The sequence below is a fragment of the Hamadaea tsunoensis DSM 44101 genome (assembly GCF_000428945.1).
Classification (GTDB): domain Bacteria; phylum Actinomycetota; class Actinomycetes; order Mycobacteriales; family Micromonosporaceae; genus Hamadaea; species Hamadaea tsunoensis.
On sequence record NZ_AUAX01000015.1, the window covers coordinates 1 to 57,671 of the forward strand.

Consider the following 57,671-nt stretch of genomic DNA (forward strand, 5'->3'; position numbering starts at 1 on the left):
TGCGACATCTACGCCGCCGGTGGTACGCCGTGCGTGGCCGCGCACAGCACGACCCGGGCGTTGTACGCCGCCTACGGCGGTGCCCTGTACCAGATACGCCGGTCGTCGGACAACACCACGCGCGACATCGGCGTACTGAGCACCGGCGGGGTGGCCAACGCCGCCGCGCAGGACTCGTTCTGCGCGAACACGACGTGCCTGATCACGATCATCTACGACCAGTCCGGCCGGGGCAACCACCTCACCCAGGCCCCGCCGGGCGGGTTCAGCGGCCCGGCCGCAGGCGGCTACGACAACCTCGCCAACGCCACCGCCGCACCCACCACCCTCAACGGCCAGAAGGCGTACGGCGTCTACGTCGCGGCCGGCACCGGCTACCGCAACAACAACACCAACGGCATCGCCAAAGGCGACCAGCCCGAAGGCATGTACGCCATCTTCGACGGCACCCACTACAACGGCGGCTGCTGCTTCGACTACGGCAACGCCGAGACCAACAGCCGCGACAACGGCAACGGCACCATGGAAGCCATCTACTTCGGCAACATCAAAGTCTGGGGCTACGGCACCGGCAACGGCCCATGGATCATGGCCGACCTGGAAAACGGCCTCTACTCCGGCGTCAACGCCGGCTACAACGCCAACGACCCGACCGTCAACTACCGCTACACCACCGCGATCGTCAAAGGCGAAGCCAACCACTGGTCGATCCGCGGCGGCAACTCCCAGTCCGGCAACCTGTCCACCTTCTACAACGGTGCGCGTCCGAACGTCTCGGGCTACAACCCGATGAAGAAGGAAGGCGCCATCATCCTCGGCATCGGCGGCGACAACAGCCACGGCGCCACCGGCACCTTCTACGAAGGCGTCATGACCTCCGGCTACCCCACCGACACCACCGAAAACGCCGTCCAAGCCAACATCGTCGCCGCGGGATACCGCTGACGGTCCGCCGCCGTCCGGGTCCACCCGGGCGGCGGCGTCCTGCGATCTCAACCGGCCAGCGGTACGCGTGGCCGGAACGCCGCCGCGGCCAGGAACGCCGCGCTGCCGTCGGAATGGTCGACCCAGACCTCGGTGCCGCGCAGGTGCACGAACCAGCCCGGATAGTTCGACGATTCCAGCAGCACCGACCCGGCCACCGGCCCGGGCCGCACGCAGAACGTGGCGTCGCCCCGGTACAGGGTGGTGCCCTCGTCCTTGTTCAGCCGCAGCCGCCAGGACGCGTGCCGCAGGTAGCGGCCGTCCGCGGACCGGAACGAGAAGCAGGCCGGGTCGCGCAGCCCGGCGACGACCTCGAACGTGGCCAGTTGCCGCGCCGCGACCGGGCTGACGGTGGTCAGCGGCGCGAGCACCGCCACGTCCCCGGTCGTGATGGCGATGTACGAGCCGGGTGCGCTGTCGGCGTCCAGCGACAGCCGCCCGGTGGTCACCGACCGGGCGGCGGCCGACGACGACGGGCTCGGCGGCGCGATCCCCGCGGGGCTGGGCAGCGGCGCGAGGCTCGGACGCGGTGACGTGGCCGGCGACGCCCGTGCGACCGCCGGCGGGCGGTGCTGCGGTGGCGGTGACGGCCAGCTGACGACCGTGACGGTGGCGCCGGCCGCCACCGCGGTCGTGGCCAACGCGGCCGCCACCGGATGCGCCGCCACCAAGTGGGCCAGGTGTCCCAGCAGGCCGCCTTTCGCCGCACCCGCCAGCGCCCCGGCACCGGTCGCCGGACCGAGCAGCCCGCCGGCGAGTGCCACCGGCACCGGCAGCAGGCCGTACCCGGCCAGCAGATGCTCCGGCGCGATCGCGAGGCGGCCGGCCGGCCGGCAGGCGTCGCAGTCGCGTACGTGGCGGGCGAACCGCTTGCGCCACAACGGATTCGGCTCCCCGTTCCAACCGCCGGCCAGGGCCGCCAGCCGCGGGCAGCCCGGCCGGGCATGCAGCGCGGCGACCACCGAGCGGGCCACGTCCAGCTGGGCCCGCGTCCGCTGCACGCGTACGCCGGCGTGGGCGAGGCTGACGCCGATCGCGGTGGCGAGTTCGCCGCGGGACAGCTGTCCGGCGACTTCGAGCCACCACAGCGACAGCACCAGCCGGTCGTCGGGGTCCAGCCACTGCGTGCTCTCGACGACCTGATGGCGTTCCCGGGACAGGTCCAGCCGCAGCACCGCGGTGTCCTCGAAGGACGATCCGGTCGCCGACTCGTCGACCTCCTCGAGTCCGGCCCGCCGGTACGCCGCCCGCCGGTGCCGGCGCAGGTAGGTGCCGACCTGGTGGACGCCGATGGCGGCGAGCCACGCCCGGAACCGCTCCGGTGAACGCAGATCGTCGAGGTCGGCCAGCGCGCGCAGCATCGTCTCCTGCACGACGTCGTCGGCGTCGGGGGTGTCACCGATCGCTCTGCGGACCAGGGTGTAGACGAACGGCAGGTACTTGCGCAGCAGGGCGTCGGCCGCCTGCCGGTCGCCGGACTGCGCGGCGTCGATCAGGTCCAGGTCGTTGAGGTTCGCGGCGGGCATCGTTCTCATCAGGTCCGGTACGTGGGAGTTGACTGTGTAGCAGGACGCCGCGTCCGTCAAGGGATAGCACTCGCGGCGATGTCGCCGGCCCCCGCATAACAGAAACTCGAACGCACGTTTTCGGGCCTCGATCGCATCGATGATCCGGGCCCGAAAAGCGTTATGCGGGTACCCGGAAAGACGCCGTGAAAAGTCCCCGACAGGCCACGTGTCCTGCACAGACGGTGTTCTAAAAATTGACGAGGATGGTCCCCTTGAACGTGCGGCGACATTCTGGCAATCTCGCAAATGTCGATGGGAGCATCCAGGCTTTGCCACCCGTCATCCCTTTCCTTCGGTCGCCGAGGCAGCGGTCGGCCGGAGATTGTGAACGTTCACACGTCGCTCCCACGACGATGAAGATCCATTCCGCGCCCACGGAAACGGAGAACCATGAAACCGCACAGCAGAACCCTGCCGGCCACGCTGACCCTGCCCGCAGCGGCAGCCCTCGCCGCACTCGCCGCGGCCGCCCTCCTGGCCCCCGGCACCGCCGCGGCCGCGAGCACGCTCGGCGCACAGGCCGCGACCTCCGGCCGCTACTTCGGCACCGCCGTCGCCGCCGGCAAGCTCGGCAACTCGACCTACGCCTCGATCCTCGACCGCGAATTCAACATGATCACGCCCGAGAACGAGATGAAGTGGGACACGATCGAGCCGTCCCGCGGCAGCTTCAACTTCGGCCCCGCCGACCAGATCGTCAACCACGCCCTGGCCCACGGCCAGCGCATGCGCGGCCACACCACCGTCTGGCATTCGCAACTGCCCGGCTGGGTCAGCTCCATCACCGACGCCACCACGCTGCGATCGGTGATGGACAACCACATCACCACCGAGATGACCCACTTCAAAGGCAAGATCTACGCCTGGGACGTCGTCAACGAAGCCTTCGCCGACGGCTCCACCCAGCACCGAAGCTCGGTCTTCCAGAACGTCCTCGGCAACGGGTTCATCGAGGAGGCGTTCCGCACCGCGCGTACCGCCGACCCAGCCGCGAAGCTCTGCTACAACGACTACAACATCGAGAACTGGTCCGACGCCAAGACCCAGGGCGTGTACGCCATGGTCAAGGACTTCAAGTCCCGCGGCGTACCGATCGACTGCGTCGGGTTCCAGAGCCACTTCGGGACGGGCGGACCGCCGTCGAGCTTCCCGACCACGCTGTCGAACTTCGCCGCGCTGGGCGTCGACGTGCAGCTGACCGAACTCGACATCCAGAACGCCGGCACCACCGCGTACGCCAACACGGTCAAGGCGTGCATGAACGTCGCCCGATGCGCCGGGATCACCGTGTGGGGCATCCGCGACAGCGACTCCTGGCGTACCGGGCAGAACCCGCTGCTGTTCGACAACAACGGGAACAAGAAGCCCGCCTACGACGCGGTGCTGTCGGCGCTCGGCAGCGGGACACCGGCCTCGCCGTCCCCGTCCGCCTCGCGATCGCCGTCAGCCTCCCCGAGCGGCAGCTCCGCACCGTCGAGCCCGCCCCCCGGCGGCCGGTCGTGCTCAGCCGCGTACGCGATCACCGGCTCGTGGCCCGGCGGCTTCCAGGCCGCCGTCACAGTGACCGCCGGCGGTGGCGCGATCAGCGGCTGGACTGTGACCTGGACGTTCGCCAACGGCCAGACCATCACGCAGTCCTGGAGCGCGACCGTGACCACCAGCGGTTCGGCGGTGAGCGCCCGCAACGTCGACTACAACGGTGCGCTCGGTGCGGGAGCCAGCACCCAGTTCGGCTTCCTCGGCAACGCACCGGGCGCCAACAGCGCGCCCTCGGTGACCTGTCAGGCGAGCTGACGCGCGCCGGTCCGGCCACGGACCGGAGCCACCCCTGTCATCGGCGCATCAGCACCAACAGCAGAAGGACATGACATGACGCAAGACAACACTGAGCCGGTACGCGGCGAGCGAAGCCTGCTGAGCCGGCGAGCCGTCCTGACCACGATCGGGGCCGTACCGGTCCTTACGGTCGCGGCCGCGGCGCTGGGGGCCACGGATGCGTCGGCCGCGACGGCGAACGTCAATCCGTCGGCACCGCGGCAGACGATCCGAGGCTTCGGCGGTATGACCCATGCCGCCTGGATCGGCGACTTGACCGCCGCCCAGCGCGATACGGCGTTCGGCTCCGGCGACGGCCATCTCGGATTCTCGGTGCTGCGGATCCCCGTCAACGAGAATCAGTCGGACTGGAGCCGTGACCTCGCGACGGCGCAGCGCGCGGTCGCACTCGGCGCGACCGTCTTCGCGTCGCCGTGGAACCCACCCGCCGCCATGACCGAGACCTTCACCCGCGGCAGCCAGACCAACGCGAAACGTCTCAAGTACAGCTCGTACGGGGCCTACGCCCAGCACCTCAACGACTTCACCACGTACATGCGCAACAACGGGGTGAACCTGTACGGCATATCCGTGCAGAACGAGCCCGACTACGCGTCGACCTGGACCTGGTGGACCTCCACCGAGATAGTCAACTTCCTGCGGCAGAACGCCGGCGCGATCGGCACCAGAGTCATCGCGCCCGAGTCCTTCCAGTACGTGAAGTCCATGTCGGACCCGATCCTCAACGACGCCACGGCGCTGGCCAACGTGGACATCATCGGGGCTCACCTCTACGGCACGCCGTACTCGAGCTTCCCCTACCCCCTCTTCCAGCAGAAGGGCGCGGGCAAGGAACTCTGGATGACCGAGGTCTACTACCCCAACAGCACCGATGCGGGCGACACCTGGCCCGGAGCGCTCGACGTGGGCGAGCACATCCACCACGCCATGGTGGACGGCGGGTTCCAGACGTACGTGTGGTGGTACATCCGGCGCAGCTACGGACCCCTGCGGGAGGACGGCCAGATCAGCAAGCGCGGCGCCGTCATGGCGCACTTCGCCAGATTCGTCCGGCCCGGATACGTGCGCATCGACGCGACCGCGAACCCGGCGTCGAACGTCTTCGTCTCGGCGTACCGCGGCGGCGACACCGTCGTCATCGTCGCCGTCAACAAGAACACCACGTCGGTGAGCCAGCAGTTCACCCTGGCGAGCACGGCCGCGTCCGGCAGCGTCTCGAACTGGCTGACCGATGGGAGCCGGAACGTCGCGGCGCAGAGCGCGCTCGGCATGTCCAACGGCTCCGTCACCGTCACGCTTCCCGCCCGCAGCGTCATGACCTTCGTGACCAGCCTGAGCGGTACCTCGCCCTCTCCGACGCCCAGCGGGTCGTCCGCCCCCTCCCCCAGCGCGTCGCCCATCGTGTCGCCCACGCCATCGCCCAGCGGCGGCGGGGCGCCCCGCGTCACCTACACGATGAGCAGCTGGGACACCGGCTTCACGGCCAACATCAACATCGCCAACACCGGCACGTCCACGATCGACGGCTGGACGCTGGCCTTCACCCTGCCCTCGGGCCAGTCCATCACCTCGGGCTGGAACGCGACCTTCGCACCCGCCAGCGGCCAGGTGAGCGCCCGCAACCTCAGCTACAACGGCACCATCGCCCCGGGCACCGGCATCGACATCGGCTTCCAGGCGACCCACACCGGCAACACCGCCGAACCGACCGCCTTCACCCTCAACGGCATTCCCTGCACGGTGGCGTGACCTCCCAGCCAACCCCGCAAGCAACGGAAGAGGTCGACTCATGGCTCTCCATCGACTGGACCGCCGCGTCCGCACAGCCTTCCTCGCGATCGTGACCGGCGCGGCCCTCGTCGGTGGTGTCCTCACCGGCGGCGGCACGTCACAGGCCGCGACGTCGCAGCCCTGTGACATCTACGCCGCCGCCGGTACGCCGTGCGTGGCCGCGCACAGCACCGTCCGGGCGCTGTACTCCGCGTACAGCGGAAGGCTCTACCAGGTCCGGCGTGCCTCCGACAGCAGCACCAGGGACGTCGGGACCCTGTCGGCCGGCGGCTACGCGAATGCGTCCACTCAGGACAACTTCTGCGCCGGCACCGGCTGCGTCGTCACCGTCGTCTACGACCAGTCGGGGCACGGCAACGATCTCGCGTACCAGGGGTCGGGCGGTGCCGGCGGGCGGGACACGCCTGCCACGGCGACCTCGGAAGCGCTGACGGCCGGCGGGAACAAGGTCTATTCGCTGTACATCAACCCCGGCAACAGCTACTGGCACGACGGCCACGCTTCAGGCGTACCGACGGGCAGCGCTCCGCAGGGCGTCTACATGGTGACCAGCGGTACGCACGTCAACAGCGGCTGCTGCTTCGACTACGGCAACAGCGAGACCGACCGCAAGGCCGACGGCGCCGGTGCGATGGACGCCATCTACTTCGGCACCAGCTGCTGGTTCGGCGGCTGCTCCGGCACCGGCCCCTGGGTCCAGGCGGACCTCGAATACGGGCTGTTCCCCGGCGGCGGCTCCAGCTGGAACCCCAACCAGCGCGCCTTCACCAACACGTACGTCACCGCGATGCTGAAGAACAACGGCAGCACCCAGATGGCGCTCAAGGGGGCTAACGCCCAGTCCGGCAGCCTGACCACCCTCTATTCCGGCGCGCTGCCCGGCGGCTACAACCCCATGAAGAAGCAGGGCGCCATCGTGCTCGGCAGCGGCGGCGACTGCTGCGCCACCAACACCAACCAGAGCCTGGGCACCTTCTACGAGGGCGCCGTCACCGCCGGTTACCCGTCCGACGCCGCCGACAACGCCGTCCAGGCCAACATCGTCGCCGCCGGGTACGCCAGGACCGCGGGTGCCTTCACCCCCGGTTCGCGGATCTCGCTGCAGGCCACCACCGCGTGCTGCACGGCCGACTACATCTCCCACGACACCGGCGATGCCAACGTGGTGATCGCCGCGGTCACCGCGGGCAGCACCGCGACCGCGAAGGCCAACGCCACCTGGCTCGTCCGCCCTGGCCTGGCCGACAGCACGTGCGTCTCGTTCGAATCCGCCAACACGAGCGGCTCCTACCTGCGCCATCAAGGTTTCCGGCTGTATCTGCGGGCCAACGACGGCAGTTCGCTGTTCGCCCAGGACGCCACCTTCTGCCCGAAGCCCGGCAACAGCGGCACCGGCTACTCGCTGCAGTCGGTGAACTATCCGGCCAAGTACGTCCGCCACTACGCCAACACCGTGTACCTGGCCGCGAACGGCGGCTCCAACGCCTGGGACGCCACCGCCTCGTGGGCCCAGGACACCAGCTGGCTCGTCGCCGCCCCCTGGAACTGACCCGTCCCGCCCGCGGAGGAGAAACACCGCGCACCACAAGAGATTCATCGGCAGCGATCACTGAGCGCCGGGTGTGCGGGCACATGCCGTTTCATGATCGGCAGGTCCGCTCGCCACCCGGCGTCTATCGCCTATTCATCCGCATACCTCGATACTATCGGGCATGGATCACTCCGCACCGGGCCTGACCCGTAACGCCAGACTCGCACTGGTCGGCGCCGCCACCGCGCTCGCCACCGCCGCCCTGGCAACCATCGCCGGATTCGCCCTCCCGCACGTCGCGACCGCGGCAGCCGCCAAGCACCGGGTGCTCTTCGACAACTCGAAGGCCGAGACCGCCGGCAACGCCGACTGGATCATCAGCACCAGCATCCCCGACCCGACCGGGCAGAACCCCAATCCCACCACCGAGACCAGCTGGACGGGAGCGCTGTCGTCCTGGGGCGTGGCGCTGCAGAAGACCGGCAACTACACCCTCGCCACCCTGGCCGCCGGCAAGACCATCACCTATGGCAACACCGCCAACGCGCAGGACCTCGCCAACTTCGACGAGTTCGTCCTGCCGGAGCCGAACGTGCTGCTGAGCGCCGCCGAGAAGACCGCCGTGATGAAGTTCGTGCAGAACGGCGGCGGCCTGTTCATCATCGTCGACCACACCGGCAGCGACCGCAACAACGACGGCGCCGACGCCCCGAAGGTCGTCAACGACCTGATGACCAACAACACCGTCGACAGCACCGACCCGTTCGGCTTCAGCGTCGACCTGCTCAACATCGCCAGCGGCTTCCCCAAGGCGATCACCGCCGCGACCAACCCGGTCCTGCACGGCTCCTTCGGCACCGTGACCGGCGGCGCGCTCTACAACGGCACCACCGTCACCCTGCACCCCGCCGACAACGCCAACGCCAAGGGCCTGCTCTACGTCAGCGGCGCCACCGCCGGCGGCACCACCGGGGCCTTCTTCGCCACCAGCACGTTCGGCAGCGGACGGGTCGCGATCTGGGGGGACAGCTCGGACATCGACGACGGCACCGGCCAGTCCGGCAACACCCTCTACGACGGCTGGAACGACACCGGCGCCACCGACGCGGCGCTCGCGCTCAACGCCACGGAGTGGCTGGCCGGCACCGGCGTCACCACCCCGCCGAGCTCCCCCGCCCCGACGCCCAGCACGACCGGCGGCACCTCGTGCACCCCCGCCCAGCTGCTGGTCAACCCCGGCTTCGAGTCGGGCCCCGGCGTCGGCTGGACCGCCACCTCCGGCGTCATCACGAACTCCTCCGGCAACAGCCCCCACAGCAACACGTACTACGCGTGGCTCGACGGCTACGGCGCCGCGCACACCGACACCCTCGCCCAGGCGGTCACCATCCCCGCCGCCTGCACGAGCGCCACGTTCAGCTTCTGGCTGCACGTCGACACCGCCGAGACGACGACCACCACCGCGTACGACACGCTGAAGGTGCAGGTCCTCAACTCGTCCGGCACCGTCCTGGCCACGCTGGCGACACTGTCCAACCTCAACGGCTCCACCGGGTACGCCCAGCGCAGCTACAGCCTCGCCGCGTACAGGGGAAGCACGGTGACCCTGAAGTTCACCGGCGTCGAGGGGTCGACGCTGCAGACGTCGTTCCTCCTGGACGACACCGCGGTGAACGTCTCGTGACCGAGCCGGTGGGGCGGGACCCGTCCCGCCCCACCGGTCGTGCGTAATTCCGTTGCCGGTCCCGTCGGTCCGGCCGGACGATGCGGGCATGACCATCACGTGGCTCGATCCGGCCGACTCCGCGGCAATGGGCCGGTGGTACGACCTGATGGTCGCGGTCACCCGCCACGACCTGCCCGACCTCCCCACACCCAGCCGCCGGGAGCACGCGGCCCGGTTCGCGTACGCCTGGCCGGCCACGACCGAGGAGGCGCTGCTCGCCTGGGACGGCGACCGGGTCGTCGGGGCCGCGTCGTACCTGCTGCCCCAGGCGGAGAACCTGGGGACCGTCCACCTGGAACTGATCGTCCATCCGCGGGAACGGCGGCGCGGTGTCGCCACCGAGCTGCTGGCGGAGGTCTGCGCGGCCGCCCGGCGGCACCACCGGAGCCTGATCGAGATCCAGACGGTGCGGACGCTGCCCGGCGGCGCCGCCCGCGACGAGGCCGGCTACCGCTACCTCACCCGCCGCGCGCACCGGCCCGGGATGACCAGCATCAGATCCCGATGGCAGGCCCCCGACCAGGCCGGTGGCGACGACGCGACGCTCGCCGAGGCGTGGACCCACGCGGACGGATACTCGCTGGTGCAGTGGCGCGACGCGGCACCCGAGAAGATCATCGGGGACGTCGCCGCGTTGCAGAGCCGGCTCACCCTCGACGCTCCCACCGGTGGCCTGGCCGCCGAGCAGGCCCGGTACGACACCGAGCGGATCCGCCGCCAGGAGCGGACCGAACAGGGGCGCGGCCACCGCTCCTACTCGACGGCCGTCCGGCACGACGCGACCGGCGAGGTCGTGGCCCGCACCAAGCTGGCCTTCGAGTCGGCCGACGACACGCACGCGCGGCAGCGGATCACGATCGTCGAGCCCGCCCACCGAGGCCGGCGGCTCGGTCTGATCGTCAAGTCCGCCAACCACGCGTACGCGCGGGCCCACGAGCCGCGGCTGCGCGTCGTCGACGCGTGGAACGCCGAGGAGAACTCGCACATGCGGGCGGTCAACACAGTGCTCGGCTTCCGGCCGGTGGACGCCTGGCCGGTCTTCCAGCTGCCGGTGTGAGGTATTGCCAACAGTCGATACCTTGCTCAGCCGATACCTTGCTCAGCGGGCCGGGACCTCAGCTGTGGCACGGATCGCACCGGACATCAACCGTCAAAGACCCCTTCGTCGCCGTCTCCGGGCACGGACGCCCGCCCCCCACGATCTCGGCGCGAATAATATGCTCGCGCCGGAGACGCCACTGCGGCGACGGACACCCCCCAGGACGGTCGACATGCCCCCGCACTCCTCGGACGATGCGCTCGTCCGTGATCTCGCCGCCCAGCTCGCGGCCGCCGAAGCGCGGCTGGACGAGCTGACCCGTGAGCACGCCGCCCTGTCCGCGCGGGTGTCCCCGGCCGGGCCGGACACCGTGGACCGGCGCGCCGAGGACCACGGCCTGAGCCGGCGCCGCCTGATGCACACGGTGGGCAAGGCCGCCGCCGTCGCCGGTGCCGCGGCCGTCGCCGTCACGGCCTTCGACGCCGCCCCGGCCCTCGCCACCGACGACCAGCCGCTGCTCGTCGGAGTCACGAACACCACCGCCAGCGAGCGCACGACCTCGTTGCAGCGGGCTGCCGGGACCGCCGGCGACACTCCCGTCCTGGAGGTGAGCACCGCGGACACGGCTCAGGCGCTCCGGCTGCGCTCGGCCGGGACGGCGCTGGACGTGCAGGGCGGCACGCTGGGCGCGCACGTCACCGGTACGGGCGTCGGCCTGGAGGTCAGCGGCGGGCAGGCACCGCTGCATCTCGTGCCGCACAACACCGAGGGCCCGCCCACGACCGGTACGCACCAGGTCGGCGAGCTGGTCGTGGACAACCGCGGCCTGCTGTTCGCCTGCACCGGCGCCGGTACGCCGGGCGAGTGGCGGCAGATCATGTTCGGCGGCGGCGCGTACTGGCCGGGGGTGGCCGACATCGCGTACACGACGTCGACCGTCCTGCTGGACACGCCCTACCGGCGCTGGGACAGCCGCACGGGGCAGCAGCCCTACAACTGGGGCGGCACCTACCCCTACTGGGGGAAGCTGAAGGCCGGCAGCTGGATCGAGCTGGACGTCGCGCAGGCCGCGCCGAACGTCGTCCCGCCGGGCGCGCGCGGGATCGTCACCACGGTCACGGTCACCGACACCGTCGGTTCCGGGTGGGGTGCCGTGGTGCCGCTGGACCGCGACGGCGTACCGGGCACGTCGACGGTGAACTGGACCGGATCGGGCCAGACCATCGCGACGACCACGATGGTCTTCGGCCGGGGCGTGCGGTTCTACGCCGCCAACGGCACGCATCTGATCGTCGACATCCTGGGCTACCTGGTATGACCGCCGACTACGAGGCCCTGCGGGCGAGGGTCGCCGCGCTGCAGGACCGCATCTCCGCGCTGTCGGCCCGCAACGCCGCCCTCGCCGCGGCCGTCGGCGACCCCGTCACCGTCGGCGGCGCCCACCAGGTCGCCGCGGGTGTCTCGACCGTCCTGGCCCGCACCACGACCACCACTTCCGCCTCCGCCGTTCTCGCGGTCACCGACGCCGGTACGCGGCCGGCCGCCCGGGTGACGAGCGACGGGGTCGCGATCGCCGCCACCGGTCAGGCGCGGGCCGCCTCGACCACCGGTGTCGGACTGCGGCTCGACGGCGGGTCCGCCCCGCTGCGCCTGGTCCCGCAGACCATGGACTTCTTCGCCGGCGAGCCCGCCAATGGCACGGTCGCCTGCGATCCGGCCGGCGGGTTCTACGCGTACGCGGGTGGCAACTGGTACCGCCTGGCGGTCAGCGGCGGCACGAGCGGCCTGCTGATGGCCGGGCCGGGCCGGTTGTTCGACTCCCGCCCGGGTACCCCGGCCAAGGTGGGGCTCGGCCGCAAGCTGAAGGCCGGCGAGGTGCTCGCGATCCAGGCGGTGTCCAGCGGCCTGCTTCTGCCCGCCGAGACCAAGGCGGTGATCGCCACCATCACGGTGACCGACACCGGCACCCCCGGTTTCCTCAAGGCGTACGCGGCCGGGCAGCAGCCGCCGCAGACCTCCGTGACGAACTGGTACCGGACCGCGCAGACCGTCGCCACCACGACGTTCGTCAAGCTCGACGCGACCGGCCGGCTGGCCGTGCAGGCCTCGCAGCCCACCCACCTGATCATCGACGTACTGGGGGTCGTCCTGTGACGGACTCGGCGGAGGCGAAGGCCCTGCGGGAGCGGATCGCGCAGGCCACCGCCCAGAACCGGCAGCGGCTCGACGAGCTGGAGCAGCGCAACGCGCAGCTGCGCCGGCAGATCGCGGCGGCCGCCGCCGGGACCCCGATGCGGATCGGCGTGCAGAACAACACCACATACGGCACCTCGTTCTCGCGCAACTACGACATCGCCGACGATCAGCCGATCCTGGCCGTGGCCGGACTGGCCGGGACCGGTCCGGCGCTGCTGGCGAAGTCGGCGAGCGGGATCGGCGTCTCCGCCAGCGGCGTACGGCTCGTCCCGGCCGCGACCGACGGACCGCCGGCCACCGGACGGCACGAGGTCGGCGAGGTGTGGTGCGACGCCGGGCGCGAGCTGTACCTCTGCTCGGCGGCGGGCACTCCGGGCACGTGGCGACGGATGGGCGTCTCGGCCAGCGCCGCGCGGTGGGGCGGCAGTCCCGGCGTCCTCTACCTGCTGAACAAGCCGTTCCGGCTGTTCGACTCGCGGACCACGAAGGCCGGGCGGCTCGACCCGCGCAAGGGCAGCGTCGAGATCGTCTTCGAGGGCGCCACCTACCCCGACGGATCGCCGGGACTGCCGGCCCACCTGGGCGGGATCCTGGCGAACCTCACCGTGACCGGCACGGTCGGCGCGGGCTTCGTCACCAGCGCCGTGCAGTACAACGACCTGCCCGCGCCGAGCTACATCAACTGGTTCGCCACCGGGCAGACGCTGGCGAACACGACGCTGCTTCCGGCGATCAACGGAAGCTACTTCTACGCGTCGGCGCCGACGCATCTGATCATCGACGTCATCGGCTTCACCTACTGAGCGGCGGGACCATGGACACCATCGGCAACGACGAGATCGGCGCCCTGCGGGCCGAGTTCGAACAGCACATGGCGGCCGCCGAGCGCCGCTTCGAGCAGCTCGCCCGCGAGCACGACGACCTCGCCGGCCAGCTCGCCCGGCTGTCGGTGCCCGCCGCCCCGACCGCCGCCCCGGTACGCGAGAAGCTCAGCCGCCGCCGGGTCCTCGGCAGCGCCGGTGCGGTCGTGGCCGCGGCCGGTGTCGCCGCGGTCGCCGTACCCAGCCCGGCCGCGGCCGCCGACGGGGACGCCGTCCTGCTGGGCCAGGTGAACCTGAGCAGCTCCAACGCCGCCACGGTCATCGCGAGCAGCTACACCGGTTCGCAGACCGTGCTGTCGGTGACCGACGGCGGTGACGGGGTCGCCGTGCAGGCGTACTCGGACGAGGGCACGGGGCTCATCGCCGAGGGCGGCCAGGCGCCGATGCGGCTGCAGAGCCGGTCGGTGTACGGCCCGCCCAGCTACGGCACCCACCGCGCCGGCGAGCTGACCGTGTCCACACCGGACGGCGCCAACGGCTACCTGTACGTGTGCGTCGAGGACGGTACGCCCGGCAAGTGGCGCCGGGTGCAGCTGATCGACCCGGTCCTGGAGACGTACGCGCGGGCCTGCGCGGTCGAGTCGCTGACGCCCTACCGGCTGTTCGACAGCCGCCCGGGCACCCAGGCCCTGCGCTCGTACAAGGGCAAGTTCACCGCCGGCAAGAAGGTGGACATCGTGGTGCCGGGCGACGCCACCAGCCCGTACCAGCCGATCCCCGGCGTACCGGCGGGAGCGGGCGGCGTGGTGGTCAACGTGACGGTCGTCAACACCGTCGGCTCCGGCTTCGTGACCGTGTACCCGACGGCGACCGGCCCGGTGCCGAACATCTCGACGATCAACTGGTGGGCCCCCAACCAGGTGCTGGCCAACACGACGATCGTCCGCCTCGGCACCGCCGACCAGATCACGGTGTACGCCAACCAGGCCACCGACGTCATCATCGACGTCATGGGCTTCCTCGCCTGACGAGCCGGCCACTGGTCGGCTCAGCCGATCAGGGCCGCATGCCCGCCAGCGCGAAGTCGACGATCCGGTCCGCCTCGGCCGCCGATCCCGCTCCGCGCAGCCAGGCCGCCGCGTTCATGAGGGCGAACACGTCCTCGCCGCGGACGTCGGGCCGGATCGTCGCGGCGGCTCGGGCCCGGGCCACCAGATCCTCGCCGATCCGCATCATGCGTACGCAGCTCGCGTGCAGCTCTGAGGCTTCGTCGTCGGCACCGCCCACGAGTTCGGCGGCCAGCCCCTGGTAGGCGGCGGCATGCTCGGTGACCGCGCGTACCCAGCGCTCCAGCGCGTCGTCGGCGGACTCCGCGAGCAGCCGGTCGCCCAGCTCGAACAGCGCCTCGTTGCGTTCGCGCAGCAGCGCGCCGAGCAGCGTACGCCGGTTCGGGAAGTGGCCGTAGAGCGTGCCCACCGCGACGCCGGCGGAGCGGGCGATGCGCTCCAGGGGCGCGTCGATCCCGTGCTCGCGGAAGGCCGTCTCGGCCACGGTCAGCAGGCGGTCGTAGTTGCGCTGGGCGTCGGCGCGGGGCACGCGACCCTCCTCATGTCGGGGACTTGCAGAGTCGAGGGTACCTCAGGTTATATTTCGAGGGTCCCTCGACTTAACCTCAGGAGCGGCTCGTGATCCTTGTGACCGGTGCGACCGGATCGATCGGCGGCCACCTCGTGCGCCGGCTGCGTGAGCGCAATGTCGAGTTCCGGGCCCTCGTCCGCGATCCCGCCGCCGACCTCGACTGCGACGTCGTGGTGGGCGACTTCGACGACCCCGGCTCGATCGCGCGGGCGCTGCGGGGCGTGGACCGGCTGTTCCTCAACGGCGGCGGCGCGATCCCCGTCGAAGGGCCGCAGCCGATGGTGCGCCAGCAGATCGCCGCGATCGACGCCGCCGTCGCGGCCGGCGTGTCCACAGTGGTCAAGGTGTCGGTCTGGGGCGCCAGGCCCGGCGGGAAGCTCGCCGAGGGCGCGCACTGGGAGATCGAGCGGCACCTGAAGGCCTCGCCGCTGTCGTGGTCGCTGTTGCAGCCCAGCGGTTTCATGCAGAACTTCCGCACCGGAGCCGGCGCGTTCACCGACGACGGCGCGCTGATCGGCCTCGCCGGCGACTGGCGCGTCTCCTACATCGACGCCTTCGACATCGCCGCCTGCGCGGCCGAACTCCTGGCCGCGCCGCACCGCGGCAACGAGACCTACACGCTGACCGGCCCGGAGGCGCTGACCCACGCCGAGATCGCGAGGAAGCTCGGCGCCGGCACGCTCGACCTGACCCCCGCCGGGATGACCGCCCGGCTGACCGGCCTGGGGCTGCCCGCCGCGTTCGCCGCCGACGTCGTCGAGCTGTGGCAGGCGGTCGCCGCCGGGTCGCTGGCCGCGACCACGTCCACGGTGCAGGACCTGACCGGCCGGCGGCCGCGTACGTTCGACGAGTTCCTCCGCTCGTAGGCGCGCGGCCGAGACCTCAGACGGGGGTCGGCGGCCGATGGTCGTAGCGGTCGCGGGCCTCGTCGATCTCGGCGGCGTGCAGGGTCGCCCAGTCGATGAGTTCCCACGCCGTCTTCAGCAACGTCTGGCCGAGGGCGGTGAGCCGGTAGTCGACGCGGGGCGGCACGGTGGCGTACACGGTGCGCTCGACCAGGCCGTCGCGCTCCAGCGAGCGGACGGTGACGGTGAGCATCCGCTGGCTGATGCCGTCGATCGCCCGCTTGAGGTCGGTGAAGCGGCGCGAGCCGTCGCGCAGCTCGTAGATCACGCTCAGGGTCCACTTGTCACCCACCCTGTCGAGTACGTCACGGACCTGGCAGGTCAAGGAATCGCGGCTGTTCAAGACCATTGGTTACCCCCACCTCACTGAGGCAGAAAATAGTGCCTTCTTCCGCTTTCGTCCATGGTTCCCGACGATGTGGTCAGTTACCACCAAGAACCGGAAGGAACCGCATGTCCACGCAAGCCCCCGCCCTCGACGAGTCCTTCGCCGCGCCGGCCGACGACACCCGGCTCGACCGGGCCGCCGCGGCCCTGCGGGCCAACGGGTTCACCGTCCACATCGTCGACACCGCCGCCGACGCCCGCAAGCTCGTCACCACCGACCTGCTGACCGCCGACGAGACCGTCTTCACCGCCAGCAGCGAGACCGTACGCGAGTCCGGGCTGCTCGCCGACATCGACGAGTCCGGGAACTTCACCTCCGTACGCGCCCGGGCCGGGGATCTCGGCGACGACCTGTGGGCCCGCATCCGGCTCGGCGCCCTGCCCGACACCGTCGTCGGCAGCGTGCACGCCGTCACGGAGCAGGGCCACCTCGTCATCGGATCGGCCAGCGGCAGCCAGTTCGCCCCGTACGCGTCCGGTGCCCGCAAAGCCATCTGGATCGTCGGCGCCCAGAAGGTCGTCGCGGACCTGGAGACCGGGCTGCGCCGGCTGCGGACCTACAGCCTGCCCCGCGAATGGCGGCGGTTGCAGGACCTGGCCGGGCAGACGTCGTTCATCAGCCGCATCCTCATCATCGAGAACGAGTACCTGCCCGAGCGGGGGTTCGTGGTCCTCGTCCGCGAGCCGATCGGCTTCTGATCCCGTCGGGGAGAAGGGGGCTGTGCGGTTCCTCCTCCCCGGCACCCCCGTGTACGTCCTGCGGCCGGGGTCGGCCGGGCTCAGGCGGCCACCGCCAAGACGATCTTCCCGACGGTGGCGCCCTCGTCGAGTCGCTTGTGGACGGAGGCGGCCTCGTCGATCGGCACGATCTCGGCGATGTCGAACCGGACCCGCCCCGCGGCCACCAGGTCGAGGACCGCCAGCGCGTGCGCCCGCCACAACGCCGGGGCCCGGCGGGCCAGATCGCCGATGTTGTAGCCGCCGACCGTCCGGTTGTTCTTCCACAGCGGCTGCACCGGCAGCGTCAGATCCGGCTCCCCGGCGGCGTTGCCGAACGCCACCAGCCGGCCGAACGGGGCGAGCAGCGGGATGCTGTCGGCGCGTACCCGGCCGCCGACGGGGTCGAGCACCACGTCGACGCCACGGCCGCCGGTCGCCTCCAGGACGGCGTCCGCGTACGCGGATCGGGGCAGGACGAGGTCGTAGCCCGACCGCAGGGCGTGGGCCGCCTTGGCCGGATCGCCGACGGTGCCGATGATCTGGTGCGCACCGAGCGCGCGGGCGATCTGCCCGGCCAGCGAGCCGACCCCGCCCGCCGCCGCGTGCACGAGCACGGTGTCCCCCGCCGTCACCCGGCCGGCCGCGACCACCCCGTACGCCGTCGGCGCGATGCAGCCGAAGCCGCCGGCCGCCGCCAGGTCCCAGCCGTCCGGCAGCGGCAGGACGAACGCGGCGGCGACGGCGACCTGCCCGGCATAACCGCCGAACGCCGGCAGGTACGCCGCCACGGGCTGGCCGACCGTGAACGCGTCGACACCCGGGCCGAGCGCGGCCACGGTTCCCGACACCTCCAGCCCCGGCACCTCGATCCCGTCGGCGGGACCGAACACGCCCCGCCGGTGCTCGGCCTCGGCGTAGTTCACCCCCGCGTACGCGACCCGGATGACCACCTCGCCCGGGCCTGCCACCGGATCGGGCAGCGTCACCCGGCGCAGCACCTCGGGGCCGCCGGCCACGTCGAATCCGATCGCCTCCATGTCCCACCCAGCCTCTCGCTCGCGAAAGTACTTCCAGATGGGAGAATTTCACATGGGAGTATCATGGCGGCGTGAACGCGAGAAGGATCACAGCGCAGGGCCGCGCCGGGCAGGCCGCCGCCTGGCGTGACGTCGCGCGTACCTATCAGCGGGTGTCGGCCGCGCTCGACAGCGCGCTGCGGCAGGCGCACGGCATCTCCGCCAACGACTTCGAGCTGCTGACCGCCCTGGCTGGCGCCGACGACGGGCACCTGCGGATGCAGCGCCTCGCCGAGCAGACCGGCCTGCCGCTGAGCACGACGAGCCGGCTGGTCGGCCGCCTGGAGTCGACCGGGCTGCTGGCCCGCTACATGTGCCCCGACGACCGGCGCGGGGTCTTCACCCAGATCACCGACACCGGCCGGGCCGCGTTCGCGGCCGCCGGTCCGACCTTCGCCCAGGTCCTCGCCGAGCAGCTCTGACCGGCCCGAGGTCCATGACGCCACTCATTGCATGATCATTTACGGTTCCGGAGCATGTACCGGAACCGTCCTGTCGGGCCTCAAGATTCTGACGCGATGTCGTCGGCCGCCCAGTCCGACAGTGCGGTCAGTTGCCGGCGCAGCGACAGACCGCGGTCCGTCAGCGCGTACTCGACCCGGCCACCGGCGGCGCTCGCCCGGCGACGGCTGACGATCCCCTCCTCTTCGAGGGTACGCAGGCAGCGGGTCAGCATCCGCCGGCTGATCCCCTCGATGCGGCGGTCGAGGTCGTTGAAGCCGTGTACGCCGTCGGCGAGTACCCGCAGCAGCGCGAGCGTCCAGGTGTCGCCCAGCCGGTCCAGGACGCGCCGGACCGGACACTCCCGGTACGCCTGCGCGCTCACCACGATGCCGTCAGTGGACATGGATGTGCCTTCTTTCCGCAGCCGCGTACGCCGTCGAGGATCAGCGTATGCACCTGATCGACTTGGGACGGGTCACCGCGACGCCCGTCCAGTATTTCGAGAACTGGCCGCTGCCGCCGACCGAGTTCTTCCCGGGCATCGACTCCGGCCTGTTCGCCGCGCACGCCGACCGGCTCGTGCCGGATCACTGGGATCCGGCCGCCGACCGCGTACACATCGTCGTGCGGAGCTGGCTGCTGCGCGGCGGCGGGCGTACGGTGCTCATCGACACCGGACTGGCCGGCCACGGCGACCTGCCCGCCGCGCTCGCCGCCGCGGGAACGGCGGCCGCGGAGGTCGACGTCGTCATCTGTACGCACCTGCACGCCGACCACGTCGGCGGGAACACCCGCGAGGCGGCGGGCGGCGGCCGGGTGCCGGCCTTCCCGAACGCCACCTACCTGTTCGCCGCGGCCGATCTGGAGTTCTTCCACCCGGACCGGCTCGTCGAGCAGCCGGGCCGCAGCGCGGCGGTGTACGCGGCGTCGGTGCAGCCGGTCCTCGACGCCGGGCAGGCCGTGGCCTGGACCGGCGAGTACGCCGTCGACGGTGATCTGCGGCTGGTCGCCGCGCCCGGCCACACCCCGGGTCACGCCGTCGTCCGCGTGGAGGCCGGCGGCCGGGCCGCGGTCTTCGCCGGGGACCTGATGCACTCCCCGGTGCAGGTGCTGTCCCCCGGGACGTCGAGCTGTTTCTGCCACGATCCCGCGCAGGCCGCCCGGTCCCGCCGCGAGGTCCTGCGCTGGGCGGCCGACCGGGGAGCCCTCGTGATTCCGGCCCACTTCGGCGGCGCCGGGGCGGTCGGCGTCCAGGCCAATGGCCCGGGGTTCCGGATCGGCGACTGACCGGACAGTCCGCCGTCCCGGTTTCTATCCGGCCTCCTCCTCGGCCCGGCCGCCGGCGGAACCGGACAGCAGCGCCCGGACCCGGTCCGCCTCCGGCACACCGAGGCCCGCATAGCCCGCGAGCCCCGCCGACCACCACCCGGCCGCCCGCGTACGGTCGCCGAGCCCGGCGTACGCCGACCCCAGCCCCTCGGCCGCGCGGGCGCCCTCGAACCGGTCCCCCGTACGCTCCGCCCAGCCGAGTGCTTCGCGGTGCGCGTCGACGGCCTCGGCGTACCGGCCGGTGGCCAGCAGCACCTCCCCCAGGCCGTTGAGCGTCTCGGTCTCCAGGCTGCGGTCGGCGGTCTCCCGGCTGACGGACAGCCCGCGCCGCAGCAGTTCGAGGGCCTCGGCGTACGCGCCCCGTCGCGTGTGGACGGTCCCGAGGGTGGTGAGCGCGCTGCCGACGCCGGCCCGGTCGCCTGCCGCCTCGCACTGCTCCAGCGCCCGCGTCAGGTGGGCCAGCGCCGCGTCGTGCTCGCCGAGCAGGGATTCGACCGCGCCGAGGTTGCCGAGCGCGTAGCCCTCCAGGCGTACCTCGCCGAGCGCCGCGAACAGTTCGGCTGCCCGGTGGTGGTGCGCGGCGGCTTCCGCGTACCGGCCGCGCCTCCTGTGGACAGTCCCGAGGTTCAGCAGCTGCCCCGCTTCGCCGTACCGGTCGCCGTCCGCGCGGTGCAGGGCGAGCGCCGCCGTCATGTGGTCGGCCGCCTCGGCGTACCGGCCCTGGCGCTCGCAGACCAGCGCCAGCCGCCCGGTCGTCCTGGCCCCGCCCCCGGCCCCCAGCGCCCGTTCGTACAGCGCCCGCGCCTGCGCGAGATCGCCCAGCCAGCCGTGCGCGCCGCCGAGGTTCGTCAGCACCTCCGCGTCCTGCGGCGCGACTCCCGCCGCCGCGCCGTGCACGGCCAGCGCCTCCTGGAGGTGCCCGCCGACCTCGAACACCCGCCACAGCGCCCGCGACAGGGCGACGCTGTGCCGCGGCCAGCCGTGCCGCGCGGCGTACCGGGCCGCGGCCACCAGGTTCGCCCGCTGCTCGTCGCACCATTGACGGGCATCATCGCGTACGCCGAGCGGCCGCTCGTTCTCCGTCGCGGTCCACGGCACCGGCGGGTCGTGGGGGAACAGGGTCCGGGCCGCGTGGACGGCCGTCGCCGTGTAGTGGTCGAACAGTCGGGTCAACGCCGGGCGCACCTCCTCGGGCGGCGCGGTCTCGGCCGCGTACGCGCGCAGCAGGTCGTGCAACGTGAAGCCCGGTTCGACGAGGTGCGCGCCGGCCAGCTCCGCCAGTGCGGTGTGCGCCCCGGCCACGGTCAGGTCGCCGAGCGCCGCCGCGGCGTACACGTCGAAGGAGGTTCCGGGGTGGAGTCCGACGAGGCCGAACAGGCGCGCGGCGGCCGGGCTGAGGCGGGCCCGCGACCAGGAGAAGACCGTACGCACGGCGGCGCGGGGGTCGCCGGGGTCGAGCAGGTCGAGGCCGGAGCCGGCGCGGAAGCCGGCGACGAGGGCGGCGAGCGGCCGGTCGGCGCGGGCGGCGGCGACGCGCAGGGCGAGCGGCAGCCGGGCGCAGCAGGCGGCGAGCTCGGCGGCATCATGGCGGGTGAGCCGTTCGTCCACAAGGGAGCGCAGCAGGGCGACGGCCTCCTCCTCGCTGAGGACGTCGAGTGGAACGCGGCGGGCGCCGTCGCGGGCCACCAGGCCGGGCAGGTCGTCGCGGCTGGTGACCACGACGCGGCAGTGCGCGCCGCCGGGCAGCAGCGGGCGCACCTGGTCGGCGGCGCAGGCGTTGTCCAGCAGCACGAGGACCCGCCGATCGGCCAGCTCGGTACGCCACCGCGCGGCGCGCTCGCCAGCGTCGGCGGGGATCTCCTCGGGACGGACGCCGCAGGCGCGCAGGAACGCGGCGAGGGCGTCGGCCGGCGGGACGGGCGCTCCGGCGTCGTAGCCGCGTAGGTCGACGTAGAGCTGCCCGTCGGGGAACCGGTCGGCGACGCTGTACGCCCACCGCACCGCCAGCGCGGTCTTGCCGACGCCGGCCGTGCCCGCGACGACGACCGGCCGGGGATCGGCGAGTGTCGCGTCCAGCGCCTCCCACGCGGCCGCCCGGCCCACGAACGGGTACGCCTGCGGCGGCAGCTGGCGCGGGACGGCGCGGCGGATCGCGGGCCGCCGGGCCTCCTCGACCCGGTCGCGGGCGGTGGCGAGCGCGCCCTGCTCGGCGGGCGTGGCGCCGAACAGCCGCACGAGCGTGTCGAAGCGGTCGGTCGGCGGGAGGACGCGGCCGCTCAGGTACTCCCCCACGATGCCGTGCGACCAGCCGGTCCCGGCGGCGATCTCGCGGTAGGTCAGCTCGGCCGTACCCCGGGCGCGGGCGTGCCGGCGGCGCAACTGGCGCAGGAGCCGGCCGAGATCCTCCACAGAGGACACCTGGGCGACCCGGAGATCCGGGTCGCCGGTGGCGTATGGGCGTACGCGACTGTCGATGTCCGCAGCTTAACCCGCCGTGCAGGGCCGCCCGTCGAGCGAGAAGGCGCTCGGCGGGGTGACGGGCGCCGGGCCGCTGCCGGCGAAGCCGACGGGCAGCTGCCCGCCCGGCGCGATGACGGCGCTGTACGCCAGCGGCGCGAGCGTCCCGGCCGTCCCCGACCTGGTGAGCGCGGCGTTGAACACAGAGCCGACCGTGATGGCGGCCGGCAGGCTGAACCCGACGCGCCAACCGGTAGTCGCAGCAACCGTCGTGTTGACCAGCGTCACCGTCGCGATGAAGCCGGTGCTGAAGGTGACGACCTGCACCCGGCAGGTGACATAGGGCGTGAGCGCGAGAGTCGTGACCGTACCCGTGGCCGACCGGGCCGAGGCGTTGCCCGCGGCGTCGAAGGCGACGACCGCGAAACTGTAGGAGGTCGCCGGGCTCAGCCCGGTGACACTCTGGAACCGCCCGCTCGGCGTGGTCGTGCGGATCGTCGTCCACACCCCGCCGACCAGCTGCTGCAGGTAGTAGCCGGCGACGCCGGTGTCATCGGCCGACTCGCCCCAGGCCGCGTTCAGCGCGGTGGTCGTGACGCTGCTGAAGTTCGGCGCCGACGGAGCCGACGGCGGCGTCGAGTCGGCGGCGTACGCAGGCGCCTGCATCAGCAGGGCGGCCGCCGTGGCCAGGGCGGCCAGGGCCGGTCTGTGCAGTCTCATGGGAACCCTTCCGTGCTCGTCCGTGGAGTGGGCTGATTCTCCGTCGGCCGGGCGGCACGGCATCGATGTGTTGGACGGCGTTGGACAAGCCGTCAGCCGGTGATCTCGCGCAGGCGCTCCCGCAGGAACTCCGCCGTAGGATCGAACCACCGCTGCGGATGCCGCACCATGAAATGCCCGTCCCCTTCCACCAGCGCGAACCGTGCCCCGCTGCGGTCGGCGTACGCGCGGGAGGCGGCAGGATCGGTGATCCGGTCACGGGACCCGTGCAGGATCAGCGCGGGTGTGCGTACCAGCGGGTCGCCGGGTTCGATCCAGGGCGCGAGCGCGCAGACACCGGCGACCCCGGGGACGGCCGCGGCCGCGTACAGCACCGCACGGCCGCCCATCGAATGCCCGACGAGCAGGACCGGCCGGCCGCCGAACCGGCGTACCGCCCAGGTCGCGTCCCGCGCGGCGTCCGCGGCGGCGCCGTTCCAGCCCCGGAACCGGTACCGCAGCCGCCAGACCTGCGCGTCGTACTCACGCGCCAACGGCACCAGGGCACGGCTGAATCCCCACTGCCACAGATAGGTCAGCCGCCCCCGGCCCGCGGGCGCACGGCTGTCGGCCTGGCCGCCGTGCGCCACGATGATCACCGCGCGGCTGCCCGTGCGGCGTACGCCTTCCAGGGCGGGTGCGCTCATGTCCTTCCTTCGGAGCAGGCGGGGTACGCGGATGGCCGGACCCCGGTCTGACTCCCATGGTTCACCGCGCCGGATAACGCGCGAACACCGGATCCGGCCGGGGAAAGGCCCGTGGGAACACCTCGATGTACGTCGCGCGGGAGAGTACGGCGACGAGGAAGTCGACGATGCCGCCGTCGAACTCCGGCCACTTCGTGTTGCGGGCACCGTTCGCGACGATCCGCCAGTCGTCGGGCCGGTCCTCGGGGTCGCGTATCCAGTAGACGGTGTCGCCGTTGTCCGTCACCGCGACGGGCAGCAGCCGGCCCGCATCGTAAGGAAGCGGCTCGTTGCCCGCCTGGAACGCCTCGAAGAGTTCCTCCATACGCTCCGCCTGGGCTTCCAGCTGGACATACACGGACGTGCAGCCCGGCTGGAGAACATGCAGGAACTTGTCGAAGGCACCCGGCCCGTACCGCTCCACCAGAAGCTTGTAGTCGGCGGGCAGCGTGAGGCCGAGCCTCGCCTCGGTCGCCGCCCAGTCCGGCGCCGGCACGACGCCGGCGGGTGGCGGCTCGACCACGAGGATCAGTTCGTCCAGAATGCTCACGGGCAGACTATGGCTGACGAACGGTCCGGATCGCCAGGGACGAGACGGGCAGCGAGCCGTCGCCGGCCCGCATCGCGGCGGCCCGGACGCCCGAGCCGGTGATATCGATCTCGGCCTCCCCGACGACGTGGGCCACTCCGGCCCGGCCGAGCGCCGCGAGGCACTCGTCGAAGCTCTCGCCCACCGCTGCGAGCCCATCGCCCGTACGCGCGCCGGGCTTGGTCACGCACAGCCGCCGGGCCTGGTCCGCCTCGTCGTACTCGACGGTGAGGCCGGCGAAGAACGTGTCCACCGGCTCGGCGTACATCGTCGACGCCATCCCGGGACCGAACGCCTGGCGGACGTCGGACCGCACCGCTCCCAGCGCTACGGGGCCTACGCGGTCGGCGTACACGGTGAGATCCGGTGGGCCGACCGGCGCGGCCGGCTCGAAGAAGTCGATCCGGCCCGGCGGATCGGCCACGTACGCCTCGACGGCGTCGAACGGCTCGTCACCGGCCTGCCCGCCGCGGGCCGACAACGCGAGGCCGGCCGCGCGGACGATCCAGAGGTCCCGTGAGCGGGTGACGTCCAGGCCGCGCTGTTCGAGGGTCTCGACGACCTGCCGGGCAGGGACGCTCAGCAGCGGAACTCCGTCGAAGGCCGGCTCGGCCGGCGGGATCAGCTCCACCGAGGCGAGCAGGCCCCCCGCCCGGAACGAGAGGATCAGGCCGTGGCCCCGGTAGAGATCCGAGCGCTCGGCCATCGCGGCACCCCGGCGAAAGGATTCGTTCGGAGCGCCGAGCAGCGCCCGGGTGCCTGTACGCGTACCGCCGAAGCGGAGGTCGCCGACGCGTTCGAAGGCGACCACCACCGTACCGGCATCAGACGTCATATGAAGGTTCCCTTGAAGATACCGGCCTTGTTGATCGCCGCGAGGTAGTCCGGAAGTGCTCCGAGCATCTCGTTCATGGCCGCGTCGTACTTGTTGCCGAACATCGACTTGATGTTCAGGATATCCATGTCCAGAGCTTCGGTGAGGCGCCCCTGGCGCAGGAGGTACATCTGCTCCGCCCGATGCAGTTCACCCGCGTAGCCCCGGCCCCAGCTCTCCGTCAGGACGTGATCGGCCTCATCCATCTGGATGGCGAGCCCCTGGCCCTCGGGAATCCCGAACACCTCGGTGTTCGCCTGCGACGACGGCATGTGGTTGATCTCTGTGCCCGGCACGTTGTTCCCGGTGGCCGGATCCTTGAGGTCCTTGTACTGCCCGCCGCGATAGTTGTGCCCGGCCGGCGCACGGCCGCACTTCTTCGCGTTGTGGACCAGCACCGCCACGTCGCCCGCGAGGACGAAGTAGGTGTGCAGGCCGTCGATGGTCAGGTCATAGGTGACCTGGGTGGCGTGATACAGCCGGACACCGGTCACCGTCGCCGTGCCGTCGGTGGTCTGCAGCCGGTCGCCCACCTCCAGCTTCGCGGCCTCGACGAAGGATTCCTTCGTCTTGTCGAAGAACGCGTGGTGGTAGGTGGTGGTGAGCTTGTGCTCGCCAGTGCCTTGGGCGTCCTTGATCGTGAGGTCGACGAAGTCGTGGTCCGTCGTCGTGACGATGACCCGGTCGACCTTGTGGGACAAGGTTCCCGACTTCTCCGGGGCCGCGTTGGCGACCGTGTCGCCGGCCTTGATCTCGTCGATCCGCTTGGTGGATCCGTCGGCCATCAAGACCTTGGTGGGGCCGACGAAGCTGTGTACCTCCACCTCGCAGCTGGGGCTGTCCGATTCACCGGCCTCGGATTCGGGTCCCGACTCCTCCTCCGCGCTCGGCCGCTCTCCCGCCTTGCCCGCCTGCCCGGCGTCTTCCGCCGCGGAGGTCGCCGCGCCTTCGCCGCCGGCCTCCGCCGTTTCGGCGACCGCGGTCTCCGTGGCGTCGGTCGCGAGGCCTTCGACCGCTTCCGCGCCGCCGCGGCTGAACAGCCCGCCGACCGCGCCGAGTACCCGGCCGCCGACCGCGCTCAGCAGCTTGCCGCCGAGCGCTCCGCCGAGGCCGGACAGGCCGCCGACGGCGCCGCCGATCAGGCCGGCCTTGAGGAAGGCGCCGGCCGAGCAGGCGCCCTTCTTGCCGTCGAAGCAGTTGGCCGCCTGGGTGAACAGCCCGCCGACCGCGCCGGACAGCGCACCGCAGGCGACCGCTCCCGCGACCGCTCCGACGCCGCCGGTGGCGGCTCCGAGCACGGCCTCGCAGCCCAGGAAGACCGCTGTCGACACCACGAACGATCCGATCGCCGCCGCATGGTTCTTGACGAAGGTGCCGGCGGTCTTCACCGCGTCGACGGATTTGTGGTACGCCGTCGAGACGAAATGCTCGGCCTTCGCCTTCATCTCGTTCTTCCAGGCGGCGAGCTGCTGTCGCATGTGCTGCATCTCGCGGTTGAAGTCGCGCAGCTCCTTGTCGAGCGCGGCCATCGTCCGGTCGTACTTGTCCTTCACCTTGTCGACGAAGGTGGTGACGCTGTGCTTGGCGTCGTCGTAGAAGGAGGTCGCCTTGTCGCTGACCCAGTTCCAGGTCGCCGACGCCGCCGACGTCACCGAGTTCCAGGTGCTCGACGCGGTGTCCGAGACCCAGCCGGTGAAGCTGCCCCACCAGCCGTGGCCCGAGGGGTCGGTCATCCGCAGCGGGCTGCCGCCGACATACGCGAACGGGTTGGCGGCGGCCGAATTCGGCACCGGGCCGGGCCCGGCGGTGTCCTTGTTCATGAACTGGCCGGTGGCCGGGTTGTACCAGCGCGCCGCCATGTTGACCTTGCCGGTCGCCTGGTCCGTCCAGCCGGACTGGTAGCCGAGCTGGCCGGCCAGGCCGGTCCGGGCGAGGACGTTGCCGAGCGGGTCGTACGCGGCCGACCCGGCGAGAGTGGCTGCGGCGGCCTTGAAGTCGCCGACGACGTCGGTGTGCGCGTCGGTGTACGCGAGTTCGCCGTCGCTCGTGGTGCCGCCGACGAGTCCGATGCCGACCAGGCCGCCGTTCGGGTCGCGGGAGTAGGTGTTCTGGTTGTCGGCCGCGAGCGTGTTGCCGATGCCCGAGTAGCTGAACGTGATGGCGTTGTCGGTGAGCACCCGGCCGACGGCGTCGTACGCGTACGTCTGCGTACCGGCGGTGATGGTCTGGCCGTAAGCGTCGGTGGTGTAGGAGGTCGCTCCCGCGGAGGTCATGGTGCCGCGGGCGGTGTAGACGTAGGAGGTGTAGCCGTCGCCGGTGAGCTCGTCACGGGCGTCGTAGGTGTAGACGTCGGCGCCGACCTGCGTCCGGTTGCCCGCGTCGTCGTAGCCGTAGTTGACGGTGGTGGTGCCGTTGTTCCAGGACGTCAGCCGGCCGGCCCAGTCGTAGCCGTAGACGTTGCCGGCGGCGGACCCGAAGCCGGTGGTCGTCTTCGAGGTCTCGTTGCCGCCGGGGTCGTAGCCGTACCCGATCGAGGCGACCGTGGCGCCGCTGTTCGTCAGCGTGTCGCTGCCCAGCCGGTGCATCGGGTCGTAGGCGAGCGTACGCAGGTCACCCGTCGCGTACTGGATGGTCTTGATCTGGGAGAGCGTGTTGTAGCCGAGCGTGATGCCGGTGCCGGTGGCGGCGTCGGTGATCGTGCTGAGCCGGTCGGAGCCGTCGTAGCCGTAGCCGGTGGTGCCGCTGGCGTCCTGACGGGAGGTCATCAGGCCGTCGGTGTTGTAGCCGAAGGAACTCGCGCCGCCCGAGCCGGCCGCGGTGAGCATCTCGCCGCGGTCGTTGTAGGTGAACGTCTCGGCGGAGAGGGTCCCGGTCGTCGCGGCCTGGGTGAGCCGGCCGTCGAGGTCGAAGGTGAACGACCGGCCGGCGGTGGCGGCCTCGGCGCCGCCACCGGACTGCGAGGTGACGCGGCCGGCGTTGTCGTAGCCGACGGCGAGCGTGACGCCGCCGGGAAGCGCCTGCCCAACGGCCCGGCCGTCCTCGCGGTAGGTGGTGACCGTCTTGCGGTCGCCGTCGGTGCTGTAGTTGGCGGTCGCCGGTTCGGTCACCGTCTCCGCCAGGTTCCAGGAGTTGAAGCCGTACAGCCAGGACTTGCCGCGCCCGTCCGTATAACGCGTGCGGTTGCCGCGCAGGTCGTAGCCGAACGTGGTCACGATGGAGTGGGTGGCGGACGTCGGCTGCGACTCCTGCACGAGCTCGTTGAGGGCGTCGTACGCGAACGTCGTCGTGTGCCCCAGGGCGTCCGTGGTGGACAGGACGTTGCCGTCGGCGTCGTAGGCCGACGACCGGGTGCTGGTCGTCGCACCGAAGGAGTCCAGAGTGGACACGGTCAGCGGGTGGCCGTCGACGTCGTAGGTGGTCGCGACCGCCGAACCGTCCGGCGCGGTCGTCCTGGTGGCGCGGCCCAGGAAGTCGTACGCGTACTGCGTGGTCGTGTTCGCCGCCACGTCGGTGACCGACGTGGTCTCGCCGGCCTTGTCGTACGCGTACCGGGTGGCGGCGCCGTTCTGCGTGGTGACCGAGGCCAGCCAGGCTCCGCCGGGGTTCGACGCCGACGCCGCGTACGAGCGGGTGGTCGTCGAGGTCGTCGGGGACGGGTAGCGGTCGAGCACGGTGGCGGTCACCTGGCGGCCGAGATGGTCGTAGGTCGCCTGGGTCTGCGCGCCCATCGGATCGGTGGCCGACATCCGGTCGCCGTTGGCGTCGTACGTGTAGTGGGTGATGCCGCCGTCCGGCGCCGTGACCCGGGCGAGGTCGCCGAGCTGGTCGTAGAGGTACTGCGTCGCGTGTCCCAGCGGGTCGGTGGTCGAGGTGAGGTTGCCGACCGCGTCGTAGGCGTTGACCGTCGTCACGTCGTGCAGGATCGTCGACGTGCCCGGCTGCGTGTAGTCCGGCAGGATCTGCGCCACCGCCCGGCCCCGGGCGTCCCTGGTCAGGCGCGTGATGTGACCGTACGAGTCCTCGCCCTCGACGAGTTCGCCGAAGGCGTTGTAGCCGCGGGTGATCACCGGAGAGACCGAGTTCGTGACGACTCCGTCGACCTCGGCGGTGATCGCCGGGGCGACCGTCGTGCTCAGCCGGCCCGCCTCGTCGTAGTTGTAGGTGGTGACGTTCTGGTTCTGGTCGGTCGCCGTCTTCGGCAGGCCCCGCCGATCGCGGGTCCAGGAGGTGGTGAGTTCCGTCGAGGACGCGACGGCCGATCCGGTACGCCCGGCGGCGTACAGGCCGGCGACTTCGGTGCCGCTGAGCTTGCGCTGGTAAACCTGCACATTCGCGATCTGGCCGTTGAAGTACTGGGCCGCGGCGCCGTTGACCTTCGCCCGGCCGACGGTGAACGCGCCGGCGGCCTGCCACGGTGTGGTGAAGGCGACCGAACCGGCCGCGGCGCCGTTGACGAACAGGGCGAGCGTGCCGGCGGTCGAGTCGTACTCGCCCACCAGGTGCTGCCAGCTGCCCACCACCGCGCTGTTGGCGGGGGCGTCCACGCCGACCCACGATCCGGCCGCGGCGTCGCTCGCCGCGGCGCCGATCCGCCACGCCGTGGAACCCGGGTCGTATTGCAGGTAGAACGCCGACTGGTTGGTGCCGTCCTGGGCCGCGACGGTCGTCGCGGCCGCGGCGCTGCCGAGGTCGACCCAGGCGGAGACCGTGAACGAGGTCGTCGTGCTGAGGACCGGCCCGTTGGTGGTGACGGCGCCCGAGGTGCCGTTGAACGAGGCGGTCCCGCCCGACCACGTGACGCCGGCCGACGCCGACGCCGCGTTGCCCGTGCCCGATGCGTCGGTCACGACCGATCCGCCCGCCTGGTTGAGCCGCCACCAGGCCAGGGGATGCCCGGCGCCGTCCGCCCGGGTCGACCGGGACAGCATCTGCCCCATCGCGTCGTAGGTCATGGTCGCGACCTGGCTCGCGCCGGTCGCATCCGACCGGGTCATCGTCGCGACCTGGTCGTCAGGGGTGAAGGCGATCGTCGTGCGGCGCGCGACACCGCCCGGGTCGAGGACCGAACCCGTCTGGCGCGAGGCCGCGTCGACCGTGAAGCTGGAAACCGTCGCGCCGTTGTTGGTCGTCCGCGTCAGCACGTTGCCGGCCGCGTCGTAGGTCACCGAGTTCTCGATGTACGCGTTCTGCCCGTTCTGATCGGTCCGGGTCACCGAGACCTGCAGGCCGTCGTCGGTGTACGCGTACGCCGACGTGAAGCCCATCGCGTTGGTGACCGACTGGAGCCGGCCGGCCGGGTCGTAGGCGCGGCTCTCCTCCAGCAGCGCGGTCGGCGCGGACGGGCTCACCGGGTCGCCGGTGAAGTTGGCGAGCGACCGGGTCAGCAGGTTGCCGTTGGCGTCGTACGTGTAGAGGGTCTGCGTGCCCTGCGGATCGGTCTCCGTCGCCCGGCGGCCGTACGCGTCGTACGTGTAGTGCGTCGTGTTGTGCTGCGGCGTCGCATCGACCTGCGAGTCGACCTGATCGAAGGCGTTGAACGTGGCGGTCTGCGTACGCGTCGTGTCGTGCGCGGTGCCGTCGTCGGCCACGCTCTGCGAGGTCACGTCGCCGTCGACGTCGTAGCCCGTCGTCGTGTGCGCTATGTGCGTGAATCCGGTGACCCGGTCGAGCACCGCCGGGTCGACCTCGTCCGTGACCTGGTTGTGGCCGTCGTACGCGTACGTGGTGGCGAGCCCCGCCGGGAAGGTGTCCGACACGATCGTCTTCGTGGCGACCCGGCCCAGGGCGTCATAGGCGTACCGGGTGATCAGGCCGTCGGCGTCGGTCGTGGTCGCGATGTCACCGTTGTGGTTGTAGACGATCGCGTTGACCGCGCCGCCCGGCGACACCATCCGGTACGGCAGGCCGGCGGGAGCGTACCCGCTGTCCGCCGCGGCGACCGTCGTCCCGTCCGTGTACGCGATCGTGCTCGTCCGCCCGGCCGGGAAGCCGGCGACCGGCGGGGTCGTGACCGAGGTGAGGTCGCCGAGCGTGTCGTAGCCGTAGGTCGTCTTGAAGGTGTTGTCCGACGCCGACACCGACCGCCCGTCCCGGCTGGTGAGCAGCTCCCCGGCGGTCGGATCGGGCCGGTCGGACAGCGCGGTGATCTCCGAGAACTGCAGGTAGTAGTTCGCGGACGAGTCCTTGCGCAGCGTCGTCGCCGTCACCTTGACGTAGCGGACGTTCATCGGCGCGAAGCCGAACGTCGCGGGCGACGGGGTGGTCGGCTGGGCGTAGTTGGACTGCGTGGTGACGGTGGTCCAGGTCGTGTTGTCCGGTGAGACGGCGACCGTGAACGCCTGCGGGAAGCAGAGGCCGACGTTGCCGCTGTCGTTGCGCGGGTAGAGGCTGACCTGGTCGATCTTCTTCGCCGTGCCGAGGTCGAGCTGCACCCAGGCGGTGTTCGCCGCGGCCGTGTACGCGGTGCTGCTGTACCCGATGGCACCGGCGACCGAGGTCGTGTTCCCGTCGACCAGCGCCGCCGGGTTCCACGAGCTGTTGTTGAGGTTGCCCGAGGACGTGACGGTCGCCGACTTGGCGACGTCGAGTCCCATGCTGTTCGGCTGGTACGTGGTGTACGTCGTCGAGCAGGTGTTCGTCGCCTGGTTCTGGCAGGTGGTCTTCGAGACGGGGTTGCCCTCGGTGTCGTGGCCGGTCGTCGTGACGTCGCCGTTGGCGTCGGTGAGCGTGCTGAGGAAGCCGGACGTGTCGTAGCCGTAGCTGGTCTTCGCGCCCCGCCCGTCGACGGTCGCCACGACCCGGTTGCCGTTGCGCGGATCGTACTGGTACGTCAGCGTTTTCGCGCCGGGGTCGGTGACAGTCACGGTCGTCAGCGGCGCCAGGCCGTAGGAGTTCTGCGCGGCGTCGTACTGGGCGGCGACCTGGGCGGCCGTCAGCTGGCTCGGGTAGAGCGCGACCTCCCCCAGGGTCCCGTTGAAATACGCGTCGGCGTTGTTGGGCAGCGCCGTCCAGCCCGCGCCGGAGTGGCCCGTGCCCGCGTACACGTAGGACAGTGCGCCGGTGGCGATGCCGCCGGTGGCCGTCTTGGTCGCGACCTGCTTGCCGTCCAGGTAGAGCACCTGGTTGGTGCCGGCGCCGGTGAGGGTGACCTGATGCCACTTGCCGTCGGTCACCGTGACACCGGAGGCCGCCACCGCCATGCCGGCGGCCGTCCAGATGCCGCCGTACAGCTTGCCGTCGCTGCCCACCCAGAGCATCGGTTCGAAACTGCCCGAGGTGCCGCCGCCCATCGCCACGCTCTGCGTGGCGAGCATGATCCCCGTCGGATGCGTGGTGTTGAACCACATCTGCGCGCTCAGCGGCCCGTTGGCGGGCAGCGCGGCGCTGGGAATGCCGAGCGACGAAGTGGTCCCGTTGAAGGTCGCCGCCTTCTCGTCGGCGAACCGGCCGGTGGCCCCGAGGTTCACGTTCGCGTACGCGGCCGTCGGGTACTTGACCTCGCTGGCGGCCTGGCCCACCCCGGCGGCCTCGCCCAGCCGGTAGTACGCGGTCGGCCGCGCACCGAGGACGGAGGCCCGGTAGACCTGGCTCGATCCGGCCACCGAGGGCGCGGAGACGGTCCAGGCCCCGCCGTTCTCGTCGGTCACCGACGTCACCGCCGCTGACACCGGGTCGTACGCGATGGTCGCGAATGTCTTCTGCGAGGGCCGCTTGACGGAGGTGAGCAGGGTCGACGCGTTGCGCCCGGCCTTGTTGAGGGCGGCGACGTCGGCGGCGCTCAGCACGGTGTCGAAGTAGGCCGCGTCGGCGATCGAGCCCTTGAAGTAGGTCGCGTACTCGGTGTCGGTCGAGGCCGAGTGCGGCTCGTCGGGCCAGCCGAGTCCGGTGCCGTAGGTGTCCGGGCCCAGATATCCCACGCCGAGATAGGCGAACTGCCACGCGGTCGGCAGCGTCAGCGACAGGCCGAGGGCGCCCCAGCCGGGAATCGTGGATCCGGCCTGCGCGCCGTCGACGTACATCTTCTGCGCGCCCTGGTCGCCGGTGAGCACGACGTGGTGCCACTGGCCGTCGGCGTACGACGCCGTGGACATGATCGGGCTGAGCGTCGCCAGGCTCGTGCCCCAGAACTCGCCGATCAGCTTGCCGTCCGTGCCCAGGTAGATGGCGGGCATCGAGTTGCCCTGATGGGCGGTGGCGTAGATCTTCATGTCGGAGTACCCGTACAGGACACCCGCGGGCGCGCCGACCGGCGCGTTGAACCACAGGGACACCGACTGGGAGATCGCCGAGTTCAGATGCAGGTTCGGCAGCTGCACCATCGACGTCGTGCCGTTGAAGCCGACCGCCTTGGCGCTGCTGCCGGCCAGCGGCCCGGTGACGCCGTAGGTCACGTTCGCGTAGGTGGCGTTGTCCGTGCCTTCGTTGACGAGCGAGGTGCTGTACGCCGTCGTGCCGGACGTCTCCGCCAGCGGCCAGTACGACACGGCGCCTTCGTCGGTGACCTGGTTGCGGAACTGCGACGAGGGGTTCGGGGAGTAGCCGTAGCGCGTGCAGTCGACCGTCGTGCCGGGCGGGCACACGGTGGTCAACTGGTCGCCCGTGTAGCTGTAGTTCCACACGTACGGGTCGTTGGTGGTCAGCGCGTCGGTCGCCACCGACGCGATGTGCGCGGTCGCCGGGGCGACCGGCGTCGTCCAGGTCAGGTGCAGCGCCCGGCCCGACACCGCCGAGGTCATCGTCGTGATCTTGCCGGACGCCCAGGTGAAGTTGGCGGCCCGTGCGTTCGCGTCGGCGACGCTGGCCACTCCGTAGGCCCCGCCGCCCAGGGACTGGGTGAAGGTGTACGTCGTGTCGGCCTTGTCGATCAGCTCGTAGCCGCCGGCCAACCGGATCAGCGTCGCGGCCCGGCCCTGGCCGGCCGTGAACGAGCCGTCCGCGTTGCGGCCGAACCCGACCTCCGAGCCGTCCGGATAGGTGACGACCACCGTGGACACCGCGTTGGCCGCGTTGTACCGCTCCACGGCCCGCATGTCGAACACGCTGGACCAGGCCGCACCGAACGCGCCTGTCGTACGCGGATCGCGCGAGTTGTAGTCGCGTACCACCGACAGGGAGGGGCCGACGGAGGCCACGTCGGCGTCGGTCGCCGTCGTCGTGTAGTTGCCGGCCGCGGCATCGAAGCCCTTGCCGCCGGAGTTCTGCGACAGCGCGGACGTCACCGACGGCTGCGGCACCTTGGTCGACAGCTGGTACACCAGCGGATTGGGGCTGTAGTTCGCGCCGTCGTACGCCTGCACCAGCCAGAAGTACGTCTGTCCCCAGCGCAGCTTGCCTTGCGGCACGACCCATTGCGAGCCGGCGGTGGGTCCGGAGTCGACCACGAGGGCGCCCCCGGCGTCCAGGACCTTGTAGTCGAACTTCACCGGGTTCGCCAGGTAGAAGTCCTCGGTTCCGATCGCGGAGAGCGCCGGCGTGAGGGTCGGCGTCGCGTACCCGTTGGCCGGGCTCTGCGTCAGGATCTCCGGCAGCATCACGCCGGTGTAGGTCAGGGTCAGGTAGGGCGCGCCCCAGGGCAGGTTCGCCGAGCCGAAGCGCTTCCAGGTCAGAGTGTTGGACTCCACCGCGTAGAGCGCGAGACCGTAGTCGGCCGCGGCGCCGGTGGACCAGTTGCTGAACGTGCCCGTCGCCAGCGGCACCGTCACCCAGTCGCCGATCGACCGGTCGGCGCCGGTGTTGTGGCAGGCGTTGGTCACGGTCGGGGTCAGGTTGCCGATCGACGCGCCGTAGGTGGGGCCCGGCCAGGAGGTCACCGTCGGCGCCGCCCACGCCTGCGTCACGGCGGCGACGTCGAACCGTTCGGCGGTGCAGACCGTCGCCCACGTGTCGAACAGGCTGAGGCTCGCCGAGGAGACGGTCACCCCGGAACCGTCGATGCCCGTGTTGGGAAACTGGAGGAACGACCGGGACTTGTGCGTCCCCGAATCGTACGAGCCGACGTTGATGACGTTGTCCGTCGAATGGTCGCCCGGGTAGTCCGGGTTCGTCATCGCGTACGTGGTGCTGGGCGTCTGCCAGTTCCCGGTGGACGGGTCGACGGTGACCGGGAAGACCCGGGCGGGGTCGTGCAGCCAGGCGGCGTCGAGGGTGACGACGAGGCGGGTGTGCCCGCCCGTGGTGGTCAGCTTGTAGGCGACCGCGTCGGTCGTCGCCGGCGCGCCGGAGAGCTTGTCGACGTTGGAGTCCCACGCCTGTCCGGGTGCGATCTGGCCGAGCTTCGTGCCGGCGGCCGTGGACAGGTCCACGCCGCCGTTGTCGGCGAGGGTCGCCGACAGCCCGTGCAGCGTCAGGTCGTACGTCCATTCGGCGGCGGCCGCCGCCGAGTGCAGGACCATCTCCTCCACGTCGCCCCGGGCGGTCGGCGTGAGCTTCATGTCGGTGCCCGGCAGCACGCCCGCGTACGTGATCGTCGAACCGCTGACCGTGCCGGTGACGTGGGCGGCGCCGTTCAGCCGCTCGGTCACGGAGTGGTCCTTGTCCAGCGTCAGCGTGGCGAGCTTCGCGCCGTCGGCCTGGGCGGCGAACTGGACGCCGACCGAGTTGCCGTGCTCCCGCCAGCCGCCGGCGGCCTCGCGGTCCAGCGCCGTGTCGATCGGCAGCCAGCCGCCGCCCGCGTCGCGATAGTTCACCGTGGACTGGTAGAGCCGCCGCGTATGCGAGCCGTCCGCGTTGACGAAGTAGGTCGACGTGGCAGTCGAGCTCCCGGGCACCCGTACGCTGGTCTGCGCGTCGAATCCGTGCGCCTTCACGCTGGCGCCCGCGACCACGTTCGGCACGTAGTCCGCGTACGCGGGGAGCTGCCCCTTGCCCTGTCCCGGCCGGTGGCCCGCGCCGATGCCCGCCCGGGTCGACGCGGCGGTGGCGGTGTGGCCGTGGCCCCGGGCGGTGCCGGACTGCTGCACCGGCAGCGGTCCCCAGGGGTTGCCGCCGAACGCGGTGAGCAGGCCGGTCAGCTCCGGCATCGACAGACCGGGCCAGCCGCCGGGCACGGCGGCGAGCGCCTCGCCGTCCGACAGCGCCACCCCCAGCGTGAGAATCAGTCCGAAAAAGAAGGCGCGCAGCGCGTATCGCCGAACGCGAAAACTCCACGACCGTGCTTCAGCACGCATCGTCCACCTGCCCCCGTAGCCGTGATGGAATGCCGCGAGCGCATCGAAGCACAGCACGTGATGCAGTGACAAGAGCCGATGATAAAGACGCAGGTAAAATGCCAGAGGATCACGATTTTGATCCATATTGGATAAACGACGGAACGTAGTAGACGACTAAGATCGCACGCGTGCCCGAATCGCGGCGCCGATACCGGCCCGGACTCCGTCACCGGCCGGGACCACCGTCGCGTTGGTCCGCGCTTCGCCGTCGCCCACGAGCACGAAGCTCATCGCGGGAGCCTTCGCCGCCCCCGCTCGCGCCGCGGCGACCTCCGGGCCGCCGACCGCGACGATGACGCCGCAGCCGCGCTGGATCAGCGCGTTGAGGTAGGGCAGGATCCCGGCCGTCGTCGCCGGGCCGCTCGCGGCCAGGAAGGAGATCCGGATGCTCGTCGCATCGGAGACGTCGCGCATCCCGGCCCAGACGTCGGCCACCCCCGGCTCGGCGAGCCCGTTCGCCCCGGTGAGCAGGCACGCCTCGAAGGCGGCGAAGTCTCGCGTACGCGACGGCGGAATGGCGGCCTTCTCGGGCCGGGCCGGCCACCACACCACCATCGAAGCAGCGACGAGGGCGACCGCGAGCGCAACACCGCCCAGCCACAACCACAGGCGGGCCCCGTTCTTCACCATGGGGCCGAAGCATAGCCGTAGCAGGCCCCGCCGGATGTCCGCAACAGCCGGCAATCACCATTCGACAATGACGCGATCAGCACAGTCCTGTGTGGATGGACGCCTTTTCGATCAGTCGCGCGCCTACCGCGTACCGGAGTCATTCGATCGGGCCTTTCGCCGATCCGCGCGAGCGGCGCGATAATTTTCCCCGCGGCCGTGTCGATCCGCGGCCCGCCCGTTCGACGTGGGGGTACGCGGGCCGAGCGGCCCCTGTCCGGATGAGGAGAACGCGATGCCGAGGTACATGCTGATCATGCGGGGCACCGATGAGTCGAACGCGGCCATGATGGCGTCGATCGACGAGTCGATGGCGGCGACCGGCCGGTTCATCGAGGCGATGATGAAAGCCGACGTCCTGCTCGCGGCCGAGGGGCTGGACGATCCGGCCCGGGGCGCCGTGGTCGATTTCGGCGGCGAGACGCCCCTGGTGACCGACGGCCCGTACGGGGAGACGAGGGAGCTGTTCGGGGGCTACTTCCTGGTCGACGTCGCCTCGCAGCAGGAGGCGGTCGAGTGGGCGAAGCGGATGCCGGCCGCCCCCGGGTCCAAGATCGAGGTACGCCGGGTGGCGGAGAGCGACGAGGTCCCGCCGGGCAGCGAGAGCAGCGGCCGGGTGTGACGGGCACGGCCGACGTCGAGGCCGTCTGGCGGATCGAGTCGGCGCGGATCGTCGCCGCGCTGACCCGGTTCACCGGCGATTTCGGGCTGGCCGAGGACGTGGCGCAGGAGGCGGTGGCCGAGGCGCTGGTGTCGTGGCCGCGCGCGGCTCCGGCCAACCCGGCGGGCTGGCTGATGGCCACGGCCCGGCGGCGGGCCGTCGACGCGATCCGCCGCCGGGCCGCCCTGCGGGACCGGTACGCCTTGCTGGCGGCCGTTCCGGCGGCCGGCGAGGAGGCCGACCCCGACACGATTGGCGACGACATCCTGGCCCTGATGTTCATCAGCTGCCATCCGGTGCTCTCCCGCGAGGCCCGGGTGGCGCTGACCCTGCGCGTCGTCGGTGGACTGTCCACTGAGGAGATCTCCCGGGCGTTTCTCGTACCCGTGCCGACCGTCCAGGCCCGCATCACCCGGGCCAAGAAGGCGATCGCCGCGGCCGGGCTGCCGTTCGAGCTGCCGTCGGCCGGCGAGCGGCGGCAGCGGCTGGCCGGCGTACTCAGTGTGCTCTATGTGATTTTCACCGAGGGGTCGACGGCCACGTCCGGTGACCGGCTGCTGCGCCCCGACGTCGCGTACGAGGCGATCCGGCTGGTTCGAGCGCTGGCCGCGCTGCAGCCGCACGAGCCGGAGGTGCACGGGCTGCTCGCCCTGTGCGAGCTGACGGCCGCGCGCTTCCCGGCCCGGACCGCCCCGGACGGCTCGCCGGTCCTGCTCGAGGACCAGGACCGGCGGCGGTGGGACCGCGCGGCGATCCGCCGCGGGCTGGCGGCGCTGGCCCTGGCCTCGACCGGCCGCACCGGTCCTTACGGCCTGCAGGCCGCGATCGCCGCCACCCACGCGGCGGCGCCCAGCGTCGAGGCGACCGACTGGGACCGGATCGTCCTGCTCTACGAGGCGCTCGGCCGGGTCGCGCCCTCACCGGTGGTCGAGCTCAACCGGGCCGTCGCGGTGGCCATGGCGTCCGGCCCGGCGCAGGGCCTGGCCGTCGTGGACGAGCTGGTCGCCGCGGACCGGCTCCCCGGTTCGCATCTGGTGCCGACCGTACGCGGTGAGCTGCTGGCCCGGCTCGGCCGGCGCCCGGAGGCGCGAGCCGAACTGGAGCGTGCGGCCCGGCTGTGCGCCAACCAGCGTGAACGTTCCGTGCTGCTGCGCAAGGCGGCCGCGCTGGACTGAACGCCACCGGCCGTGGCGCGGGACTACGGACAGCGCAGTGACGGTGATGGATGATAGGGGTATGACGGATCACCGCGTGCGGGGTGCATTGCCGTGAGAGTGCTGGTACTCGGCGGAACGAGTTTCGTCGGCAGGGCGATCGTCGCCACGCTGCTACGGCATCACGAGGTCGGCGTCCTCAATCGCGGCCGGAACCCGATCTGGCAAGGACGGGCCGCCCAGCTGACCGCCGACCGGAACGATCCGGCGTCGGTCCGCCGCGCGCTGACCGGCGGGTACGACTGCGTCGTGGACGTCTCGGCGATGGCGGGCGCCCACATCGACAGCACCTCGGCACCGCTGCGTGCCCTGGGCGTCCGGCGGTACGTCCACATCAGCTCCGGCGTCGTCTACGACAGCGCGTCGACGCCGGTGCCGTTTCGCGAGGACGCCCCGGTGCCGGGCGATGCGCGCTGGGGTCGCTACGGCATCGGCAAGGCCGAAGCCGAACAGCGGCTGCGCCGGCTGGACTTCCCCGAGCTGACGGTACTGCGGCCGCCGTACGTGTACGGCCCCCACAACAACGACCAGCGCGAGCAGTTCTTGTGGGCGCGGCTGCTGGGCGGCCGGCCCGTGTTCGTCCCCGGTACCGGAGGCACCCGCATCCAGTTCTGCCCGGTGGAGCATCTGGCCGACGTGGTGCTGGCGGCGTGCGACGGGGCGATTCCCGCCGGCACGTTCAACGTCGCCGAGGCCCGCTCCTACCCATTCGACGACTACGTACGCGTGCTCGCCGACGTGGCGTCGGTCGAGCCGGACATCGTCCACGTCACGGATCCGGCCGTGAACGCCATCGCCCATTTCCCGTTCTTCGACTACGAGATGCTGCTGGACACGACGGCGCTGGAACGCACGGCGGCCCCGGCGCCCGTCGACCTGGCCACCGGGCTGACCGCCGCGCTGGCCTGGTTCCGCGCCCACGGGAAGATCGAATTCCGGCCGACCGCGTGGGAGGCCGCCCGGGCTCCCGGCTCCGGCGAATGAATGCGGGCGGCCGTGTCCGTCCACGTCCCTCGACTCCGACGTACCTGGTGAAACAATCGTCCGGAGAGGGAGACCACGATGAAGTACATGATCCTGACCTACGGCTCGCAGTCCGAGTACGACCTGATGAGCGGTAAGGGCGATCTCGCCCCGGAGGACTGGGCGCCGATGTACCAGTTCATGGAGAACTTCAACCGGGAACTGGCCGAGTCCGGCGAACTGGTGGACACCAGGGCACTCGTCGCACCGGTGCACACCCGGCGCGTACGCGCGCTGGAGAACGGGGTCCCGGTCGTGACCGACGGCCCGTACGCGGAGACCGAGGAGGTGCTCGCCGGCTGGTGGATCGTGGAGTGCAACGGCTTCGACCGGGCCACGGAGATCGCCGCCCGGCTGTCGGCCTGCCCGAGCCCGGGCGGCCGCTGGGCCGACGGGTACGCCGACGTGCGGCCGATCGCCGGCGGCCACGACGAGCTGGACCTGTGACGGTCCCGGCGAGGACCACGGCATGACGGAGACCGAGGACCTGCTGCGCGACCTGGCGCCGCGGGTCCTCGGCGCGGTCGTACGCCGGTTCGGCCACCTCGACCTGGCCGAGGACGCCGTCCAGGAGGCACTGCTGGCCGCCGCTACCAGCTGGCCCACCGCCGGGCGGCCGGACGATCCGGGCGGCTGGCTCATCACGGTCGCCGCCCGCAGGCTCACCGACCTGCTGCGCAGCGAGCAGGCCCGGCGCGCCCGCGAGGAACGGTACGTGCTGCTCACCGCGGGCACGAACGCGGAGACCGGCGGGGCGGCCGAGGACGACACGCTCGTGCTGCTGTTCCTGTGCTGCCATCCGGCGCTGACGCCCGCGTCGCAGATCGCGCTGACGCTGCGCGCCGTGGGCGGCCTGACCACCACGGAGATCGCCCGGGCGTTCCTCGTCCCGCCGGAGACGATGACGCGGCGGATCACCCGGGCCAAGCAGACCGTCACGGCCAGCGGGCAGCCGTTCGCGCTGCCCTCGGCGGCCGACCGCGACCAGCGCCTCGCCGCGGTCATGCACACCCTCTACCTCGTGTTCACCGAGGGGTACGCGACCACGGCCGGCCCGGCACCGCACCGGGTGGAGCTGACGGCCGAGGCGATCCGGCTGACCCGGATGCTGCACCGGCTGCTGCCCGACGAGTCCGAGGTCGCCGGGTTGCTGGCGCTCATGGTGCTCACCGACGCCCGGCGCGCCGCGCGTACCGGTCCGGACGGGGCCCTGGTGCCCATGGCGGAACAGGACCGCGGCCGCTGGAACACCGACCTGATCGCCGAAGGCGTCGACCTGATCACGGCGGCCCTGCCGCGCGGTCCCGTCGGCCCGTACCAGCTGCAAGCCGCGATCGCGGCCCTGCACGACGAGGCGCCCACCGCCGAGCAGACCGACTGGCCGCAGATCCTCGCCCTCTACGAGACACTCCTACGGCTGGCCGACAATCCGATGGTGGCCCTCAACCACGCGGTCGCCGCCGCGATGGTGCACGGCCCGCGTACCGGACTGGACCTGCTCGAACCGCTGACCGCCGACGCCCGTCTCCGCGACGACCACCGCCTGTACGCCGTCCGCGCGCATCTGCTGGAGCGGGACGGCCGGCTCGACGAGGCCCGCGAGGCGTACCGGGCCGCCGCCGACCGCGCCCGCAACATCCAGCAGCAGCGCTACCTCAACGGCCGCGCACATCAATCCCGGCAGTGAAGGTCCTTGATGGTCAAAATCTTCCTGTCCCGGGTTCGTCGATCTTGATTTGATCTTGATTTTGATCGGTTGTGGATCCCGTCACCCCCACGGCTGACGGGACAGTGCGGATCCGCCCGCGCGCGTACCGTGTGCGTTCGCCGCAGGCCTGTCCGGCCGGCGGCTCAGCATCGCCGTACCCCCTCGGACCGGGTGCACCCCTCATTGGAAGGACCCGATGAAGATCTCACGCGCCCCACGGCGTCACCCCTGGCGGAGAGTCGGCCTGCTCATCACGGCGGTCACGGGGTTGGTGGCGGCCGGTGCGCTCGTCGCATCCGCCGCACCAGCAGCTGAAGGCACGATCGTGGGGGCCGGCAGCCCCGACGCGATCCCCGGCAGCTACATCGTCGTCTTGAAGCCGGCCGCGTACGCCGACACCGCGGGCAAGTCCCGCTCACTCGCCGACCGGTTCAACGCCCAGCTCAAGCGCACCTACTCCGCGGCCGTGCACGGGTTCGCGGCCACGATGAGCGACGAGCACGCCCGGCAGCTGGCCGCCGAGCCGGACGTCGCGTACGTCCAGCAGAACAAGACGATCCGCATCGACGCCACGCAGACCGATCCCCCGTCGTGGGGCCTGGACCGCATCGATCAGCGGCCGCTCCCCCTGGACAGCGCGTACGCCTACGCGACGACCGCGTCCAACGTGCACGCGTACGTCATCGACACCGGTATCCGGTTGAACCACACCGATTTCGGCGGCCGGGCCGTCAAGGGGGTCGACGAGATCACCCCCGGCGGCAGCGCGGACGACTGCGACGGCCACGGTACGCACGTCGCGGGCACGATCGGCGGCTCGACGTTCGGCGTCGCCAAGGGCGTGTCGCTGGTGGCGGTCCGGGTGCTGGACTGCACCGGCTCGGGCACCACCGAGAGCGTGGTCGCCGGCGTCGACTGGGTGACGGCGCACGCCGTCAAGCCGGCGGTGGCCAACATGAGCCTCGGCGACACGGGTGACCCGACCCTGGACGCGGCGGTCAACAACTCGATCGCGTCCGGCATCACGTACGCGGTCGCGGCGGGCAACAGCAACGACAACGCCTGCGGCTACTCGCCCGCGCGTATCGCGGCCGCGATCACCGTCGGCGCGACCGACCGCAACGACAACCGGGCGAGCTTCTCCAACTTCGGTTCCTGCGTCGACCTGTTCGCGCCGGGCGTCGCCATCACCTCGGCGTCGATCGCCGGCACCACGGCATCGACGGTCATGAGCGGCACCTCGATGGCCTCTCCGCATGTGGCCGGCGCCGCGGCTCTGGTGCTGGCGGACAACCCGGCCTTCACGCCGGCCCAGGTGTCCGCGAGCCTGATCGCCAACGCCTCGCCGAGTTCGGTGGTCAACCGCGGCAGCGGGTCGCCCAACCGGCTGCTCTACACCGGCACGACGGCCACGCCGGCGCCCGTCGCGAACGACTTCGACATCACGGGCGACGCGGTGGTCACGACGCCGGGCCGGGCGGGGACGACGACACTGCGTCTGCCGGTCTCGGCGGGCGCGGCGCAGTCCGTGACGCTGTCCGCGGCGGGGCTGCCCGCCGGTGTGACCGCGTCCTTCAGCCCGGCGACGCTGTCGACCGGCGGCACGTCCACGGCGACGTTCAGCGCCGCCGCCGGTGCGGTCGCGGGCCGATACGCGATCGCGGTGAAGGCGACGGGCACGTCCGTCACGCACATCCTGAGCGAGACGCTGGTCGTGAGCGACAACAAGGGCACCTACTACCCCGTCACCCCGGCCCGGATCCTCGACACCCGCAGCGGCCTGGGCACGACGCAGGCGGGTCCGGCGGGCCCCCGCTCGACGATCAGCCTCCAGGTGACCGGGCACGGCGGCGTACCGGCGTCGGGGGTGTCGGCCGTGGTCCTCAACGTCACCGCGACCGGCGCGACCGCGTCGAGCTTCCTCACCGTGTACCCCGCGGGCTTCACCCAGCCCACCACCTCGTCGCTCAACCTCGTACCGGGGTGGACCGGAGCCAACTCGGTCACGGTCGCCCTCGGCACCGGCGGCAAGGTCAACATCTACAACAACGCCGGCAGTACGCAGGTGATCGCCGACGTGGTCGGCTTCTACGCCAGCGACAACGCGGTGGCCGCCACGGCCGGCATCGGTGGTGAGTACCAGCCGGTGATCCCCGGCCGGATCTTCGACAGCCGTACCGATCTCGGCACCAAGCTGGCCGCCGGCCAGGCGATCTCGGTCGGGGTCGACTTCGGCTCGGACACCAACCCGCACATCCGCGCGCTGGTGGTCAACGTGACCGCGGTCAGCCCCTCGGCGAGCGGCTTCCTGACGACCTGGAGCGGGAGCGGTACGCGCCCGGGAACGTCGACGCTGAACTACAAGGCGGGCGACATCGCCGTCCCGAACATGGCGATCGTGCCGGTCGGATCGTGCTGCGGCGGTTACCCGTCGGTGGCGGTCTACACGCAGGCCGCCTCGCACGTCATCGTGGACGTCATGGGGTTCATCGACGACAGCTCCCTGGGCGGCCTGCGGTTCAAGGCGCTGACCCCGGTACGCATCGCCGACACCCGCCAGGGTGACCCGGTGGGCGCGCTGGGCCCGAACACGACCGCCACCGTGACCGCGCCCGACTCGGTGGCGCCGGTCGGGACCTACGGTCTGGCGCTCAACGTGACGGCGGTGGCTCCGACGGCGTCGACCTACGTGTCGGTGTGGCCCAGCGGCATCGCCGGCATCGGCCAGCCCAACGTCAGCAACCTGAACCCGACGAAGGGCCAGATCATCCCGAACGCCGTGTACACCCTCATCGGGCCGGCCAACGGCTTCCACGTCTACAACCGGTCCGGTACGACGAACGTGCTGGCCGATGTGGTCGGTACGTTCTGGGATCCGGCGGTCACCGCCAGCGGGACGTCGGCGACGGGCCAGGCGGCGGCGTCCGGACGTGGTCCGTGGCAGGTCGCCGCGCACGGGCACACGCTGATTCCTGCCAGCTGACCGAACGCACGACCGAACGGCTCCAGGCCCGCGGGCCTGGAGCCGTTCCGCGTATCCACAGTGGATCTGCGGTGTCGCACGTGGTCCGCCGGCGGGCGATCCCGCGGGCGGACGACGCGACCGTCATTCCGCCTCGACGGCCAGCCGCTTGTAGAAGAACGTGCAGTCGCGCGGGGTGCCGCCCGGGTCGGCCGCGTAGCCGGGCACGATGCCGTACTCGGTCCAGCCGGTGGCCCGGTAGAGGAAGTCGGCGTCGCTGCCGGTCTCGGTGTCGAGCAGCAGCAGGCTGAGCCCGAGCGAGCGCGCCTCCTGCTCGAGCACGGACATGAGCCGCTTGGCCAGCCCGCGTCCCCGCGCTGTGCGGTGCACCATCAGTTTGATCAGCTCGCCGCGGTAGCGGGCGTTGTCCTTGCGGCCGGGCACCAGGCTGATCGTGCCCACGATCCGGTCGCCCTCGTACGCCGCCCAGACGAGGTGGCTGCCGTCGGCCACCCCGGATGCCAGCGAACGCCACCATCCGGCGGCCTCGTCGGGCGGGTACGGGGCGAGAAAGCCCAGCGAGGCGCCGCTGTCCACGGCGTCGGACAGCAGTTCGGCCAGGCCGGGCACGCCCGCGGCGAACTCCTCGGCCGACATTCGGGCGATGGTCATCGTGGTCATATCGATCCTTTTCAGGGTGTAGCTCAGGGTGCGACGACAAGGATGGCGTACCTGGCCGCCTGCTCGCCCAGGTTGCGGAACCGGGAGCCGCCCCACAGCCGGAACCGCAGGCAGTCCCCCGCGGCCAGCTCGTGCACCTGCCCGTTGACGGTGATCTCGACCGCGCCGTCGAGCACCCAGATGTGCTGTTCCAGTCCGCTGACCGGCGGTGCGTCGTACGGGACGTCCGCCCCGGGGCGCAGGGTGCCCTCGATGACCTCGCCGCGCAGGCCGGCGTGCGGCGGGGACACCGACCGGCGGACGAATCCCGACGCCTCGTCGTGCCACACGGGCTGGTCGGCGGCGCGCACGACCGGCGACGGCGCCTCCTCGACCTCGGCCAGCAGCCGCGACATCGTCCGCCCGTACGCGGTGCAGAGCTTGCCCAGCAGCGACGCGGTCGGACTGATCTCGGCGCGTTCCAGCCGGGAGAGCGTCGACCGGCTCACGCCGGTCTGCCGGGCCAGCTGGTCCAGCGACCAGCCGTACTCCGCCCGCAGCTGCGCCAGCCGGGCCGCGAGTTGGGTCTCCAGCACGTCAGGAGCCGACTCGACTATCTCCATGTCGAGAAACTGTCCCAGATATGAGACGTCCCCGTCAAGCCGCCGCCATCATGCGTGGGCGGCGCCGGGCCGCATGCCGAGCCACTGCTCGGCCTCCCACGCCTCGAACCGCTCGACCTCGGCGAACCCCAGCTTCGCCGCCAGACGCATCGAGCCGACGTTGGCGGACTGGGTGGTGAGCACCACCGGTTCACCGGGAAACTCGCCGGCGAGCCAGCCGAGGGCGGCCGCGCAGGCTTCGGCGGCGTACCCGAAACCCCACGCCCGCGGCAGGAACAGGTAGCCGAGATCGAGTTTCCCCACGGCCGCGGGGCGGTGCTTCGTCGCCCTCCTGAGCAGGATCTGCCCGATCATCGCCCCGTCGAGGTCGACGATGAAACTGCCGGGCCACCGCGCGGGCACCGCCGGGGTCTCGCGCTCCAGGTCGGCGGGCGACTGGGGGCCGCCGAGATAGGTGTGCACCTCCGGGGAGGCGAGCAACTCCATGAACGCCGCACGGTCGCGCGCCTCGGACGCGCGCAGCACGAGCCGCTCGGTGCGGATCGGCTCAGGCGGCCAGGCCACAGGTCCCAGATCCTCCATCCGCGCACGCTAACAGACCGACGGACCTGCCGAAGACCACCTCTCGCGGGGGCGGTCGCGGCTGCGGATGCCGACAAGATCAAAATCTGGCATGCTACCGAGATGCGTATCGCACAACGAATCGCCATCGTCGTGATTGGAATGCTCGCGGCGGTCACCGCCGTCGCGGCGCCCGCCTCGGCGGTCACCCCACCCCCGACCGAGTGGAACGAAGCGCAGGCGTACGGCATGGACCCCGCCACGGACGGCTGCATGCTGAACACCTACGCCCAGGCGTGCTTCCGCAAGGACGGCGACATCTGGTTCGTCAAGGACATGGAGTCCGACGGCTACCCCACCGTCGTCTACTGGCAGAACCACTACAACGGCGACTTCTACCGCCAGGGGATCTGCATCACCCACCTGTCGTACGGCAACTGGGGAACGTGCAACAAGGACTACCACGAGGGCAGCCTCGTGAGCTTCCGGGCCTGCCGGTACATCGACGGCGAGTTGAAGAACTGCACGGACTGGAAGGGCATCAACGCGTAAGGCGTTCCGCCGGACCGCTCGGATCACCGTCGGCGGTGGACAGACCCAGCCTGCCGGCGATCTTCTCGATCGCGGCCAGATCCGCCGGGGTGAGCCGGTCGACGAAGTGGTGCCGCACCGACTCCAGATGGGTCGGTGCGGCATCTTGCAACGTGGCCAGGCCCTGCGCGGTGAGCGTCAGCAGGCAGCCCCGGCCGTCGGCCGGGTCCGGTGCGCGCCGCAGCAGGCCGCGCGCCTCCATCCGGGTCGCATGCCGCGACAGCCGGCTGCGCGACCAGCCCATCTTGTCGGCCTGCCCGCCCAGCGTCCAGGTGTACGCGGGCCGCTCGGACAGCGTGCTCAGCACCTCGTAGTCGGGCTCGGACAGGTCGATGGCGGCCAGGTCGCGGGCGGTACCGGTCTGCACGGCGGTCATGATCCGCCGGAACGCCCGCCAGGCCCGCTCCTCGTCGGAGGTCAGCCAGCGTACGGGGCCGGCCGGACGTTTCGTTGACATGTAATTAATCTAGCAGGTAGCGTTCGTTTCCATGTCAACGAAAAGGCCCCGTGTCCTCGTCCTGACGTGCAGCACCCGCCCGCGCGCCCTCGGCCCCGCGGTCGGCCGCTGGCTGCTCGACGCGGTCGCCGACCGGGCCGAGGAGCTGGAGATCGACCTCGTACCGGTCGCCCTCGCGGACCTGGATCTGCCCTTGCTCGACGAGCGGGAACACCCGTCGTCCGGCGTCTACGAGCAGGAGCACACGCGCCGCTGGAGCGCGATCGTCGACGCGGCGGACGGGTTCATCGCCGTGACGCCCGAATACAACTACGGGATGCCCGCGGCCCTGAAGAACGCCCTGGACTACCTCGGTCACGAGTGGGCCTGGAAGCCGATCGGCTTCGTCAGCTACGGCAACACCTCGGCGGGCACCCGGGCGGTCCAGCACGCCCAGCAGGTGGTCACCACGCTGCGCCTGGTCCCGATCGGCGCCACGGTCGCGATCCGCATCGGCGACGCGGTGGCGCACGGGCGGCTGCGGCCGGACACCCGCCGGGACGCGCTCGGCGTCGCCCTGCTGGACGAACTGGTCCGGGCGGCGTACGCGCTGCGGCCGATGCGCGACCGCGAGCGGGCCGCGACCGTGCCCGGTCCCCTGCCGGGCTCCTACGCCAGGCGGTTGACGCCGCTCGACGCCGCCGAGGTCACGGTGCTGCAGCGCGCCTGCTGGGTGGAGGAGGCCCTGACCAACGACACCCTGGACATACCGGCGCTGCACGAGTCGTTGGAGCAGGTGACCGCGTGGCTGGCCGACTGGCGGACCACCGGCCTGTGGCTCGACGGCCGGCTGCTGGGCATGGTACGCATCCGCCGGGCCGAAGGTGACTGGCAGCTGGGCCGGCTCGCGGTGGTACCCGACCTGCGCGGCCGAGGGATCGGCCGTTGGCTGCTGCGCACCGCGGAAGCGGCGGCGGGAGCGGAATCCGGTCGCATCGTCCTGCACACCGGCGCCCGGAGCCTGCGGAACATCGGCCTCTACGAGAGCGAAGGCTACCGGTCGACGCCGGACGTCGGCCCCACCGGGACCGTCCGCCTGGCCAAGACGCACGCCTGAGCGCCGCCGGCCGCACGACGGACGGTCCATTTTCGACGGTCGTCAGTCCAGTCGCCGCACCGGGGTCACCTCGCGGATGTGGATCAGCACGTCGAACGCGCCGGCGAGGGTGGCGACCGCCATGTGCTCGGCGTCGTCGCGGGCCGGGTCGTAGACGCCGCTGATGACGCGTACCTTGGCCGGGCCGGTGGCGTGCCGCGGATCCGAGTGGCGCAGATCCTGCGCGAACGCCGGTTCGCCCGGCCGGCTGATCGTCGCGTCGACCAGGTCGGCCGCCGGCGGCGGCACCGTCATGGCGCCGAGCCGCCCGTGATGGAAGCCGATCGCCACCGAGACGTAGCGCCCGTGGTGGCGGCCGCGCAGCACGCTGCCGACGGTCGGCTGCGCCCCGCGCTCGGGCGCGAGTCCCAGCGCGACCGGGGTGGCGGCGGTGTGCGCGATGCCGTCCCAGTACGCCAGCCGCGATCCGGTCCGCAACTGCAGGTCGCTGATCCGTCCGGCCCAGGTCTCGGCGTCGCCGGCGTAGCTGCCCCGGCCGGCGACGCTGCCGGTGTGGAAGTCGACGATCAGGCGCATCCGCCGCTCGACGGCCGGGTCGACGCCGAGGGACGCGACGACCGCCAGCGCGTCCCGGGCGTGTTCGGCGAACGGTCGCCCCGGATGCAGGCCGCGGGCAGTCTGCACGTGCTCGTCGACGTCGTGCGCGGTACGGATGGGATCCAGGTGCGCGGCGACCTCGGAGAGGTGTTCGGGGGCCCGCGTCCGGATCGCGTCCAGGACGACGTCGTAGTCGGCGGCCCGCGCCTGCGGGGGCCGGACTCCGAAGACGCGTACCGGGTCGTCCGGGTGAGCCTGGTTGAAGGCGCGGATCCAGTCCAGCGCTTCGGCCATCTCCGCGGTACGCCACGGGCGCCACGCTTCGCCGAGGGCCGCGGCCGCCGAGCCGTCGCCACCGGTGACATAGGAGTCGAGCCGGTCCCCGATCGCCGCGCTGTCCTGGATCGCCAGCCCGCGTACGCCGTGGTGGTGGACCAGGCGTCGGAACAGCCGGTCGCGCACGGCGAAGGTCTCGTGGGCGAACCGGGTGGACTCGCCCATGCCCACGATGAGCGCGTCGGCGGCGATCGTGGCGGCGAGGCGGTCGATCGTGGCGTCCGGCAGCGGGCCGGCCGGCCCGAGGTCGACGGCGGAGGTCATGCCAGGGCTCCTTCGCGGATCGGTTCCAGCGCGCGGGACCAGGTGATGACGTCGTCCAGGAGCGCGGTGAGGGTGCCTTCCTGGTGGGGGCCGGGGGTGAACGTGCCCGGCTCGGTCGGGGCCTGAAGGGCGAAGTCCTGGTGCAGGGTCAGCGTCACCTGGGTACGCACCGTGGCGACCCGCAGTTCCGCGAGGATCAGCCGGAGGTGCTCGACCGCCCGGGTGGCCCCGTGCAGCCCGTAGCCGACGAAGCCCGCCGCCTTGTTGTTCCACTCCGCGTAGACGAAGTCCAGGGCGTTCTTCAGCGCGGCGGGGACCGAGTGGTTGTACTCCGGGGTGACGAACACGAAACCGTCGTAGCCGGCGACGCACCGCGCCCAGGACCGGGCGTGCGCGGTGGCGTACCGCCCGAACAGCGCCGGCTGCGGTTCGTCGAGGAGCGGCAGGTCGAAGTCGGCCAGGTCGACGACGTCGAACTCGACGGCGGGCTGCTCGCGGGCCGCCACCGAGGCGACCCAGTCGGCGACCATGCGGCCCCGGCGGCCGGGCCGGGTGCTGCCGACGATGACGGCGATCTTGGTCATGACATCTCCTCCGTGACGGGTTACACCGATCGTCGCAGAGGCTACACCGCTCGGTGTAATTACTGCAACGATCGGTGTAATCCGGTAGTCTTCCCTGCGTGACGGAGAAGCGGAGGACCGCCGGGCAGCCCGACAAGCGACGGGCGATCGTCGACGGGGCGCTGGCCCTGTTCGCCCGGGACGGGTACACCCGCGCCAGCCTGGACGCGATCGCCGCCGAGGCCGGCGTCTCCAACCGCACGATCTACAACCACTTCGCGGACAAGGCCGACCTGTTCCAGACGGTGATCCAGGACAGCACCCGGCGCGTCGCCGACACCATGGTCGCCACCGTCGACCGCCACCTGGGCAAGGTCACCGACATCGAGTCCGACCTCGTCGACCTCGGCCTGGCCTGGCTCGGCGTACTGACGTCCGAGCTCGCCCCGCACTTCGCCCTCGTCCGCCAGATCAACGCCGAGGCCGACCACATCCCGCCGGCCGCCCTCAAGACCTGGCTGGACACCGGCCCCGGTCGTGTCCGGCGCGAACTCGCCGGACGCCTGGCGGAGCTCGCCGAGCGCGGCGAGCTCCGCGTCGACGACCCCGCCCGCGCGGCCGGGCACCTGATGCTGCTCATCTCCGCCGACAACCTCACCGACCGTACGGCGCTGCACGATCCGGGCGAGCGCAGGGCGATGGTCACCGCGGGCGTACGCGCCTTTCTCCACGGCTACCGGCGATAGCGGAACCTCAGGCGACGGCCGGGATCACGGTGTCGCCGTACGCGGCGAGCGTGTGTTCCATGTCGTCGTGCTGCAGGTACAGCGCGAACTGGTCGACCCCGAGCTCCTGGAGGCGGCGCAGCTTGTCGATGTGCGCCGGGGCCGGGCCGAGGACGCAGAACCGGTCCACGATCTCGTCGGGGACGAAGTCGACGTGGCGGTTGCCGGCCCGGCCGTGCTCGGCGTAGTCGTATCCCTGGCGGCCCCTGATGTAGTCGGTGAGGTCCGGCGGCACCGCGCCGGAATCGCCGTAGCGCGCGACGATGTCGGCGATGTGGTTGCCGACCATGCCGCCGAACCAGCGGGTCTGCTCCCGCTGGTGGGCGAGGTCGTCCCCCACGTACGCCGGGGCGGCGACGCAGAATTTCACGGCGGCCGGATCGCGCCCGGCGTCGCGGGCCGCCTGCCGGACCGCCTTGATCATCCACGCCGCGATGTCGGGGTCGGCCAGCTGCAGGATGAATCCGTCGGCCACTTCACCGGTCAGCCGCAGGGCGCGCGGGCCGTAGGCGGCCACCCACACCTCGAGACGCGAGTCGGTGACCCAGGGCAGGCGGAGGTTCACGCCGCGATAGACGGCCTCGCGACCGTTGCCGAGTTCGCGGATGACCTCGACGGATTCCCGCAGGTCGGTCAGGTTCATCGGCGGCAGGCCGAGCGTACGCCGGGCCGAGTCGCCGCGTCCGATGCCGCAGACGGTCCGGTTGCCGTACATCTCGTTGAGCGTGGCCAGGGCGCTGGCGGTGACCGTCGCGTCGCGCGTACCCGGGTTGGTGACCATCGGGCCGACGGTGACGCGGGCGGTGTTCGCGAGGATCTGGCTGTAGACGACGTACGGTTCCTGCCACAGCAGGTGCGAGTCGAACGACCAGACGTGGCTGAAGCCGGCGGCCTCGGCCCGCACGGCGAGCTCGACGACGCGGCGGGCCGGCGGATCGAGCTGGAAGACCACTCCGAAGTCCATGGGATCCCCGCTCAGCTCAGGTAGGTGGACAGGCCGCGGGGCAGGTACCGGCCGTGGCCTTTGCGGCCGAGGTACTCGCCTCGGGCGACGACGACCGTGCCGCGGGAGACGACGGTGTCGACCTTTCCCGCGATCTCGAAGCCCTCGTACGCCGAGTGGTCCATGTTCATGTGGTGCGTCTCGACGCTGATGGTGGTACGCCCGGCGGGGTCGTACACGACGATGTCGGCGTCCGACCCGGGGGCGATGACTCCCTTGCGCGGATAGAGGCCGAACATGCGCGCCGGGGTCGTCGCGACCGTCTCGACCCAGCGTTCGAGGGAGAGCTTGCCGTCGACGACGCCCTGGTACAGCAGGTCGACCCGGTGTTCCACGCCGCCGATGCCGTTGGGGATCTTCGAGAAGTCGCCCCGGCCGAGCTCCTTCTGGTCCTTGTAGCAGAACGGGCAGTGGTCGGTCGAGACGATCGCGAGGTCGTTGCCGCGCAGCCCTTGCCACAGGTCGCGCTGATGGCTCTCGTGCCTGCTGCGCAACGGGGTCGAGCACACCCACTTGGCGCCTTCGAAGCCGGGTGCGCCGAGCTGGTCCTCCAGCGTCAGGTACAGGTACTGCGGGCAGGTCTCGGCGAAGACGTTGCGTCCGCCGTCGCGGGCCTGCGCGACGGCGGCCAGCGCCTCGGACGCCGACAGGTGCACGATGTACAGCGGGGTGTCGCCGGCGACCTTCGCCAGCGAGATCGCCCGGCGGGTGGCCTCGGCCTCCAGTTCGGACGGACGGGTCAGCCCGTGGTGGATCGGATCCGTCTCGCCGCGCGCGAGCGCCTGCCCGATCAGCACGTCGATGGCGATCCCGTTCTCCGCGTGCATCATGGTGATCGCGCCGTTGCCGCGCGACTTCTGCATCGCGCGCAGGATCTGGCCGTCGTCGCTGTAGAACACGCCCGGGTACGCCATGAACAGCTTGAAACTGGTGATGCCCTCGTGCTCGACGAGCGCGTCCATGGCCTTGAGCGCCTCGTCGTCGACCCCGCCGATGATCATGTGGAAGGCGTAGTCGATGTGGCAGTTGCCGTCGGCCTTGCCGTGCCACGCTGCGAGTCCTTCGTGGACGTTCTCGCCGGTACGCTGGACCGCGAAGTCGATGATCGTCGTCGTGCCGCCGAAGGCCGCCGCCCGGGTGCCGGTGTCGAACGTGTCCGACGCGAACGTTCCGCCGAACGGCAGCTCCATGTGGGTGTGGGCGTCGATGCCGCCCGGGATCACGTACTTGCCCGCGGCGTCCACGACCTCGCCGCCGGCCGGAGCGCGCCCGGGGGCGTACAACGCGGCGATGGTCTCCCCGTCGACGAGCACGTCGGCGGCGTAGGACCCGGTGCCGGTCACCACGGTCCCGCCGCTGATCAGCAGGGTCATGGCCGCACCAGGCCCTCGTACGCGTCCGGGCGCCGGTCGCGGTAGAACGCCCAGCGGTCGCGTACCTCGGCCAGGAGGTTGAGGTCCAGGTCGCGCACGATCAGCTCCGGCTGGTGCGGATCGCCCGTCGCGCCGACGAACCGGCCCTCGGGGTCCACGAAGTACGACGTGCCGTAGAAGTCGTTGTCGCCCAGGTCTTCGATGCCCACCCGGTTGATGGCTCCGACGAAGTACTCGTTGGCCACCGCCGACGCCGGCTGTTCCAGCTGCCACAGGTACGCCGACAGCCCCCGGTGGGTCGCCGACGGGTTGAACACGATCGTCGCGCCGGCCAGGCCCAGGGCGCGCCAGCCTTCCGGGAAGTGCCGGTCGTAGCAGATGTAGACGCCGACGCGGCCGACGGCGGTGTCGAACACCGGATAGCCGAGGTTGCCGGGCCGGAAGTAGAACTTCTCCCAGAACCCCTGCACCTGCGGGATGTGCGTCTTGCGGTACTTGCCGAGATAGCGGCCGTCGGCGTCGATCACGGCGGCCGTGTTGTACAGGACGCCGGGCTGCTCCTGCTCGTACATCGGCAGCACCATCACCAGGCCGAGTTCGGCGGCGAGCGCCTGGAACCGCTCCGTCGTCGGCCCCGGGATCGCCTCGGCGTACGCGTAGAACCGCGCGTCCTGCACCTGGCAGAAGTAGGGACCGTAGAACAGTTCCTGGAAGCAGATGACCTTGGCACCCTGCGCGGCGGCCCGGCGCGCGTAGTCCTCGTGCGCCTTGATCATGGACTCCTGGTCGCCGGTCCACGATGTCTGCACCAGGGCCGCGCGAACGACGTCGGACACGGGGCACCTCCTCCGGAGAGCGCTGGCTGCCGCGCATCACGACATTGCACTAATCGTATAATAGGAACGAATCGGTCACGTCCGCCTCGCCGCCCGCGCATCCCCGTAGCCATGGGCTCCCACAGCGCGGCATCAGCCGGTTCGCGTACGCGATGGACAGGCCCGGCGGGCTGACCCGCCGGGCCGTCAGATCACTTGGCGCCGTCGCCCGGCCAGACCCAGGCACTCCAGCAGCAGCTCGGGGCGGTCTGGTAGATCTCGTGCCGCAGCGGCGTGGGCACGTCCGTCCCGGTGACAGCGATCCGGATGCCGCCGTAGCTGTTGAGCCCCACGCAGCCCGGCGCGGAGGACAGCGATCCGCCGAGGCTCGCCCAGCCGCTCCAGCCGCCGGACGACTTCGAGTCCTGCCAGTCGTGCCGAAGCTGGTCGTCGCCGTCCCGGGTGAAGACCTCGAGCCGGCCGTCGGCGTTGCGGGCGCCGGCCAGGCCGCCGTAGCCGTGGAGACCCATACTCACGGCCCCGCTCCACGAGCCGTCGAGCTGCTCGTACTTGTGGTAGACCGTCCCGTCGTAGTTCCACGTCGTGGAGGTGCCGAGCCACACCAGCTCGCGGCGCCCGTCGGAGTTGCCGAGGATCAGCAGGCCCGCGCTGCCCGCGCAGGCCGATCCGACGACGTTGGGCGCGGGCAGGATGATCGGATTGCCGGCCGCCGTGGCCGGAGCCTCGACGGCGACGACGCCGACGCAGGCCAGGGCCAGAGAGAGGAGAACGCTGTGCAGGTGACGCTTCATGGTCCGCACTCCGATGGAGATCGAGGATCTGTCGGCGCACACCGTGGCAGCCCGCACTTACCAATCCACTACCATCGCCTTTCCATCCTGCTCACAGGCCTCCCACGGTTCACTCAGCCGGGTAGGCCACAAGTCCGGGCGAGCGAGCGGCATCTGATCACCGGATGCCGACGACATCCGGATGATGGCCACGCTGGACAACAGTCAGTCACCGTCACTGGCTGTTCATCATCGGACCAGCCGTCGAGGCCGTCGCCGGACCCTTCATTGCGTGAATGAGTCCGGACGACCGGTTGCCCAGGCCCCCCAACCGTGGGAACAATCATCGACGTTATACATGGACTGGGGGCTGCCCATGGGCTGGAGCTGGGCGGATCTTCCGGTCGACCGTGCAGTGCGGTTGGTCGGAGTGGTTCCTGACGCCCTGGCTTTGCTCCTGGATCCCGCTCCGGACAGCGCTCCGGCCGTTGTCACGTTTCGGCCGTCCGTTGCACCCTCGGTCGCGGTGGTCGTAGCACAGGCGCTGGACGCCATCGAGGGTGCCGCCTTGAAGCTCTTCCCGGCGTGGCTTCCGGGCGCCGCGGGGATCTCCGGTCCGGGCGGAGCAGGCGTTGCCGCCGTACGAGCGCTGGCCCGCCGCATGAATGGAAGCGGTACCGCATTCCTCGCCGATCTGGCCGAGCGCGCTCTTCGCGGAGGAACCCCATCGCCGGGCTTGCATTCGGCGGAGACTCGCACGGCCGGCCTGACCCGTGCTCTTGCCGCTACCTACCAACGAGCATCGGTGGCGCTCGTGATGGAGGTGCCCGCCGGCTTGACATCCGCGAGCCAGGAGACGCTGATCGGCGCCGCGGAATGGCTTGCCGGTCATGGACCCATGGGCGTGTGGCTCGTGGGCGGCCCGCTGCCGTCGGACCGCGTCATGACCTGTCGTATCGGTCTTCCAGAGCCCCTTGCCCGCCTCGACCGCGAGACGCCGCCCATGGAGTCTCGCCCTGACTTGCCGATCCTCACCGTGCCCGCGGTGTCCGGCGCCCCCAACGGGACCAGTTCTACGGAGCGCCTTCTCGAAGCCGCGCTCCAGCAGCACGACTGGGCGATCGGCCGGGTGTGGCACCAGCGATATCAGCCTTCTCCGCTAGACCTCCTGCGCTACCTCGACGTGCTGTGGCCGACCGAGAAGGTCGTAGTGGAGGTCGACGGCGAGGAGCATCGCGGCCGGCTGAAGTGGGCGGACGACCGCGTGCGCGACAACCTCCTGCAGCTCGGCGGTTATCAGGTTCTGCGATACCCGAACGAGCTCGTCGTCTCCGACCTCGCGGGTGTCGTTGACGACATCCGCGCGCATCTACTTCAACGCCGCAGCCTCGCATCAGCACCGGAAGGACTCCACCATGCCCAGCGATAACCCGACACCGTCCGAATACGCCATCCTCCTCATTCTTCTCGCCGAGAACCGCGAGATCCCGAATGTCGAGCTTAAGGAGCGTTTCGGCGTCGAGCTCTCCGGCGCTGGCTCCGCCAAGCTCAACAAGCTCGGGTACGTTGTCAGTCGGAAGGTCGGACGACGCCTGATGCATTCGCTCGCGGACGCGGGCTGGGCGCGCTGTGCTGAACCTATGGACTTCGCCGGAGTACGCCCGAAGTCGGTGGGCGTCGCCCTCGAGCTTGTCATGGCGGCGCTACGCCGCGACCTGGCGGCGACGGGCCGCAGCCTCGCGATGATGCTCGCACCGGACGCGGAGCTCGCGCCATCACCGGTCGTTGCCTCGGCGTCCTCGCCGGCGGAGCTGACGGAACAGATCCGGACCATCTACAAAGAGCTCGCTGCCGAGCCTGGCGCCTGGGTCAACATCGCCGACATCCGGGAATCGCTCAGCTCGGTGGAGCGCGACGACCTAGACGACGCCCTGCGGCAGATTGAGCAGGAGCGGGACGTCAACATCGTACCGCAGGCGAACGAGAAGGCGCTCTCGGAGAGAACTCGACTGGCGGCGGTGATCATCGGCCGCCAGCACAAACACTTCATCGCGATCGGAGTGTAGTCGTGGTCGACGAGATCACTGCGCTAGGGAGCTTACGCTTCGGATGGGCCGTCGTCGCGGACGACGTGTGGAATCCCGACTTCGAATACGTCGAAGGACTGCATCCTGAGGTCGAGCGCGCGATCACGAACGGCATCGCCGATGCCGACGCCGACGTACGGTCCAATCCGATCGGCATCGCCTTGCAGGGGCAGAAGGGCACTGGCAAGACGCACATCCTCGGCTGGACCCGCCAGCAGGTGTACGCCAAAGACGGCTACTTCTTCCTGGTCAGCCTGCTCGAGGGACGC

General features: G+C 71.3%; 48 protein-coding genes (1 of these 48 running past the window's edge). 26 read left to right on the forward strand and 22 right to left on the reverse strand.

The features are described from left to right. Positions 1 to 945, forward strand: a 945-nt coding sequence (locus tag G401_RS47175) for an arabinofuranosidase catalytic domain-containing protein (RefSeq protein WP_034592498.1), incomplete at its 5' end; no start/stop codon positions are given. Between the two features lie 47 nt (positions 946 to 992). Here G401_RS47175 and G401_RS0120735 read toward each other — a convergent pair. After that, positions 993 to 2,510 (reverse strand): sigma-70 family RNA polymerase sigma factor, encoded by a 1,518-nt coding sequence (locus G401_RS0120735; RefSeq protein WP_027344010.1) that lies wholly within the window; start codon positions 2,508 to 2,510, stop codon positions 993 to 995. Positions 2,511 to 2,942: 432 nt separating this feature from the next. On the opposite strand from G401_RS0120735, the gene G401_RS47180 reads away from it, so the two are divergent. From G401_RS47180 to G401_RS0120780, 9 genes are all read left to right on the forward strand, one after another. Then, complete coding sequence (locus G401_RS47180) at positions 2,943 to 4,346, forward strand: endo-1,4-beta-xylanase (protein ID WP_084557430.1); 1,404 nt, start codon at positions 2,943 to 2,945, stop codon at positions 4,344 to 4,346. Positions 4,347 to 4,421: 75 nt separating this feature from the next. Continuing rightward, a complete protein-coding gene (locus G401_RS47185) occupies positions 4,422 to 6,137 on the forward strand; it encodes a cellulose binding domain-containing protein (protein WP_034592501.1) in 1,716 nt (571 codons plus the stop codon). 40 nt (positions 6,138 to 6,177) lie between these two features. Continuing rightward, positions 6,178 to 7,728, forward strand: coding sequence for an alpha-L-arabinofuranosidase B (locus tag G401_RS0120750; protein WP_084557431.1), 1,551 nt, complete (start codon positions 6,178 to 6,180; stop codon positions 7,726 to 7,728). Positions 7,729 to 7,891: 163 nt separating this feature from the next. Next, on the forward strand, positions 7,892 to 9,394 hold the full coding sequence (locus G401_RS0120755) for a hypothetical protein (protein ID WP_027344012.1): 1,503 nt from the start codon (positions 7,892 to 7,894) through the stop codon (positions 9,392 to 9,394). Between the two features lie 88 nt (positions 9,395 to 9,482). After that, on the forward strand, positions 9,483 to 10,493 hold the full coding sequence (locus G401_RS0120760; protein WP_027344013.1) for a GNAT family N-acetyltransferase: 1,011 nt from the start codon (positions 9,483 to 9,485) through the stop codon (positions 10,491 to 10,493). Positions 10,494 to 10,707: 214 nt separating this feature from the next. Further along, on the forward strand, positions 10,708 to 11,793 hold the full coding sequence (locus tag G401_RS0120765; protein ID WP_027344014.1) for a hypothetical protein: 1,086 nt from the start codon (positions 10,708 to 10,710) through the stop codon (positions 11,791 to 11,793). Beyond that, positions 11,790 to 12,629, forward strand: a complete 840-nt coding sequence (locus G401_RS0120770) for a hypothetical protein (protein WP_027344015.1) — start codon at positions 11,790 to 11,792, stop codon at positions 12,627 to 12,629. The genes G401_RS0120765 and G401_RS0120770 overlap by 4 nt, the downstream gene beginning before the upstream one ends. Beyond that, positions 12,626 to 13,474, forward strand: coding sequence for a hypothetical protein (locus G401_RS0120775; RefSeq protein WP_027344016.1), 849 nt, complete (start codon positions 12,626 to 12,628; stop codon positions 13,472 to 13,474). Before G401_RS0120770 ends, G401_RS0120775 begins: the two co-directional genes overlap by 4 nt. Positions 13,475 to 13,485: 11 nt before the next feature. Further along, on the forward strand, positions 13,486 to 14,520 hold the full coding sequence (locus G401_RS0120780; RefSeq protein WP_027344017.1) for a hypothetical protein: 1,035 nt from the start codon (positions 13,486 to 13,488) through the stop codon (positions 14,518 to 14,520). 28 nt (positions 14,521 to 14,548) lie between these two features. Here the strand turns inward: G401_RS0120780 and G401_RS0120785 are convergent, their stop codons facing one another. Further along, a complete protein-coding gene (locus G401_RS0120785; RefSeq protein ID WP_027344018.1) occupies positions 14,549 to 15,088 on the reverse strand; it encodes a TetR/AcrR family transcriptional regulator in 540 nt (179 codons plus the stop codon). A gap of 89 nt (positions 15,089 to 15,177) precedes the next feature. On the opposite strand from G401_RS0120785, the gene G401_RS0120790 reads away from it, so the two are divergent. Then, positions 15,178 to 15,996: an NAD(P)H-binding protein gene (locus G401_RS0120790; RefSeq protein ID WP_027344019.1), complete on the forward strand. Its 819-nt coding sequence runs from the start codon at positions 15,178 to 15,180 to the stop codon at positions 15,994 to 15,996. A gap of 16 nt (positions 15,997 to 16,012) precedes the next feature. On the opposite strand, the gene G401_RS47190 is transcribed toward G401_RS0120790, so the two are convergent. After that, positions 16,013 to 16,327, reverse strand: coding sequence for a winged helix-turn-helix transcriptional regulator (locus tag G401_RS47190; RefSeq protein WP_245601800.1), 315 nt, complete (start codon positions 16,325 to 16,327; stop codon positions 16,013 to 16,015). Between the two features lie 161 nt (positions 16,328 to 16,488). Between G401_RS47190 and G401_RS0120800 the strand changes: the two genes are divergently transcribed. After that, positions 16,489 to 17,121, forward strand: a complete 633-nt coding sequence (locus G401_RS0120800; RefSeq protein WP_027344020.1) for an LUD domain-containing protein — start codon at positions 16,489 to 16,491, stop codon at positions 17,119 to 17,121. Between the two features lie 80 nt (positions 17,122 to 17,201). Here the strand turns inward: G401_RS0120800 and G401_RS0120805 are convergent, their stop codons facing one another. Further along, a complete protein-coding gene (locus G401_RS0120805) occupies positions 17,202 to 18,179 on the reverse strand; it encodes a quinone oxidoreductase family protein (protein ID WP_027344021.1) in 978 nt (325 codons plus the stop codon). Between the two features lie 71 nt (positions 18,180 to 18,250). Here G401_RS0120805 and G401_RS47195 point away from each other — a divergent pair, with 71 nt between their 5' ends. Continuing rightward, positions 18,251 to 18,640 (forward strand): MarR family winged helix-turn-helix transcriptional regulator, encoded by a 390-nt coding sequence (locus G401_RS47195; RefSeq protein ID WP_169734224.1) that lies wholly within the window; start codon positions 18,251 to 18,253, stop codon positions 18,638 to 18,640. Positions 18,641 to 18,720: 80 nt separating this feature from the next. On the opposite strand, the gene G401_RS0120815 is transcribed toward G401_RS47195, so the two are convergent. Next, the gene (locus tag G401_RS0120815) at positions 18,721 to 19,065 is read right to left on the reverse strand and encodes a winged helix-turn-helix transcriptional regulator (protein WP_051366926.1); all 345 of its coding nucleotides are present in this window, start codon (positions 19,063 to 19,065) and stop codon (positions 18,721 to 18,723) included. Positions 19,066 to 19,112: 47 nt separating this feature from the next. Between G401_RS0120815 and G401_RS0120820 the strand changes: the two genes are divergently transcribed. After that, positions 19,113 to 19,949, forward strand: coding sequence for an MBL fold metallo-hydrolase (locus tag G401_RS0120820; RefSeq protein WP_027344023.1), 837 nt, complete (start codon positions 19,113 to 19,115; stop codon positions 19,947 to 19,949). Positions 19,950 to 19,973: 24 nt separating this feature from the next. Here G401_RS0120820 and G401_RS47200 read toward each other — a convergent pair whose 3' ends face one another. The 7 genes from G401_RS47200 to G401_RS0120855 all read right to left on the reverse strand — a co-directional run bounded on the left by G401_RS47200 (position 19,974) and on the right by G401_RS0120855 (position 37,193). After that, entirely contained in the window at positions 19,974 to 22,409 is a 2,436-nt protein-coding gene (locus G401_RS47200) for an ATP-binding protein (protein WP_084557434.1), read from the reverse strand. 66 nt (positions 22,410 to 22,475) lie between these two features. Further along, the gene (locus G401_RS0120830) at positions 22,476 to 23,168 is read right to left on the reverse strand and encodes a cellulose binding domain-containing protein (protein ID WP_027344024.1); all 693 of its coding nucleotides are present in this window, start codon (positions 23,166 to 23,168) and stop codon (positions 22,476 to 22,478) included. Between the two features lie 92 nt (positions 23,169 to 23,260). Further along, positions 23,261 to 23,854 (reverse strand): alpha/beta hydrolase, encoded by a 594-nt coding sequence (locus G401_RS58620; RefSeq protein ID WP_051366928.1) that lies wholly within the window; start codon positions 23,852 to 23,854, stop codon positions 23,261 to 23,263. A 61-nt stretch (positions 23,855 to 23,915) separates the two neighbouring features. Then, positions 23,916 to 24,443, reverse strand: a complete 528-nt coding sequence (locus G401_RS47210; protein ID WP_051366929.1) for an SMI1/KNR4 family protein — start codon at positions 24,441 to 24,443, stop codon at positions 23,916 to 23,918. A gap of 7 nt (positions 24,444 to 24,450) precedes the next feature. Beyond that, the gene (locus G401_RS0120845) at positions 24,451 to 25,317 is read right to left on the reverse strand and encodes a hypothetical protein (RefSeq protein ID WP_027344025.1); all 867 of its coding nucleotides are present in this window, start codon (positions 25,315 to 25,317) and stop codon (positions 24,451 to 24,453) included. Next, positions 25,314 to 36,434, reverse strand: coding sequence for a LamG-like jellyroll fold domain-containing protein (locus tag G401_RS47215; protein ID WP_051366930.1), 11,121 nt, complete (start codon positions 36,432 to 36,434; stop codon positions 25,314 to 25,316). Before G401_RS47215 ends, G401_RS0120845 begins: the two co-directional genes overlap by 4 nt. A 243-nt stretch (positions 36,435 to 36,677) precedes the next feature. After that, a complete protein-coding gene (locus tag G401_RS0120855) occupies positions 36,678 to 37,193 on the reverse strand; it encodes a BMP family ABC transporter substrate-binding protein (protein ID WP_157545995.1) in 516 nt (171 codons plus the stop codon). A gap of 274 nt (positions 37,194 to 37,467) precedes the next feature. Here G401_RS0120855 and G401_RS0120860 point away from each other — a divergent pair, with 274 nt between their 5' ends. From G401_RS0120860 to G401_RS57145, 6 genes are all read left to right on the forward strand, one after another. Continuing rightward, entirely contained in the window at positions 37,468 to 37,854 is a 387-nt protein-coding gene (locus G401_RS0120860) for a YciI family protein (protein WP_027344027.1), read from the forward strand. After that, on the forward strand, positions 37,851 to 39,068 hold the full coding sequence (locus tag G401_RS0120865) for an RNA polymerase sigma factor (protein ID WP_027344028.1): 1,218 nt from the start codon (positions 37,851 to 37,853) through the stop codon (positions 39,066 to 39,068). The genes G401_RS0120860 and G401_RS0120865 overlap by 4 nt, the downstream gene beginning before the upstream one ends. Before the next feature lie 93 nt (positions 39,069 to 39,161). Continuing rightward, complete coding sequence (locus G401_RS0120870; RefSeq protein ID WP_169734225.1) at positions 39,162 to 40,091, forward strand: NAD-dependent epimerase/dehydratase family protein; 930 nt, start codon at positions 39,162 to 39,164, stop codon at positions 40,089 to 40,091. 78 nt (positions 40,092 to 40,169) lie between these two features. Further along, positions 40,170 to 40,577, forward strand: a complete 408-nt coding sequence (locus tag G401_RS0120875; protein WP_027344030.1) for a YciI family protein — start codon at positions 40,170 to 40,172, stop codon at positions 40,575 to 40,577. A gap of 22 nt (positions 40,578 to 40,599) precedes the next feature. Then, positions 40,600 to 41,817 (forward strand): RNA polymerase sigma factor, encoded by a 1,218-nt coding sequence (locus G401_RS0120880; RefSeq protein WP_027344031.1) that lies wholly within the window; start codon positions 40,600 to 40,602, stop codon positions 41,815 to 41,817. Between the two features lie 217 nt (positions 41,818 to 42,034). Continuing rightward, the gene (locus G401_RS57145) at positions 42,035 to 44,821 is read left to right on the forward strand and encodes a S8 family peptidase (protein WP_084557438.1); all 2,787 of its coding nucleotides are present in this window, start codon (positions 42,035 to 42,037) and stop codon (positions 44,819 to 44,821) included. A gap of 123 nt (positions 44,822 to 44,944) precedes the next feature. On the opposite strand, the gene G401_RS0120890 is transcribed toward G401_RS57145, so the two are convergent. From G401_RS0120890 to G401_RS0120900, 3 genes are read right to left on the reverse strand one after another with little or no spacing between them, the layout of a single operon-like run. Further along, positions 44,945 to 45,481, reverse strand: a complete 537-nt coding sequence (locus G401_RS0120890) for a GNAT family N-acetyltransferase (protein WP_027344032.1) — start codon at positions 45,479 to 45,481, stop codon at positions 44,945 to 44,947. Positions 45,482 to 45,504: 23 nt separating this feature from the next. After that, complete coding sequence (locus tag G401_RS0120895; RefSeq protein ID WP_027344033.1) at positions 45,505 to 46,083, reverse strand: helix-turn-helix domain-containing protein; 579 nt, start codon at positions 46,081 to 46,083, stop codon at positions 45,505 to 45,507. A 48-nt stretch (positions 46,084 to 46,131) separates the two neighbouring features. Continuing rightward, entirely contained in the window at positions 46,132 to 46,665 is a 534-nt protein-coding gene (locus G401_RS0120900) for a GNAT family N-acetyltransferase (RefSeq protein WP_027344034.1), read from the reverse strand. Between the two features lie 102 nt (positions 46,666 to 46,767). On the opposite strand from G401_RS0120900, the gene G401_RS47225 reads away from it, so the two are divergent. Beyond that, positions 46,768 to 47,196, forward strand: a complete 429-nt coding sequence (locus G401_RS47225; RefSeq protein ID WP_064741819.1) for a hypothetical protein — start codon at positions 46,768 to 46,770, stop codon at positions 47,194 to 47,196. On the opposite strand, the gene G401_RS0120915 is transcribed toward G401_RS47225, so the two are convergent. Then, the gene (locus G401_RS0120915) at positions 47,186 to 47,692 is read right to left on the reverse strand and encodes a MarR family winged helix-turn-helix transcriptional regulator (RefSeq protein ID WP_027344035.1); all 507 of its coding nucleotides are present in this window, start codon (positions 47,690 to 47,692) and stop codon (positions 47,186 to 47,188) included. The genes G401_RS47225 and G401_RS0120915 overlap by 11 nt on opposite strands. A gap of 31 nt (positions 47,693 to 47,723) precedes the next feature. Here G401_RS0120915 and G401_RS0120920 point away from each other — a divergent pair, with 31 nt between their 5' ends. After that, positions 47,724 to 48,788 (forward strand): GNAT family N-acetyltransferase, encoded by a 1,065-nt coding sequence (locus G401_RS0120920; RefSeq protein WP_034592503.1) that lies wholly within the window; start codon positions 47,724 to 47,726, stop codon positions 48,786 to 48,788. Between the two features lie 42 nt (positions 48,789 to 48,830). On the opposite strand, the gene G401_RS47230 is transcribed toward G401_RS0120920, so the two are convergent. Both G401_RS47230 and G401_RS0120930 read right to left on the reverse strand, forming a co-directional pair. Beyond that, complete coding sequence (locus G401_RS47230; protein ID WP_051366933.1) at positions 48,831 to 49,985, reverse strand: erythromycin esterase family protein; 1,155 nt, start codon at positions 49,983 to 49,985, stop codon at positions 48,831 to 48,833. Then, on the reverse strand, positions 49,982 to 50,569 hold the full coding sequence (locus G401_RS0120930) for an NADPH-dependent FMN reductase (RefSeq protein ID WP_027344037.1): 588 nt from the start codon (positions 50,567 to 50,569) through the stop codon (positions 49,982 to 49,984). The genes G401_RS47230 and G401_RS0120930 overlap by 4 nt, the downstream gene beginning before the upstream one ends. A 98-nt stretch (positions 50,570 to 50,667) precedes the next feature. Between G401_RS0120930 and G401_RS0120935 the strand changes: the two genes are divergently transcribed. Next, on the forward strand, positions 50,668 to 51,294 hold the full coding sequence (locus G401_RS0120935; RefSeq protein ID WP_027344038.1) for a TetR/AcrR family transcriptional regulator: 627 nt from the start codon (positions 50,668 to 50,670) through the stop codon (positions 51,292 to 51,294). A gap of 7 nt (positions 51,295 to 51,301) precedes the next feature. Here the strand turns inward: G401_RS0120935 and G401_RS0120940 are convergent, their stop codons facing one another. The 4 genes from G401_RS0120940 to G401_RS53030 form a co-directional block, all read right to left on the reverse strand. Then, positions 51,302 to 52,297 (reverse strand): TIGR03842 family LLM class F420-dependent oxidoreductase, encoded by a 996-nt coding sequence (locus G401_RS0120940; RefSeq protein WP_027344039.1) that lies wholly within the window; start codon positions 52,295 to 52,297, stop codon positions 51,302 to 51,304. A gap of 11 nt (positions 52,298 to 52,308) precedes the next feature. Then, positions 52,309 to 53,709 (reverse strand): dihydropyrimidinase, encoded by a 1,401-nt coding sequence (gene hydA / locus G401_RS0120945; protein WP_027344040.1) that lies wholly within the window; start codon positions 53,707 to 53,709, stop codon positions 52,309 to 52,311. Further along, positions 53,706 to 54,545 carry a nitrilase-related carbon-nitrogen hydrolase gene (locus tag G401_RS0120950; RefSeq protein ID WP_027344041.1) on the reverse strand — a complete coding sequence of 280 codons (840 nt, stop codon included), beginning with the start codon at positions 54,543 to 54,545 and terminating at the stop codon, positions 53,706 to 53,708. The genes hydA and G401_RS0120950 overlap by 4 nt, the downstream gene beginning before the upstream one ends. 191 nt (positions 54,546 to 54,736) lie before the next feature. Next, positions 54,737 to 55,336 (reverse strand): hypothetical protein, encoded by a 600-nt coding sequence (locus G401_RS53030; protein ID WP_157545998.1) that lies wholly within the window; start codon positions 55,334 to 55,336, stop codon positions 54,737 to 54,739. Between the two features lie 337 nt (positions 55,337 to 55,673). Between G401_RS53030 and G401_RS54140 the strand changes: the two genes are divergently transcribed. The 3 genes in view from G401_RS54140 to G401_RS0120975 are tightly spaced (at most 2 nt apart) and all read left to right on the forward strand, a layout consistent with a single transcriptional unit that may run on beyond the window. Further along, positions 55,674 to 56,744 (forward strand): endonuclease domain-containing protein, encoded by a 1,071-nt coding sequence (locus G401_RS54140; protein WP_064741820.1) that lies wholly within the window; start codon positions 55,674 to 55,676, stop codon positions 56,742 to 56,744. After that, on the forward strand, positions 56,731 to 57,381 hold the full coding sequence (locus G401_RS0120970; protein ID WP_027344043.1) for a hypothetical protein: 651 nt from the start codon (positions 56,731 to 56,733) through the stop codon (positions 57,379 to 57,381). Before G401_RS54140 ends, G401_RS0120970 begins: the two co-directional genes overlap by 14 nt. 2 nt (positions 57,382 to 57,383) lie before the next feature. Beyond that, a protein-coding gene (locus G401_RS0120975; protein WP_027344044.1) for an ATP-binding protein crosses the window boundary here: on the forward strand, positions 57,384 to 57,671 show its 5' end (the start). The gene runs 2,838 nt beyond the window's last position; 288 of the gene's 3,126 nt are visible here — the first part of the coding sequence; the start codon lies at positions 57,384 to 57,386; its stop codon lies beyond the right edge, outside the window.

Excerpts from the sequence above, each read along its gene's own strand:
- G401_RS0120920 (WP_034592503.1), top strand. The coding sequence starts at position 47,724 with ATGTCAACGAAAAGGCCCCGTGTCCTCGTCCTGACGTGCAGCACCCGC.
- G401_RS0120800 (WP_027344020.1), top strand. The coding sequence starts at position 16,489 with ATGTCCACGCAAGCCCCCGCCCTCGACGAGTCCTTCGCCGCGCCGGCC.
- G401_RS0120815 (WP_051366926.1), bottom strand. The coding sequence starts at position 19,065 with ATGTCCACTGACGGCATCGTGGTGAGCGCGCAGGCGTACCGGGAGTGT.
- G401_RS0120760 (WP_027344013.1), top strand. The coding sequence starts at position 9,483 with ATGACCATCACGTGGCTCGATCCGGCCGACTCCGCGGCAATGGGCCGG.
- G401_RS0120735 (WP_027344010.1), bottom strand. The coding sequence starts at position 2,510 with ATGCCCGCCGCGAACCTCAACGACCTGGACCTGATCGACGCCGCGCAG.
- G401_RS0120755 (WP_027344012.1), top strand. The coding sequence starts at position 7,892 with ATGGATCACTCCGCACCGGGCCTGACCCGTAACGCCAGACTCGCACTG.
- G401_RS53030 (WP_157545998.1), bottom strand. The coding sequence starts at position 55,336 with ATGAAGCGTCACCTGCACAGCGTTCTCCTCTCTCTGGCCCTGGCCTGC.
- G401_RS0120880 (WP_027344031.1), top strand. The coding sequence starts at position 40,600 with ATGACGGAGACCGAGGACCTGCTGCGCGACCTGGCGCCGCGGGTCCTC.
- G401_RS0120890 (WP_027344032.1), bottom strand. The coding sequence starts at position 45,481 with ATGACCACGATGACCATCGCCCGAATGTCGGCCGAGGAGTTCGCCGCG.
- G401_RS0120970 (WP_027344043.1), top strand. The coding sequence starts at position 56,731 with ATGCCCAGCGATAACCCGACACCGTCCGAATACGCCATCCTCCTCATT.
- G401_RS0120780 (WP_027344017.1), top strand. The coding sequence starts at position 13,486 with ATGGACACCATCGGCAACGACGAGATCGGCGCCCTGCGGGCCGAGTTC.
- G401_RS0120875 (WP_027344030.1), top strand. The coding sequence starts at position 40,170 with ATGAAGTACATGATCCTGACCTACGGCTCGCAGTCCGAGTACGACCTG.
- G401_RS0120855 (WP_157545995.1), bottom strand. The coding sequence starts at position 37,193 with ATGGTGAAGAACGGGGCCCGCCTGTGGTTGTGGCTGGGCGGTGTTGCG.
- G401_RS58620 (WP_051366928.1), bottom strand. The coding sequence starts at position 23,854 with ATGAGCGCACCCGCCCTGGAAGGCGTACGCCGCACGGGCAGCCGCGCG.
- G401_RS0120765 (WP_027344014.1), top strand. The coding sequence starts at position 10,708 with ATGCCCCCGCACTCCTCGGACGATGCGCTCGTCCGTGATCTCGCCGCC.
- G401_RS0120830 (WP_027344024.1), bottom strand. The coding sequence starts at position 23,168 with ATGAGACTGCACAGACCGGCCCTGGCCGCCCTGGCCACGGCGGCCGCC.
- G401_RS54140 (WP_064741820.1), top strand. The coding sequence starts at position 55,674 with ATGGACTGGGGGCTGCCCATGGGCTGGAGCTGGGCGGATCTTCCGGTC.
- G401_RS0120845 (WP_027344025.1), bottom strand. The coding sequence starts at position 25,317 with ATGACGTCTGATGCCGGTACGGTGGTGGTCGCCTTCGAACGCGTCGGC.
- G401_RS0120930 (WP_027344037.1), bottom strand. The coding sequence starts at position 50,569 with ATGACCAAGATCGCCGTCATCGTCGGCAGCACCCGGCCCGGCCGCCGG.
- G401_RS0120915 (WP_027344035.1), bottom strand. The coding sequence starts at position 47,692 with ATGTCAACGAAACGTCCGGCCGGCCCCGTACGCTGGCTGACCTCCGAC.
- G401_RS0120940 (WP_027344039.1), bottom strand. The coding sequence starts at position 52,297 with ATGGACTTCGGAGTGGTCTTCCAGCTCGATCCGCCGGCCCGCCGCGTC.
- G401_RS57145 (WP_084557438.1), top strand. The coding sequence starts at position 42,035 with ATGAAGATCTCACGCGCCCCACGGCGTCACCCCTGGCGGAGAGTCGGC.
- G401_RS47225 (WP_064741819.1), top strand. The coding sequence starts at position 46,768 with ATGCGTATCGCACAACGAATCGCCATCGTCGTGATTGGAATGCTCGCG.
- G401_RS0120805 (WP_027344021.1), bottom strand. The coding sequence starts at position 18,179 with ATGGAGGCGATCGGATTCGACGTGGCCGGCGGCCCCGAGGTGCTGCGC.
- G401_RS47180 (WP_084557430.1), top strand. The coding sequence starts at position 2,943 with ATGAAACCGCACAGCAGAACCCTGCCGGCCACGCTGACCCTGCCCGCA.
- G401_RS0120750 (WP_084557431.1), top strand. The coding sequence starts at position 6,178 with ATGGCTCTCCATCGACTGGACCGCCGCGTCCGCACAGCCTTCCTCGCG.
- G401_RS0120900 (WP_027344034.1), bottom strand. The coding sequence starts at position 46,665 with ATGGAGGATCTGGGACCTGTGGCCTGGCCGCCTGAGCCGATCCGCACC.
- hydA (WP_027344040.1), bottom strand. The coding sequence starts at position 53,709 with ATGACCCTGCTGATCAGCGGCGGGACCGTGGTGACCGGCACCGGGTCC.
- G401_RS0120820 (WP_027344023.1), top strand. The coding sequence starts at position 19,113 with ATGCACCTGATCGACTTGGGACGGGTCACCGCGACGCCCGTCCAGTAT.
- G401_RS0120860 (WP_027344027.1), top strand. The coding sequence starts at position 37,468 with ATGCCGAGGTACATGCTGATCATGCGGGGCACCGATGAGTCGAACGCG.
- G401_RS47185 (WP_034592501.1), top strand. The coding sequence starts at position 4,422 with ATGACGCAAGACAACACTGAGCCGGTACGCGGCGAGCGAAGCCTGCTG.
- G401_RS0120895 (WP_027344033.1), bottom strand. The coding sequence starts at position 46,083 with ATGGAGATAGTCGAGTCGGCTCCTGACGTGCTGGAGACCCAACTCGCG.
- G401_RS0120770 (WP_027344015.1), top strand. The coding sequence starts at position 11,790 with ATGACCGCCGACTACGAGGCCCTGCGGGCGAGGGTCGCCGCGCTGCAG.
- G401_RS47230 (WP_051366933.1), bottom strand. The coding sequence starts at position 49,985 with ATGACCTCCGCCGTCGACCTCGGGCCGGCCGGCCCGCTGCCGGACGCC.